This window comes from Mediterraneibacter sp. ICN-202921 (assembly GCF_037890075.1).
Classification (GTDB): domain Bacteria; phylum Bacillota; class Clostridia; order Lachnospirales; family Lachnospiraceae; genus Mediterraneibacter; species Mediterraneibacter massiliensis.
The window spans coordinates 1-57,671 of the sequence record NZ_JBBKBE010000011.1; the positions used below are offsets into that span (position 1 = coordinate 1).

The 57,671-nt window shown below is 46.4% G+C and carries 55 protein-coding genes, 1 other RNA gene, 1 pseudogene, 1 riboswitch and 1 other annotated feature (1 of these 59 running past the window's edge); of the genes and pseudogenes, 50 read left to right on the forward strand and 7 right to left on the reverse strand.

Features of this window, described 5'->3' with window-relative positions; translation table 11 throughout:
• Positions 1-136: 136 nt before the first annotated feature.
• From thrC to pckA, 3 genes are all read left to right on the forward strand, one after another.
• Positions 137-1,630 (forward strand): threonine synthase, encoded by a 1,494-nt coding sequence (gene thrC / locus WKT01_RS09400; protein WP_270396044.1) that lies wholly within the window; start codon positions 137-139, stop codon positions 1,628-1,630.
• Positions 1,631-1,633: 3 nt separating this feature from the next.
• A complete protein-coding gene (locus WKT01_RS09405) occupies positions 1,634-1,978 on the forward strand; it encodes a hypothetical protein (protein WP_059068728.1) in 345 nt (114 codons plus the stop codon).
• A 149-nt stretch (positions 1,979-2,127) separates the two neighbouring features.
• Positions 2,128-3,732 (forward strand): phosphoenolpyruvate carboxykinase (ATP), encoded by a 1,605-nt coding sequence (gene pckA, locus WKT01_RS09410; protein ID WP_270396047.1) that lies wholly within the window; start codon positions 2,128-2,130, stop codon positions 3,730-3,732.
• Between the two features lie 145 nt (positions 3,733-3,877).
• On the opposite strand, the gene WKT01_RS09415 is transcribed toward pckA, so the two are convergent.
• A complete protein-coding gene (locus tag WKT01_RS09415) occupies positions 3,878-4,660 on the reverse strand; it encodes an EFR1 family ferrodoxin (RefSeq protein ID WP_340312161.1) in 783 nt (260 codons plus the stop codon).
• A 183-nt stretch (positions 4,661-4,843) separates the two neighbouring features.
• Between WKT01_RS09415 and ssrS the strand changes: the two genes are divergently transcribed.
• A non-coding RNA gene (gene ssrS / locus WKT01_RS09420) (6S RNA) lies at positions 4,844-5,022 on the forward strand.
• Between the two features lie 101 nt (positions 5,023-5,123).
• Entirely contained in the window at positions 5,124-6,002 is an 879-nt protein-coding gene (locus WKT01_RS09425) for a YihY/virulence factor BrkB family protein (protein ID WP_059068733.1), read from the forward strand.
• Positions 6,003-6,029: 27 nt separating this feature from the next.
• Positions 6,030-6,257, forward strand: a binding site (T-box leader).
• Between the two features lie 358 nt (positions 6,258-6,615).
• Here the strand turns inward: WKT01_RS09425 and WKT01_RS09430 are convergent.
• A pseudogene (locus tag WKT01_RS09430) lies at positions 6,616-7,466 on the reverse strand (transposase).
• A gap of 169 nt (positions 7,467-7,635) precedes the next feature.
• On the opposite strand from WKT01_RS09430, the gene pheS reads away from it, so the two are divergent.
• The 38 genes from pheS (at position 7,636) to WKT01_RS09620 (ending at position 46,520) form a co-directional block, all read left to right on the forward strand.
• Entirely contained in the window at positions 7,636-8,655 is a 1,020-nt protein-coding gene (pheS, locus tag WKT01_RS09435) for a phenylalanine--tRNA ligase subunit alpha (protein WP_340312162.1), read from the forward strand.
• 25 nt (positions 8,656-8,680) lie between these two features.
• Complete coding sequence (pheT, locus tag WKT01_RS09440; RefSeq protein ID WP_117974762.1) at positions 8,681-11,101, forward strand: phenylalanine--tRNA ligase subunit beta; 2,421 nt, start codon at positions 8,681-8,683, stop codon at positions 11,099-11,101.
• Between the two features lie 22 nt (positions 11,102-11,123).
• Positions 11,124-12,149, forward strand: coding sequence for a tRNA preQ1(34) S-adenosylmethionine ribosyltransferase-isomerase QueA (queA, locus tag WKT01_RS09445; RefSeq protein ID WP_270395733.1), 1,026 nt, complete (start codon positions 11,124-11,126; stop codon positions 12,147-12,149).
• Between the two features lie 214 nt (positions 12,150-12,363).
• The gene (locus tag WKT01_RS09450) at positions 12,364-12,813 is read left to right on the forward strand and encodes a MarR family winged helix-turn-helix transcriptional regulator (RefSeq protein ID WP_117974766.1); all 450 of its coding nucleotides are present in this window, start codon (positions 12,364-12,366) and stop codon (positions 12,811-12,813) included.
• Complete coding sequence (locus WKT01_RS09455; RefSeq protein ID WP_059068742.1) at positions 12,810-14,168, forward strand: MATE family efflux transporter; 1,359 nt, start codon at positions 12,810-12,812, stop codon at positions 14,166-14,168. The genes WKT01_RS09450 and WKT01_RS09455 overlap by 4 nt, the downstream gene beginning before the upstream one ends.
• Before the next feature lie 126 nt (positions 14,169-14,294).
• Complete coding sequence (locus tag WKT01_RS09460) at positions 14,295-15,416, forward strand: cobalt-precorrin 5A hydrolase (RefSeq protein WP_059068744.1); 1,122 nt, start codon at positions 14,295-14,297, stop codon at positions 15,414-15,416.
• A gap of 21 nt (positions 15,417-15,437) precedes the next feature.
• Positions 15,438-16,196 (forward strand): precorrin-6A reductase, encoded by a 759-nt coding sequence (cobK, locus tag WKT01_RS09465; RefSeq protein ID WP_270395729.1) that lies wholly within the window; start codon positions 15,438-15,440, stop codon positions 16,194-16,196.
• 166 nt (positions 16,197-16,362) lie between these two features.
• Positions 16,363-16,866: a hypothetical protein gene (locus tag WKT01_RS09470; RefSeq protein ID WP_270395728.1), complete on the forward strand. Its 504-nt coding sequence runs from the start codon at positions 16,363-16,365 to the stop codon at positions 16,864-16,866.
• A 27-nt stretch (positions 16,867-16,893) separates the two neighbouring features.
• Positions 16,894-18,156, forward strand: a complete 1,263-nt coding sequence (locus WKT01_RS09475) for a carbohydrate-binding domain-containing protein (protein ID WP_270395727.1) — start codon at positions 16,894-16,896, stop codon at positions 18,154-18,156.
• 122 nt (positions 18,157-18,278) lie between these two features.
• Positions 18,279-18,466, forward strand: a riboswitch (cobalamin riboswitch).
• Positions 18,424-18,600: a hypothetical protein gene (locus WKT01_RS09480; RefSeq protein ID WP_270395726.1), complete on the forward strand. Its 177-nt coding sequence runs from the start codon at positions 18,424-18,426 to the stop codon at positions 18,598-18,600. Its footprint overlaps the riboswitch before it by 43 nt.
• Positions 18,597-19,370 (forward strand): sirohydrochlorin cobaltochelatase, encoded by a 774-nt coding sequence (locus WKT01_RS09485; protein ID WP_270395725.1) that lies wholly within the window; start codon positions 18,597-18,599, stop codon positions 19,368-19,370. The genes WKT01_RS09480 and WKT01_RS09485 overlap by 4 nt, the downstream gene beginning before the upstream one ends.
• 78 nt (positions 19,371-19,448) lie before the next feature.
• Complete coding sequence (gene cbiD / locus WKT01_RS09490; RefSeq protein ID WP_340312169.1) at positions 19,449-20,585, forward strand: cobalt-precorrin-5B (C(1))-methyltransferase CbiD; 1,137 nt, start codon at positions 19,449-19,451, stop codon at positions 20,583-20,585.
• Positions 20,582-21,328 (forward strand): precorrin-2 C(20)-methyltransferase, encoded by a 747-nt coding sequence (gene cobI, locus WKT01_RS09495; RefSeq protein ID WP_340312171.1) that lies wholly within the window; start codon positions 20,582-20,584, stop codon positions 21,326-21,328. Before cbiD ends, cobI begins: the two co-directional genes overlap by 4 nt.
• Positions 21,325-22,185: a precorrin-4 C(11)-methyltransferase gene (gene cobM, locus WKT01_RS09500; protein ID WP_340312173.1), complete on the forward strand. Its 861-nt coding sequence runs from the start codon at positions 21,325-21,327 to the stop codon at positions 22,183-22,185. Before cobI ends, cobM begins: the two co-directional genes overlap by 4 nt.
• Positions 22,178-22,909, forward strand: coding sequence for a precorrin-3B C(17)-methyltransferase (gene cobJ / locus WKT01_RS09505; RefSeq protein WP_340312175.1), 732 nt, complete (start codon positions 22,178-22,180; stop codon positions 22,907-22,909). Before cobM ends, cobJ begins: the two co-directional genes overlap by 8 nt.
• A complete protein-coding gene (gene cbiE / locus WKT01_RS09510; protein ID WP_340312177.1) occupies positions 22,902-24,164 on the forward strand; it encodes a precorrin-6y C5,15-methyltransferase (decarboxylating) subunit CbiE in 1,263 nt (420 codons plus the stop codon). Before cobJ ends, cbiE begins: the two co-directional genes overlap by 8 nt.
• A complete protein-coding gene (locus WKT01_RS09515) occupies positions 24,161-25,582 on the forward strand; it encodes a cobyrinate a,c-diamide synthase (protein WP_340312179.1) in 1,422 nt (473 codons plus the stop codon). Before cbiE ends, WKT01_RS09515 begins: the two co-directional genes overlap by 4 nt.
• Complete coding sequence (cobT, locus tag WKT01_RS09520) at positions 25,579-26,652, forward strand: nicotinate-nucleotide--dimethylbenzimidazole phosphoribosyltransferase (protein ID WP_340312181.1); 1,074 nt, start codon at positions 25,579-25,581, stop codon at positions 26,650-26,652. Before WKT01_RS09515 ends, cobT begins: the two co-directional genes overlap by 4 nt.
• Positions 26,653-26,664: 12 nt before the next feature.
• Entirely contained in the window at positions 26,665-27,435 is a 771-nt protein-coding gene (locus tag WKT01_RS09525; RefSeq protein ID WP_340312183.1) for an adenosylcobinamide-GDP ribazoletransferase, read from the forward strand.
• Complete coding sequence (locus WKT01_RS09530; RefSeq protein WP_340312185.1) at positions 27,426-28,031, forward strand: histidine phosphatase family protein; 606 nt, start codon at positions 27,426-27,428, stop codon at positions 28,029-28,031. The genes WKT01_RS09525 and WKT01_RS09530 overlap by 10 nt, the downstream gene beginning before the upstream one ends.
• Before the next feature lie 16 nt (positions 28,032-28,047).
• Positions 28,048-29,028 carry an adenosylcobinamide-phosphate synthase CbiB gene (gene cbiB / locus WKT01_RS09535; RefSeq protein WP_340312187.1) on the forward strand — a complete coding sequence of 327 codons (981 nt, stop codon included), beginning with the start codon at positions 28,048-28,050 and terminating at the stop codon, positions 29,026-29,028.
• 15 nt (positions 29,029-29,043) lie between these two features.
• Positions 29,044-30,126 (forward strand): pyridoxal phosphate-dependent aminotransferase, encoded by a 1,083-nt coding sequence (locus tag WKT01_RS09540; protein WP_340312189.1) that lies wholly within the window; start codon positions 29,044-29,046, stop codon positions 30,124-30,126.
• A 2-nt stretch (positions 30,127-30,128) separates the two neighbouring features.
• Positions 30,129-31,664, forward strand: coding sequence for a cobyric acid synthase (locus WKT01_RS09545; protein WP_340312191.1), 1,536 nt, complete (start codon positions 30,129-30,131; stop codon positions 31,662-31,664).
• A complete protein-coding gene (hemC, locus tag WKT01_RS09550; protein WP_340312193.1) occupies positions 31,655-32,548 on the forward strand; it encodes a hydroxymethylbilane synthase in 894 nt (297 codons plus the stop codon). The genes WKT01_RS09545 and hemC overlap by 10 nt, the downstream gene beginning before the upstream one ends.
• A complete protein-coding gene (gene cobA / locus WKT01_RS09555; protein ID WP_340312194.1) occupies positions 32,545-34,098 on the forward strand; it encodes a uroporphyrinogen-III C-methyltransferase in 1,554 nt (517 codons plus the stop codon). Before hemC ends, cobA begins: the two co-directional genes overlap by 4 nt.
• A 9-nt stretch (positions 34,099-34,107) precedes the next feature.
• The gene (locus tag WKT01_RS09560) at positions 34,108-35,037 is read left to right on the forward strand and encodes an ABC transporter permease (protein ID WP_340312195.1); all 930 of its coding nucleotides are present in this window, start codon (positions 34,108-34,110) and stop codon (positions 35,035-35,037) included.
• On the forward strand, positions 35,034-35,858 hold the full coding sequence (locus WKT01_RS09565) for an ABC transporter permease (protein WP_340312196.1): 825 nt from the start codon (positions 35,034-35,036) through the stop codon (positions 35,856-35,858). The genes WKT01_RS09560 and WKT01_RS09565 overlap by 4 nt, the downstream gene beginning before the upstream one ends.
• Before the next feature lie 7 nt (positions 35,859-35,865).
• Entirely contained in the window at positions 35,866-37,671 is a 1,806-nt protein-coding gene (locus WKT01_RS09570) for an ABC transporter ATP-binding protein (RefSeq protein ID WP_340312197.1), read from the forward strand.
• A 10-nt stretch (positions 37,672-37,681) separates the two neighbouring features.
• On the forward strand, positions 37,682-39,301 hold the full coding sequence (locus WKT01_RS09575) for a peptide ABC transporter substrate-binding protein (RefSeq protein ID WP_340312198.1): 1,620 nt from the start codon (positions 37,682-37,684) through the stop codon (positions 39,299-39,301).
• 50 nt (positions 39,302-39,351) lie between these two features.
• Positions 39,352-40,344: a bifunctional adenosylcobinamide kinase/adenosylcobinamide-phosphate guanylyltransferase gene (locus tag WKT01_RS09580; RefSeq protein ID WP_340312200.1), complete on the forward strand. Its 993-nt coding sequence runs from the start codon at positions 39,352-39,354 to the stop codon at positions 40,342-40,344.
• The gene (locus WKT01_RS09585; protein ID WP_059068780.1) at positions 40,335-40,961 is read left to right on the forward strand and encodes a precorrin-8X methylmutase; all 627 of its coding nucleotides are present in this window, start codon (positions 40,335-40,337) and stop codon (positions 40,959-40,961) included. The genes WKT01_RS09580 and WKT01_RS09585 overlap by 10 nt, the downstream gene beginning before the upstream one ends.
• Before the next feature lie 30 nt (positions 40,962-40,991).
• Positions 40,992-41,429 (forward strand): precorrin-2 dehydrogenase/sirohydrochlorin ferrochelatase family protein, encoded by a 438-nt coding sequence (locus WKT01_RS09590; RefSeq protein ID WP_117974799.1) that lies wholly within the window; start codon positions 40,992-40,994, stop codon positions 41,427-41,429.
• Positions 41,430-41,558: 129 nt separating this feature from the next.
• Positions 41,559-41,708, forward strand: coding sequence for a hypothetical protein (locus WKT01_RS09595; RefSeq protein ID WP_270395716.1), 150 nt, complete (start codon positions 41,559-41,561; stop codon positions 41,706-41,708).
• A gap of 181 nt (positions 41,709-41,889) precedes the next feature.
• Positions 41,890-42,357, forward strand: a complete 468-nt coding sequence (locus tag WKT01_RS09600; RefSeq protein WP_059068783.1) for a hypothetical protein — start codon at positions 41,890-41,892, stop codon at positions 42,355-42,357.
• Positions 42,357-43,697 carry a TrkH family potassium uptake protein gene (locus tag WKT01_RS09605; protein ID WP_059068784.1) on the forward strand — a complete coding sequence of 447 codons (1,341 nt, stop codon included), beginning with the start codon at positions 42,357-42,359 and terminating at the stop codon, positions 43,695-43,697. The genes WKT01_RS09600 and WKT01_RS09605 overlap by 1 nt, the downstream gene beginning before the upstream one ends.
• Before the next feature lie 38 nt (positions 43,698-43,735).
• Entirely contained in the window at positions 43,736-44,386 is a 651-nt protein-coding gene (locus WKT01_RS09610; protein ID WP_059068786.1) for a potassium channel family protein, read from the forward strand.
• A gap of 12 nt (positions 44,387-44,398) precedes the next feature.
• Positions 44,399-45,829: a sensor histidine kinase gene (locus WKT01_RS09615; RefSeq protein ID WP_117974800.1), complete on the forward strand. Its 1,431-nt coding sequence runs from the start codon at positions 44,399-44,401 to the stop codon at positions 45,827-45,829.
• Position 45,830: 1 nt separating this feature from the next.
• Positions 45,831-46,520 (forward strand): response regulator, encoded by a 690-nt coding sequence (locus tag WKT01_RS09620; protein WP_059068790.1) that lies wholly within the window; start codon positions 45,831-45,833, stop codon positions 46,518-46,520.
• A gap of 56 nt (positions 46,521-46,576) precedes the next feature.
• Here WKT01_RS09620 and WKT01_RS09625 read toward each other — a convergent pair whose 3' ends face one another.
• From WKT01_RS09625 to WKT01_RS09645, 5 genes are read right to left on the reverse strand one after another with little or no spacing between them, the layout of a single operon-like run.
• The gene (locus WKT01_RS09625) at positions 46,577-47,302 is read right to left on the reverse strand and encodes a PHP domain-containing protein (protein ID WP_059068792.1); all 726 of its coding nucleotides are present in this window, start codon (positions 47,300-47,302) and stop codon (positions 46,577-46,579) included.
• Entirely contained in the window at positions 47,299-47,631 is a 333-nt protein-coding gene (locus WKT01_RS09630; RefSeq protein WP_059068795.1) for a DRTGG domain-containing protein, read from the reverse strand. The genes WKT01_RS09625 and WKT01_RS09630 overlap by 4 nt, the downstream gene beginning before the upstream one ends.
• Before the next feature lie 2 nt (positions 47,632-47,633).
• On the reverse strand, positions 47,634-49,025 hold the full coding sequence (locus WKT01_RS09635; RefSeq protein ID WP_117974802.1) for a [Fe-Fe] hydrogenase large subunit C-terminal domain-containing protein: 1,392 nt from the start codon (positions 49,023-49,025) through the stop codon (positions 47,634-47,636).
• A gap of 16 nt (positions 49,026-49,041) precedes the next feature.
• On the reverse strand, positions 49,042-49,464 hold the full coding sequence (locus WKT01_RS09640) for an ATP-binding protein (protein ID WP_059068799.1): 423 nt from the start codon (positions 49,462-49,464) through the stop codon (positions 49,042-49,044).
• Between the two features lies 1 nt (position 49,465).
• A complete protein-coding gene (locus WKT01_RS09645; RefSeq protein ID WP_059068800.1) occupies positions 49,466-49,810 on the reverse strand; it encodes a DRTGG domain-containing protein in 345 nt (114 codons plus the stop codon).
• A 264-nt stretch (positions 49,811-50,074) separates the two neighbouring features.
• Here WKT01_RS09645 and nuoE point away from each other — a divergent pair, with 264 nt between their 5' ends.
• The 7 genes from nuoE to WKT01_RS09680 form a co-directional block, all read left to right on the forward strand.
• Positions 50,075-50,569 carry an NADH-quinone oxidoreductase subunit NuoE gene (nuoE, locus tag WKT01_RS09650; protein ID WP_059068802.1) on the forward strand — a complete coding sequence of 165 codons (495 nt, stop codon included), beginning with the start codon at positions 50,075-50,077 and terminating at the stop codon, positions 50,567-50,569.
• 3 nt (positions 50,570-50,572) lie between these two features.
• Positions 50,573-51,133: an ATP-binding protein gene (locus WKT01_RS09655; protein ID WP_059068803.1), complete on the forward strand. Its 561-nt coding sequence runs from the start codon at positions 50,573-50,575 to the stop codon at positions 51,131-51,133.
• A 39-nt stretch (positions 51,134-51,172) separates the two neighbouring features.
• Positions 51,173-51,556, forward strand: a complete 384-nt coding sequence (locus tag WKT01_RS09660) for a (2Fe-2S) ferredoxin domain-containing protein (protein ID WP_059068805.1) — start codon at positions 51,173-51,175, stop codon at positions 51,554-51,556.
• An 18-nt stretch (positions 51,557-51,574) separates the two neighbouring features.
• The gene (gene nuoF / locus WKT01_RS09665; protein ID WP_059068807.1) at positions 51,575-53,362 is read left to right on the forward strand and encodes an NADH-quinone oxidoreductase subunit NuoF; all 1,788 of its coding nucleotides are present in this window, start codon (positions 51,575-51,577) and stop codon (positions 53,360-53,362) included.
• 15 nt (positions 53,363-53,377) lie between these two features.
• Positions 53,378-55,120, forward strand: coding sequence for an NADH-dependent [FeFe] hydrogenase, group A6 (locus WKT01_RS09670; RefSeq protein ID WP_059068809.1), 1,743 nt, complete (start codon positions 53,378-53,380; stop codon positions 55,118-55,120).
• A gap of 90 nt (positions 55,121-55,210) precedes the next feature.
• The gene (locus tag WKT01_RS09675) at positions 55,211-56,920 is read left to right on the forward strand and encodes a [Fe-Fe] hydrogenase large subunit C-terminal domain-containing protein (protein ID WP_059068811.1); all 1,710 of its coding nucleotides are present in this window, start codon (positions 55,211-55,213) and stop codon (positions 56,918-56,920) included.
• 3 nt (positions 56,921-56,923) lie between these two features.
• Positions 56,924-57,671, forward strand: the 5' portion of a protein-coding gene (locus WKT01_RS09680; RefSeq protein WP_059068813.1) for a SpoIIE family protein phosphatase. It continues 428 nt past the right edge of the window; the window shows 748 of its 1,176 coding nt (coding positions 1-748); it begins with the start codon at positions 56,924-56,926; its stop codon lies beyond the right edge, outside the window.

Consider the following 57,671-nt stretch of genomic DNA (forward strand, 5'->3'; position numbering starts at 1 on the left):
GTTCCACAGATATAAAGTCAGGGAACAAAATTGATAAATAGAGAAACTTATGATATAATGCAGGGCAGTAACGTGCATGCAAGAGCACGTACTGCTCTTTGCATATCAAGAAGTAAAAGAAAAAGAGGGAGAACATATGGAGTTAGTATACAGAAGTACACGCAGCACAGAAAAAACGGTGACAGCTTCCCAGGCGATTTTAAAGGGACTGGCAGATGACGGTGGTCTGTTTGTTCCGGAGCAGCTGCCAAAGTTGGATGTGGACATGGAGACGCTTAAGAGCATGACTTACCAGGAGACGGCATACGTGGTAATGAAGCAGTTCCTTACAGATTTTACGGAGGAAGAATTAAAGCATTGTATCAAAAGCGCCTATGATGAAAAGTTTGATACAGAAGAGATCGCGCCTCTGGCAAAAGTAGGAGATACCTATCATTTGGAATTGTTCCACGGAGCGACGATCGCGTTCAAGGATATGGCACTGTCGATCTTGCCTCATTTGCTGACTACAGCGGCAAAGAAGAATCATGTGAAAAATGAGATCGTTATTCTGACTGCCACGTCGGGAGATACAGGAAAAGCAGCGCTTGCAGGTTTTGCAGACGTACCGGGGACAAAGATCATTGTGTTTTATCCCAAAGGCGGTGTGAGTAAAGTACAGGAACTGCAAATGGTGACACAAAAGGGAGACAATACGTCTGTGGTAGCGATCCATGGGAATTTTGACAATGCGCAGAGCGGCGTTAAGGAGATTTTTGAAGATAAAGAACTGGCAGAAGAACTGGCTGCGTGCGGCTATCAGTTTTCGTCCGCTAATTCTATCAATATCGGGCGGCTCGTTCCGCAGGTCGTTTATTATGTATATGCGTATGCGAAACTTTTGGAGAATGGAGAAATTTCCGAGGGAGAAGAAATTAATGTCACGGTGCCGACAGGAAACTTTGGGAATATATTGGCGGCGTATTATGCAAAGCAAATGGGCGTGCCGATCGCAAAATTAATCTGCGCGTCCAATGAAAATAAAGTGCTTTTTGATTTCTTCCAGACGGGAAGATACGATCGAAACAGAGAATTCGTGCTGACTTCCTCTCCTTCTATGGATATTTTGATTTCCAGCAACCTGGAACGTCTTATTTATACGATCGCAGGACAGGATGCACAGAAAAATGCAGAATTGATGCAGGCATTAAAAGAAAAAGGTGTATATGAGATCACAGAGGAAATGCAGGCAGAGCTGAAAGATTTTGCAGGCGGGTATGCCACAGAAGAACAGACAAAAAGTATGATACGGGAAACGTATCAAAAGACAGGTTATGTAATGGATACCCATACAGCTGTAGCCGCATATGTGTGCAGCGAGTATCAAAAGAAGGACAAAGATAGAAAAAAAGCGCTTGTTGCTTCCACTGCAAGCCCCTATAAGTTTGCCCATAGTGTGATGACAGCGATTGATGAAACATACAGTGAAAAAGATGAATTTGAGCTGATCGATGAACTGCATAAGATTTCCGGCATGGAAATACCGGCGGCAATAGAGGAAATACGGAATGCTCCGATCCGCCATACGAGAGAGTGTGACGCAGATCAGATGAAAAAGACGGTAAAAGAGATATTGGGAGTTGAGGTGTAAGCGATGGATGACTTTTTTGGCATTATCAGTGTGATTGTTTTTGGGTGTGGGATTTATGGGTTCTATGCCTATTTCCAGATGAAACGGGACGGGCACATCAATGAAACGCTTTTGCTTGGAAAAAGCTATACAGAACAGATGTGCAAAGACAAAGAAAGTTATATGAAAAAAGCGCTTCCTGCGGTATTGATATTTGCAGTTGTCGCTACGATATATGGGGCAATCGATATGTTCCATTATTTCGTACAGCCGATCATGCTGATCGATGTGATCGGTATGGTGGCATTTTTCATTATGCTGATATGGTTTATGGTATATACAACAAAATTGAAAAATAAGTATTTTTGATTGATTTTTAACAAATTATTTAGTATAATGTATCCTGGCATGAAGTTTTCATGTTCCCCCATTTTGAAACTGGGGGAAAATGTAATGTCAAATATTGTTTTACTATATTTGGCGCTCTATACTATAGAAAGAAAGAGGTTGAGTGTAACATGGCGAATATTGATTTAACTCAGTATGGTATTACAGAAACTACAGAAATCGTGTATAATCCTTCCTATGAAATGCTGTTCGAAGAAGAGACCAATCCGGCTTTGGAAGGGTTTGACAAAGGGCAGGAAAGCGAACTTGGTGCGGTCAATGTTATGACTGGTATCTACACAGGGCGTTCCCCGAAAGACAAATACATCGTGATGGATGAAAATTCCAAGGACACTGTATGGTGGACTTCTGATGAGTATAAGAATGATAATCATCCGGCTAGCCAGGAAGCATGGGATACTGTAAAAGCAATCGCGCAGAAAGAACTTTCAGGCAAGAGACTTTTTGTAGTAGATGCATTCTGCGGCGCAAATAAAGATACACGTATGGCAATCCGTTTCATTATGGAAGTGGCATGGCAGGCACACTTTGTTAAAAATATGTTTATCCGTCCGACAGAGGAAGAATTAAAAGACTTTACTCCGGATTTTGTTGTTTACAATGCTTCTAAGGCAAAAGTAGAGAACTATAAAGAATTGGGACTGAATTCTGAGACAGCGGCTATGTTTAATATCACAAGCCGTGAGCAGGTGATCGTAAATACCTGGTACGGCGGAGAAATGAAGAAAGGTATGTTCTCTATGATGAACTACTACCTTCCTTTAAAGGGCATTGCTTCTATGCACTGTTCTGCCAATACAGATATGAACGGAGAGAATACAGCAATCTTCTTCGGCCTTTCCGGAACAGGTAAGACAACACTTTCCACAGATCCAAAGCGTCTTCTTATCGGAGATGATGAGCATGGTTGGGATGACAACGGAGTATTTAACTTTGAAGGCGGATGCTATGCAAAAGTTATCGATCTGGATAAAGAGTCTGAACCAGATATCTACAACGCGATCAAGCGTAACGCGCTTTTAGAGAATGTGACACTGGATGAAAACGGAAAGATTGATTTTACAGATAAGAGTGTAACAGAGAATACACGTGTATCTTATCCGATCGATCATATTGAAAAAATTGTACGTCCTGTTTCTTCTGCACCGGCAGCTAAGAATGTGATTTTCTTGTCTGCAGATGCGTTTGGTGTACTTCCTCCGGTATCTGTTCTGACACCGGAACAGACAGAGTACTACTTCCTGTCCGGTTTTACAGCAAAACTTGCCGGAACAGAGCGTGGGATCACAGAACCGACACCTACTTTCTCCGCATGCTTTGGACAGGCATTCCTGGAATTGCATCCGACAAAATATGCAGAGGAACTTGTTAAGAGAATGAAAGAAAGCGGAGCTAAGGCATACTTGGTAAATACAGGATGGAACGGAAGCGGAAAGCGTATTTCCATTAAAGATACACGTGGTATCATCGACGCGATCCTGGATGGTTCTATCTTAAATGCGCCGACAAAGAAAATTCCATTCTTCAACTTTGAAGTTCCGACAGAATTGCCGGGCGTAGATCCTAAGATCCTGGATCCACGGGATACTTATGCGAATGCTTCCGAATGGGAAGAGAAAGCAAAAGATCTGGCAGCAAGATTTATTAAGAACTTTGCAAAATATGAAGGAAACGAAATCGGCAAGGCGCTGGTAGCAGCTGGACCGCAGAAATAATAAAAAGAGAGATTCCGTAAGGAAATAAAAAGTATCCCAAAGTCTTTACAGACGATGGGATACTTTTTTGTGTAATAGGAAATACCATGCGATTTTATGATAAGATGATATGTTAAAACTGTGTGCCTATATGGGGAAAACAAGTTTACAGAAAAATATCGGCAGCCTTGTCATTCTTACAGACTTTTGTCAGTTTTTTTGTAAGCGCATTTAATTTCATTGTGCTGACACTTCTTGCCTTCTGACGGCATATCCGCACACATTTTTGACAGCTGATACATTTGTCCTTGTCTGTTTTTTTAGGATCTTCCAGTGAGATGGCACCGGCAGGACAGACTTTTGCACAGGCCTTACATTCCGTACAAAGATTGATATCCGCCTTGGGATACAGGCCGGCAGTACCGTATTTTTTATAGGGTGTATTGCCCGGCACATCAATCGTATAGCTCTCAAAAGGCTGTTCGGCTTTCAGACGTCTGTTTAACTGTGTGGCAAAGTCAGAGATCACCTTCATATCCTCTTTGCTTGGCCGTCCAAGACCAATAGAACGTACGATAGAATGTTCAGTTGGAAACGCGGCGGCACCAATTACTTTGAAACCTCTGTTTTCTACTTCTGTTTTTAATTCGAGAAGCGCATCTTCATATTCACGGCAGCCGTAAGTCACGAAGACAGCGGCGGGGGTATTATTTCCTTGTATTTCTTTCAGGCAATCCAGAAAGGTACGGGGAACCCTTCCGGCATAGACGGGAACACCAAAAAGTACGAAATCATTTTGCATAAATGACAGGGCAGGTCTTTTTTCTTTATGTACAGAAAAATCAAAAGATACCGATTTTAAATGTATATTTTTCGCGAGTTCCATAATGACTTTTCTTGTGGTTCCTGTTGGACTGAAATAGACAAGTTTTAATTCATTCATTTTCATAAAGCAAAACTCCTTATCTGATTAAGTAATGTGATAACGCCAGATATTTTGGCAATATGGTAACTATATCATATTCAGGAAAAGAATGCACGTATTTGGAGGCGGGAAAATGAAAGGAATTGAAAGAGGAAAACAGGTTGTAAATTTGAAATAAATAGGGTATAATACTCCTAGAGTTTAAAACACAACCTGAGATGTGCGATAACCCTGTAATTTTGAACCTACAATTACTTGAAACGGGATTCCTATATTTCTGTACTATGTCAGGCCTCCGTTCGCAGTGGAAGACAAAAAAGCAGATGCGGTTGCCCACCTAGCTGTGGCTAGGAGTCAAAATACAGGACCGGCATTTTGGGGAATTACTAAAGAGAAAGGCGGCTGTTTCGTACAGCCGCTTTTTGTTGCCTAATATAGGGAAGTGTGGTATGATTTGGAAAACCGATGAAAAGTCAGGAGTTTATAGATGTCAGGCAAAAGCAGGAATACAAGGAAGAATATAGAGAGGATAGTAGAGACGATAGGTTCGCATCATACGGGGGCTTATGCGGCGCAGGCAGCCTATTTTTTCGTGTTGTCCTTAATACCGATCATTATTCTACTTCTTACACTGGTGCAGTTTACCTCTGTGCCTATGGAAGATGTTATGGGGGCGGTATTACAGGTATTTCCGACCTCGGTGGAAGGGCTGATCCGTTCTATCGTACTGGAAGTTTATACACGTTCCGGCAGTATCATTCCCTTTACGATCATAGTGGCTCTGTGGTCTGCAGGAAAGGGCGTACTCTCAGTTACTTCCGGACTGAATTGTATTTATGATAATACAGAGACACGAAACTATCTGTATCTGCGTATTAGGGCATCTTTTTATACGGTTATTTTTATCCTTGCGATCATTCTTTCCTTAGTGCTTTCTGTTTTCGGAAACCGTATCAGTCTGATGATGTATGAGCACGTTCCGTTTCTTAGCAAAGTGGTAGATTTTATCATCCGGATCCGTACCGTAGTGTCGTTAGTTGTCCTGACGATATTCTGGGATCTGGTATATAAATTTTTGCCAAATAGGAAGAACAGGGGGAAAACAACATTGAGAAAGCAGCTGCCAGGCGCGCTGTTTACTGCGTCGGGATGGCTTTTGTTTTCTTTTTTCTTTTCTGTATATTTGGATGTATTTACAGGCTTCTCCAGTATGTACGGCAGTCTTACGACCATTATCCTGATCATGCTCTGGCTGTATGTCTGCATGTATATCATTCTTTTGGGAGGAGAGGTAAATGCTATGTTGGAAGGTTTACAGCGAAAAAATCTTGACAAACAGAGAACGTGTGTTAAAATGGAAGAGTAATTTCGTCGAAGATGGCGAGAAATTGAGAGAAAAGCGATGAACGTGTAAAGTAGAGGACCATTTTCTAGCAGAGAGAGAAAACCACCGGCTGCAAGTTTTCTTTAGTTCAGATGGCGATCGAATTTCCCACGGAAGCTGCACTTTTGAAATCGAAAGTAGAAAGTGCCGTATGTTGTACGTTACACAAAATTGAGTGCTCGCTGATTTTCAGCGTGAAACAGGGTGGTACCGCGATAGTATAACTTCGTCCCTTTGCAGGGAACGGAGTTTTTTTATTTCACAGGAAATTGCTTCTTATGAAATAAAAATGTTCCGTAAGAATCGCGCTGCGGCAAAAAAATGTCATGTTGCCGGATCAATCCGCCGCAGGCGGAGAATTCTACGGGGCAAAACTCTTATTAGGTAATTGCGAAACAAGTCCGCAATCCTGATTGAAAACAGGCGAAGGCTCCTGTCATGCAGGATTCTTGGGATAGGAAGTGAAAATCGTTCATTTCTTGGCACAACAAATAAACCTCATGGACTTATGAAGTTGGTAAGTCCTATGCTATGAGTGGTTTTAAACTTCGTATATATTGATGCTGGTGAATTTTATCAGTAACCATGACAGTTATTAACTGAGAAATTCCTGCAAGCAACAAATCTGCATGTAGTGTTTTCTCATTTTGGGTTTTACGACCGGCAATACAGAAACTGTCTTTAAAATGGTTGATTGATTTTTCAACGTTTACACGGATTTTGTAGGTCTCATCCCATTCTACGGAACCACGTTCCACACCGGGATAGGCACGCAGATTCTTTTCGGGGTAAATGTAAATCATTCTTCCACAGGAAGATGTGGTACAGGGGTTCTCACAGTGGCAGACACGGCGTTTCGTTTTGGTTTCACGGTTGTATTCCCATTTCATTTTAGGGCATACAAACTTCATGCTGGGAAGTTTGCTTCTCAGATGAGATTTACTCCCTTCCCGCTTCATTGGAAGTGTGGAATCATGCGGACAGTAAGGAACCCCATCCAGAAGTATCAAAGATACTCATGGAAGCAAGGTTAGAATCAATCTGTTGGCAGATCGGTTCAGTGATATCAACTAAGTGATCGAACATCGATTGTAAGTCCATAAGAAAGTCCTGTTTAAAGCGGGTAAATTTTGAGGCATCAGGAACAACACGGAAGCCACAGAAAACCCGTAGTTCCTGAGAATATTTTAAAAATATAATCAGAAGAGTATCCGTCGGGATTGAGAAAATGCGCTGAATAAGGAGAGCCTTAATCATAGGATAAAGTGGATGCTTGCGAGGTCTTCCTGTAGAAGCGTGAAAATGAGTAACAAAAGAAACAGGAACAATTTCATCAAGATTAATGGTTTGGTCAAGTAGAGAAAGAAACTGATATTTGTCATTATCGAATTTATTTTGGCAATCTTCAAAAACTTCTGCCAAAGTGAGCTGCTTATATGGTATCATATAGGTACATCTCCTTTCGGGTGGTTGGTTTATAGTTTCTAGGCAACTCTATTTTACCACAATCCGTTGAGGAGATGTTTTGTTTTATAAAAGTTAAAATGCCGTATTTATGCGGCTTGTGGCGTTTCGCAAACGCCTAAAAACTCTTATTTATGAAAGGAGAAAGAAGATGAAAGAGAAACTGGAGAAGATCAAAGCAGAAGCGATAGCCCAGATACAAGGAGCAGATATGCCGGAAAAATTGAACGACGTGCGTGTGAGATTTCTGGGCAAGAAAGGAGAATTGACTGCGGTCTTAAAGGGAATGAAAGATGTCGCTCCCGAGGATAGACCAAAAGTAGGACAGCTTGTCAATGAGACAAGGGCACAGATAGAAAAACTATTGGATGATTCAAAGGTAAAGATGGAAAGAGCGATCCGTGAAGCAAGGCTGAAAGCAGAAGTTATTGATGTGACACTGCCTTCTAAGAAAAGCAGTGTCGGACATAGACATCCTAATACGATAGCTTTGGAAGAAGTGGAGCGCATTTTTATCGGTATGGGATATGAAGTCGTAGAAGGTCCGGAAGTAGAGTATGATCTGTATAATTTTGAAAAGTTAAATATCCCGGCGGATCATCCGGCGAAAGATGAACAGGACACATTTTATATCAATAAAGAAATCGTTCTCAGAACACAGACATCTCCGGTCCAGGCGCGTGTGATGGAACAGGGAAAACTCCCGATCCGTATGATCGCGCCGGGCAGAGTGTTTAGATCTGACGAGGTGGATGCGACACATTCTCCGTCCTTCCACCAGATAGAGGGGCTTGTGATAGACAAAAATGTTTCCTTTGCCGATCTGAAAGGAACATTGGAGATCTTTGCAAAAGAACTGTTTGGTCCGGATACAAAGACAAAATTTAGGCCACATCATTTCCCATTCACAGAACCTAGTGCAGAGGTGGATGTAAGCTGCTTCAAATGCGGAGGAAAAGGCTGCCGCTTCTGTAAAGGTTCCGGATGGATCGAAATTCTAGGCTGCGGCATGGTACATCCGCATGTATTGGAAATGTGCGGGATAGACCCGGAAGAATACAGCGGTTTTGCATTTGGAGTAGGTTTGGAGAGAATCGCTCTTTTGAAATATGAGATCGACGATATGAGACTGCTGTATGAAAATGACATCAGATTTTTAAAACAGTTCTAAAAAGAAAAAGGAAAGGATGTAAATTATGAATACTTCATTATCATGGATAAAAGCATATGTGCCGGAGTTAGACGTAACCGCGCAGGAGTATACGGACGCGATGACACTTTCTGGGACGAAAGTAGAAGGATATGAGAGAATGGACGCAGATCTGGATAAGATCGTGATCGGACAGATCGAAAAGATTGAGAAACATCCGGATGCGGATAAATTGATCATCTGTCAGGTGAATATAGGAACAGAGTCTGTGCAGATCGTCACAGGAGCTCCGAATGTAAAGGAAGGCGACAAAGTTCCGGTGGTGCTGGATGGAGGCAGAGTTGCCGGCGGTCATGAGCCCGGACAAAAAGTCGCAGGCGGTATTAAGATTAAAAAGGGAAAACTGCGCGGCGTAGAGAGCTGTGGGATGATGTGTTCTATTGAGGAGCTTGGTTCTACGAAAGAGATGTATCCGGAAGCCCCGGAATATGGTATTTATATTTTCCCGGAAGATGCGGAAGTCGGGGCAAATGCGGTGAAGGCTCTAGGACTTGATGATGTGGTGTTTGAGTATGAAGTGACCTCAAACCGCGTAGACTGCTATAGCGTGATCGGTATCGCGCGTGAGGCGGCAGCTACATTTGACAAAGAATTTGTTCCGCCTGTGGTAAAAGAGACGGGAAATGCGGAAGACGTTAATGCGTATATCAAAGTTTCGGTTGAAAATACAGAATTATGTCCACGTTATTGCGCACGGGTAGTGAAAAATATAAAAATAGGACCTTCCCCAAAGTGGATGCAAAGAAGACTTGCTTCTGTGGGTATCCGTCCGATCAATAATCTGGTGGATATTACCAACTATGTCATGGAGGAGTATGGACAGCCCATGCATGCTTATGACCTAGATACGATAGCCGGACGCCAGATTATAGTAAAAACAGCAGAGAATGGAGAAAAATTTACAACATTGGATGGACAGGAACGTACAATGGATGACAATGTCCTGATGATCTGCGATGGGGAAAAAGCGATCGGTATAGCAGGGATCATGGGAGGAGAAAATTCCATGATCACAGACAATGTACAGACCATGTTATTTGAGGCGGCCTGCTTTGACGGGGTAAATATAAGAAAATCCAGTAAACGTGTGGGCTTGCGTACGGATGCGTCAGGAAAATTTGAAAAAGGACTGGATCCGAATAATGCCAAGGCTGCGATCGACCGTGCCTGCCAGCTTGTAGAAGAGCTGGGAGCAGGAGAAGTCGTAGGCGGCACAGTGGATGTATATGGAAAGAAGAAAGAGCCGGTCAGAGTACCCTTTGACGCAGAAAAGATTAATTCCATGCTGGGAACAGATATTTCCGAAGAAAAAATGCTCCAGTATTTTGAAAAGATCGGACTGTCCTATGATGCCGGCACTAAGGAAGTGATCGCGCCTACTTTCCGGCATGACTTGTTCCGCATCGCCGATCTCGCAGAGGAAGTGGCAAGATTTTATGGGTATGATAATATCCCGACCACATTGCCGAAAGGGGAGTCTACGACAGGTAAATTATCCTTCAAACTCCGTATCGAACAGGTGGCGAGAGATATTGCAGAGTTCTGTGGTTTCAGCCAAGGTATGACCTACTCCTTTGAAAGTCCAAAAGTGTTTGACAAACTACTGCTTCCAGAGGATTCTCCGCTTCGCAAAACAGTAGATATCCTGAATCCATTAGGTGAGGATTACAGTGTCATGCGCACGACTTCCTTAAATGGTATGCTGACTTCTCTGGCGACAAACTATAACCGGAGAAATAAAAATGTGCGTCTCTATGAATTAGGAAATGTATATCTTCCGAAACAGCTTCCGCTTACAGAACTGCCTGAGGAAAGAATGCAGTTTACACTTGGCATGTATGGAGACGGGGATTTCTTCACGATGAAAGGCGTGATTGAAGAATTCTTTGAAAAGGTTGGCATGAAGAAGAAAGAAACATATGATCCAAACGCAGGAAAACCATATCTGCATCCGGGACGCCAGGCGAACATTCTGTATGATGGAAACACAGTCGGATATTTAGGAGAGATACATCCGGACGTATTAGATGTGTATGGAATCGGAGAACGCGCGTATATTGCGGTGATCGATATGCCAGAGGTGACAAAGTGCGCTACATTTGACAGAAAATATGAAGGAATCGCAAAATATCCGGCAGTGACCAGGGATATCAGTATGGTCGTTCCAAAACAAGTGCTTGTCGGACAGATAGAAGAAGTGATCGCAGGAAAAGGCGGAGCTTACCTGGAGAGCTATTCTCTGTTTGATCTGTATGAAGGATCTCAGATAAAGGAGGGATTTAAATCTGTCGCTTATTCCATCGTATTTCGTGCAAAAGACAAGACGCTGGAGGACGCGGAGGTCACTTCCGCTATGCAGAAGATCCTGCGGGCGCTGGAAGAACTGGGGATCGAATTAAGACAGTAATCTGAAGTGGAGAGGAACCAGAATGAAGACAAGTGATTTTTACTATGAATTGCCGGAGGAGCTGATCGCACAGGATCCTTTAGAGAAGCGTTCGGACTCTCGCCTCCTGGTGCTTGATAAAGAGTCGGGGCAGACAGAACACCATGTGTTTAAAGAAATTGTCCAATACCTGCATCCGGAAGACTGTCTTGTCATCAATGATACGAAAGTCATTCCGGCAAGGCTGATCGGAGCGAAAGAGGAGACGGGAGCAAAGATTGAGGTACTCCTGTTAAAACGAAGAGAAAAAGATGTATGGGAGACACTTGTGAAACCAGGCAGGAAGGCAAAACCGGGTACGAGGATCCAGTTTGGCGACGGACTGCTCACCGGAGAAGTAGTAGATGTCGTGGAAGAAGGAAATCGTCTGATCCGCTTTGAATACCAAGGGATTTTTGAGGAAATCCTAGATCAGCTCGGGCAGATGCCGCTTCCGCCGTACATTACACATCAACTGCAGGATAAAGAACGCTATAATACAGTATATGCCTCCCATGAAGGTTCTGCGGCGGCGCCTACTGCCGGACTACATTTTACGCAGGAACTTCTAAAGAAAATAGAAGAAAAAGGAATCGAGATCGCACGGGTGACACTGCATGTCGGTTTGGGAACATTCCGCCCGGTAAAGGTGGATGATGTAGAGGCGCATCATATGCATTCAGAATTCTATATGATCGACTCGGAGGCGGCAGAAAAGATCAATCGCGCGAAAGCGCAGGGCGGCCGTGTGATCTGTGTCGGTACGACCAGCTGCCGGACGATCGAATCCGCGGCGGATGAAAAAGGACAGATCCATGCCTGCAGCGGCTGGACGGATATTTTTATCTATCCGGGATACCAATTTAAAGTATTGGACTGTCTGATCACCAATTTCCATCTGCCGGAATCCACCCTGATCATGCTCGTCTCGGCACTGGCAGGAAAAGAGCATGTGCTGGCAGCGTATGAGGAGGCTGTCAGGGAAAAATATCGTTTCTTTAGTTTTGGGGATGCGATGTTTATACAATGACACTAAAAATAAACTGAATAGTTGATATAGAACAAGGGAAATCGGCATTAGCCGATTTCCCTCTTTTATATATACAGTGAAATATAATCTGCAAATTGGGGGAAATCTTGATGAGGAGGAATTGACAAAAAAGAAACAAGGTGTATAATAGTTCACTGATAAAAGGTTTATATAAAAACTATTTATACAAAAACTTTTGCGGAGAGGTGGGAACATGTATCAAAATACAGCGTACTGGGTAAGGATACGAAAGAGCATCCGACTTTATGAAGAGATGCTGCACGAAGTGGCACAACGGCATGGATTGACAGGGATAGAAACAGACATTATCAGTTTTCTCCAGCATAATCCGGGAAAAGATACCGCGATGGATATTGTGGAGTTCCGCATGTTGTCGAAGGGATGCGTGTCCAAGGCAGTGGAGTCTCTCATTCAGAAAGGCTTGATAAAGCGGGAACAGGACGTACAGGACAGAAGAAAGATCCATCTTCATATGCTTCCTACATCAAAGCTTGTCATGGCAGATATAGAAGCTGTCCAGGAGCAGTTCTGGAAAATTATCTTCCATAACTTTACAGAAGAAGAAAAGAAGCTGTACTTACAATATGGAGAAAGAATCTTACAAAATGTACAGAAAGTGGCAGAAAGGGGAACAGACAGATGAATACAGAGAAAGATTTTCTAGGAAAAGAACCGGTGGGGAAACTCCTTGTTAAATTGGCATTTCCTACAGTGGCAGCACAACTAATCAATATGTTGTATAATATTATTGACCGTATGTATATCGGACATATTCCAAAGACCGGCGCATTGGCTCTGACTGGGGTCGGTGTATGTATGCCCTTGATCATGATCGTATCGGCATTCGCGGCGTTGGTAGGATACGGGGGTTCTCCGCGTGCATCCATCTGCATGGGAAAGAAAAAACCAGAGGAAGCGGAGAAGATACTGGGAAACTGTTTCAGCCTGCAGGTTATCATATCAGTTCTCCTGACAACGGCTTTACTGCTCTGGAACAGGAAGCTGCTGCTTGCGTTTGGCGCCAGCCCAAATACGATCGAATATGCGGTCAGCTATATGAACATCTATGCCGTTGGCACTGTGTTTGTACAGTTAACCTTAGGGATGAACGCCTTCATCACGGCACAGGGATTTGCGAAAACAGGGATGTTTTCTGTCTTAATTGGTGCAGTGACAAATATTGTACTGGATCCTATCTTCATTTTTGGCTTTGGAATGGGAGTACGCGGAGCAGCCCTTGCGACAATTCTTTCACAGGCGCTCTCCTGTATATGGGTACTGCATTTTCTGTTTGGAAAAAAGACGGTTTTGAAGATCAAAAAGCAAAACTTGAGGTTAAAAAAGAAGGTGATCCTTCCCTGCCTGGCTTTGGGCGTTTCTACATTTATCATGCAGGCGAGTGAAAGTATTATTTCAGTCTGCTTTAATTCTTCTTTGTTAAAATATGGAGGAGATATTGCAGTGGGAGCTATGACGATCTTAACCAGTGTCATGCAGTTCGCTATGCTTCCTTTGCAGGGACTTGGACAGGGCGCGCAGCCAATCATCAGTTATAATTACGGTGCCCGTAATAAGGACAGAGTAAAGGCTGCTTTTACATTACTCTTGAAGGTAAGTATGTGCTATGCTGGAATCTTATGGCTGTGTGTCATGCTGTTTCCACAGGGATTTGCTGCAATGTTCACATCTGACATGGCATTGTTGGAGTTTACTAAGACGGCGCTGCGGATCTACATGGCGGTAATGGTTTTATTTGGCATACAGGTTGCGTGCCAGATGACCTTCAATGCATTGGGGAAAGCGAAAGAATCGATCGTGGTAGCTGTCATGCGAAAGTTCGTGCTGCTGCTCCCTTTGATCTATATTATGCCGGCAGTATGGAAAGCAAATCCGACTTTTGCCGTATATATGGCAGAACCTATCGCAGATACGATCGCGGTCACATTTACGGCGATTTTGTTTGCGGCACGATTTAAAAAGGCACTCTCCGCGATTTAGAAAGCGTAAAATACATATTCCTGTGCAAGGATAAAAAAGCCGGCATGAAAAAGCCGGCACAGAAAAGAAATAGATTTATTCTGTAAGTATGTTATACTGATCATACTGGGGAAGGGGAGAGCAGTAATGAAAGAAAAACCTCTTGTGATATGCAGTTTTACAAAAAACGGAAGTAAAAAAAATGAAGAAATAAGCCGTATCTTGAAAAAACAAGGGTTCGTATGCAACGGCTTTACTTTGCAGAAATATGCGGGGAAAGAAGGCATGGAGACGCTTCAGGTACTTCCTTCTTTGCTAGGCAAATGGATCGGAGCACAGTGGGGCAGAGTCGGCTTCTTATTTATAGGGGCGGCGGGCATAGCTGTGCGCTATATTGCACCCTGGGTGAAGGATAAATATACAGATTCGCCGGTTCTGGTCATGGATGAAAAGGGACAGTACATTATACCAATTCTGTCCGGGCATATGGGAAATGCAGTAGAGATTGCCAGACAGATAGCGGCCAGCACGAAAGCAGTTCCAGTCCTTACAACGGCGACAGATGTGCAGGAAAAATTCGCGGTGGATGTCTTTGCACGCAGAAATGGGCTGTATATCGAGAAACGGGAACTGGCAAAGCGGATCACAGCGGCTGTGCTGGAAGAGAAAAAGATTGGTTTCTACAGTGCTTATGGATGGGAGGGGAATCTCCCGAAGGAACTGGTGCCTTACGAAAGTCTGGAAAAGATGAAGAAAGCAGGCGGACTGGGTATTGCGGTGACAGAAGAACAGGAAAGAGCAAAAGAAATGCCTGTCGAAAAAAGCGCAGCAGACAAAGAGCACATTCTGTTTCTTTTTCCCCAAAATATCATTGCAGGCATTGGGTGCAGAAAAGGACTCTCCTGTTATGTCCTGGAAGAACAAATCTGCCGGGTATTTCAAAAAGAAGGGATGTCTCTGGCACGTATGGCGGCAATCGCAAGTATAGATCTGAAAAAAGAAGAAACAGGGCTTTTAGAGCTTGCTCAAAAGTATCAAGTTCCTTTTCACACCTATACGGCAGAGCAGCTGCAGACAGTGGAGACTTTGCTGCCGACGGAGTTGAATGTAGAAAGCTCTGCTTTCGTAAAGCAGGTGACGGGAGTGGACAATGTATGTGAACGGGCGGCGATTTTTGCTTGTCCGCAGGGGCGAATACTTCTGCATAAACAAAAATTAGGCAGAATGACGGTCGCTCTTGTGGAACAGAAAGTGCAGCTTCAGTTTTGAAACGGGCGGGAAAGGGAAAAGATGAAAAAAATCTTAGTATTTGCCGGGACGACAGAAGGGCGTTTGATCGCGAAACGGGCAGGAGAATTATGCCTGGACTGCTATGTGAGCACGGCGACAGAGTATGGAAAAGAAATTTTAGGTCACATAGAACATGTGCACAGAATGAGCGGCAGAATGGAAGAACCGGAGATCTGTGCATGTATCCGGGATAAAAACATAGAGCTTGTCATCGACGCTACGCATCCCTTTGCCTGTGCGGTGACGGCGAATATCCAGAAGGCGTGTCGGGAAGCGGACTGCGAATATGTGCGCTGTCTGCGGGAAAAAGAAGAGGAAGACGGCGGCATAGGGATGAAGGTATTTGCCAGCGTGAGAGAAGCGGCAGCGTTTTTAAAAGACACAGAGGGAAATATCCTGATCGCGACAGGCACAAAGGAATTGAAGGAATACAGGCAGATACCTGATTTTGAAAAACGGTGTTATGCCCGGGTCCTTTCTACCGTGTCTTCTGTGGAACAGGCGGCAGCTTTGGGGTTCGAAGGCAAACATTTGATCGCTATGCAGGGGCCGTTCTCAAAGGAGATGAATATCGCTTTGCTCAGACAGGTCAAGGCGGCGTATTTTGTGACGAAAGAATCCGGACGGGCAGGAGGCTTTCAGGAAAAACGACAGGCAGCGGAAGAAACGGGGACAAAGCTTGTGGTGATCGGACGTCCGAGAGAAAAAGGAAAAAATCTGGCGGAAGTACTGGCATATCTAGAGCAAGTCTCAGATTGAAAAAGCAGTGGAAATATGCTATTCTAAGGGAAAAAATAGAGGAATGTTCCTTTTATTTTTTGAGGAAGGGAAGGATCTTAACCATATCGCAAGGATAGGAAGTGTTATCCTTAAATAAGGGACACCAGCCTCCTTCAGATATGGCAGAGATCAGAAGGAGGTTTTTATGTTGAAAAAGGGAAAGAAGTTGCTCGCTCTGCTTCTGACATTTGTTCTTTCGGCTGCTCTGCTTCCTATGACAGTTTCAGCGGCAGGTACGACTGTACGGATTGGAAGCAAGACACTTACAGAAGGGGCAAATACGATCGGCGGCGGAACAGCCACGTTGGATACAGCCACACAGACACTGACGCTGGAAAATGTTTCTGTGTCAGAGGCTGTTGGCATTACAGCGGACAGTGCATTTACTGTGGTGATACAAGGAAATGTATCTCTGGGCAGCGAAGCGGCAAGGATAAGCGGGAGCGCATTGTACAGCTGGAATGTTCCTGATCTGCATGTGCAGGTGACAGAAGGCGCTGTCCTGTCTCTCTATGCGCAGGGCGGAAACAATATTTATACAGACGGCAGTCGTCTGCATGTATCCGGAGCCGGCAAGATGCTGGCCAATGTGGCGGGAGGCTTTCCGGCTTTATACGCGGAGAATATCGCTATCGATGAGGGTCTGTAGCTGCAGATCGTATCAGACCAGGTAGGAGTGTATGCGGAAAAAGGAAATGTAGTGATAGAGAATGCCAGTGTTGAGATTCAGGCAAAGGATACCTGTATATTTGCACAGAGTTATGATTCCGCTGCGGATGCAGAGATTCCCTCATCTGTTACAGTAAGAAACAGTACGTTGGATATGACAGTAGACAATACAGCGGAAGAGGCGGATCCTTACGACATCTTTTGTGGAACAGGCGGCATCCAGGCGGAGAATATGGTCATAAACAGTAATGTTACAGGCGGAGCGTTGTACAGTGAAGGAGATATTAGGATCACAGGGACTGGGACGCAGATCACAGTTAATAGTTCCAGAGGTATCGAAGCTTCCGGCGGTACGTTGAAAATAGAGGATGGAATAGTACAGGTGACTTCCGATGATAATGCTTTATATGGATGGACCAGCATAGAGATCACCGGCGGCAAAGTCAAGGTTTTATCAAAAGACGAGAGTGCGATGGTATCCCGGGACGGCCAGATCAGGATCACCGGAGCAGATACAGTGACAGAGGCTGTTTCCAATGCAGTAGATAAAGCAGTTATCAGAAATGTAAGAAACGGCGGTATTTATCTGGAAGCGCCTGTTACACTTTCTCATACGGCAGGCGCAAAGTTGGCAGAAGGCGTGATGAAAGATAAAAGTGTGGGTATTACAGTAGGAGATGGATACGATGCTTTTGGATTAGAGGTATATACAGATCAGAGTGGAAAATCTTATTTTATCGCAAAGGGAAGTGAAGAACCTGTACCGGCAAGCGGAAGCGTGACGATATGCAGACATACATGGGACGCTCCAGTCTGGACCTGGACAGCGGATCATGCAGGTGCTGCGGCAAAGTTTGTCTGCACGCAGAATACAGGGCATTTGCTCACAGAAGAGGCAGTCATTACGGCACAGACCACAGACCCGACATGTGCAAAGGATGGAAAAACAGTCTATACAGCAAAAGTAAATTTCCAGGGAACAGAATATACGGATGTACAGTCGGTTCAGATCCCGGCAACCGGAAAACATGTATATAAAGACGGAAAATGTACAGTATGTGGAGCGGCAGATCCTGCATACAAACCGACAGATACAGGGAAAACGGACAAAGATAAGACAGACGGCACAGATAAAAAGACAGAACAGACAACCAGCGCGACACCGCATACAGGTGATGCTGTGGATATGTTGCCTATGGTGGTCATACTGCTTCTGTCAGGAGCATGCATAGCGGGCGTGGCTGCATATGGCATAAAGAAAAGAAGATAGACAGGGCATCTGGTATAAAGCCTGATACGTAAAAGTATCGGGCTTTACTTGTATATTCGTATATGATAAAATAAAACAAGTTTTAATCACCAAGGAGTCGTCCTGCGAATACGAATCAACTGCATATGCATTTAGAAGAAGTTCCGCCTGTTTGAGCGGAGAGGAGGAAGTCAGGTGTGAATCCTGCACAATGCCCGTTGCTGTATTAGTCAAGCGGTGTTCCTGTATGCCACTGTAACTGGATTATGGGAAGGCGGAATGCCGTGTGTGAGACTTAAGTCAGAAGACTCGCTTTTAAATGAAGAAGAATGGTTACGGGAATATGACCAGACAGGCAATTTAAAGAAAAGGACAGGATTCTGTCAAAAAAGAGCATATCTGCCGGTTCTGGCAATTGGATTCCCATCTGTGCATAAAGCGTTAAAAAGGAGTGAAAAAAATTGAAGGAAAAAAAAGCAATCCTGGTCGTTAGTTTTGGAACCAGTTATCTGGACACGCTGGACAAAACGATCGGAGCGATCGAGAGAAAAATTGCCGCCGCTTATCCGGACTACCGGGTATACCGGGCATTTACGAGCCGGATGATCATCAAGAAGCTAAAGAGGACGAGAAAAATAGAGGTGGATACTGTAAAAGAAGCGCTGAACAGAATGATTGCCGATGGGATAGGACAGGTGATCGTGCAGCCTACACATGTCATTAACGGAATTGAAAATGACAGGATGATGGACGATCTGATGGAGCAGATGGATGCGTTTCAGAAGATCCGGGTAGGAAAGCCTTTGCTCAACAGTGTGGATGATTACAAAAAGGCGATCCATGCGGTGATGTCCGAAGTGGAACTGCAAGAGGAGGAAATGCTGGTTCTGATGGGACATGGGACAGAGCATCATGCCAACGCTGCGTATCCGACACTGGAATATACCTTTCATGCGCTTGGCTATCAGCAGGTGCTTGTAGGAACGGTAGAAAGTTTTCCAGAACTGAAAAATGTTCTGGCAAAATTGCAGATATCCGGGAAAAAGAAGGTTCTGTTGATGCCGTTTATGATCGTAGCCGGCGATCACGCACGAAATGATATGGCAGGAGAAGAAGATTCCTGGATGAGCGAGCTTACAGAAGAAGGCTATGAAGTGCGGGCGCAGATACGAGGATTAGGTGAAATGGAAGGGATACAGAACTTGTTCTTGGAACATATTGAAGAAGTTATGTAAAGAAGCTGCACAAAAAAGAAGAGATATAGAAGACAGTGTATTGTATAGATATCAGTATTGCAGAAGAGGTAGGAAAACGTGACATTGGAGATCGGACAGACAAAAGAGGGCTTACGCTTTGGATATACGACGGGAAGCTGCGCCGCCGCCGCTGCGAAAGCGGGGGCGTATATGCTGCTTCTGGGTGAGGAGATCAGGCAGGTAAAACTGATGACACCGAAAGGGATCTGTCTGTATCTGGATGTGGAGCATATTGAGCGGTATGAGCAGGCTGCCGCATGTGCGGTAAGAAAATACAGCGGGGACGATCCGGACATTACGAATGGGATTTTTGTGCATGCTCATGTACAAAAGACAGAGAAGCCGGGTATCTTTTTAGAAGGCGGAGAAGGCGTCGGCACAGTGACGCGAAAGGGCCTGGAGCAGGAGGTTGGAGAGGCAGCGATCAACAGAGTGCCGCGGCAGATGATCCTCGGGGCGGCAGAAGAAATCTGCCGGGAGGCAGGCTACAGCGGAGGGCTTAAGATCGTAATCTCGATTCCGGAGGGAAGAAAACTGGCTGCACGTACGTTTAACCCCAGACTGGGGATCGAAGGAGGTCTTTCTATCCTGGGAACGAGCGGGATCGTAGAGCCAATGAGCGAAAAGGCACTGACAGATACGATCTATCTGGAAATGAAAGTGTTAAGAGAAAATGGAAGCAGGATGTGTTATCTGGTACCGGGAAATTATGGGAGCGATTTTTTAAGAGAAGCGCTGGGCTATGACGGAAAGCTTTCTGTCAAGTGCAGCAATTACATTGGGGAAGCCTTAGATGACGCGGTAAACTTGCGGATGGAGTCGGTGCTTTTGATCGGGCATGTGGGGAAATTGGTCAAACTCGCCGCTGGAGTGATGAATACCCATTCCAGACAGGCAGACTGCCGGATGGAAGTGCTGGCTTCTCATGCGGCAATGGCAGGCGCAGAGCAGAAGAGCATCAGAGAGATCATGCATTGTATCACGACTACAGAGGCGATCGAACTGCTGAAACAGGAAGGTCTGTTGCATACAGTCATGAAATCTGTCATGGAGCGGATCGCTTTTTATCTGCGCCAGCGATGTCAGGGAAGGATACAGACGGAGGCAATCCTGTTTTCCCGGGAAGAAGGGATTTTAGGAGAGACGAAAGGCGCAGCAGGATTGTTTGAGAAAATAAAAGGAGAAGACATATGAGCGGAACATTTTTTTGCGTAGGTGTAGGACCGGGAGATCCGGAACTTCTCACATTCAAGGCGGCAAGAAAGATTATGGAAGGGGATATCCTTATCCTGCCGATATCGGATAAAAGCCTGACAGCTCCGATTTATGAAGAAGCAGAAAAAAAAGAGACGGAAGCGTTTCGCAGGCAGTGCGTGGCCTATCAGATCGTGCAGGGGCAAATAGAAGGAGTGAGGGAAAAGGCAAAGTTATATCTTCCCATGCCCATGATCAAGGATAAAGAGCTGCTTAAGCAGATACATGATGCAGGGGCGGAAGCGATCGCCAGTCTTTTGGACAGGGGGAAAATGGCAGTGTTCATTACGCTGGGAGATCCGAGTCTGTATTCGACTTGTCTGTATGTGCAGAAACGGTTGAAGATAAAAGGGTATCATACAGAGCTGATCCCGGGGGTGCCGTCTTTTTGTGCGGCAGCGGCACGTCTGGGTATGGGGCTGGCAGAAAATAAAGAACAGCTGCATGTGATCCCGGCGTCTTATGGGGTGGAAGAAGCGCTTTTGCTTCCCGGAACAAAAGTGCTGATAAAGGCAGGGAAAAAAATGCCGGAAGTAAAACGGGCGGTCAAGAGTAAAAATCTAGAGATCGAGATGGTGGAAAACTGTGGCATGCCGCAGGAGAGAATCTATAAAAGTGTGGAAGAAATCCCGGAAAACGCGGGATATTATTCTCTGCTGATCGTAAAGGAGGAAAAGAGATGATCGCATTTGTCGGCGCGGGTCCGGGGGCAGCAGATCTGATCACGGTGAGAGGACAGACGTTTTTAAAAGAAGCGGATGTTGTGATATATGCCGGTTCATTGGTGAATCCCGATCTGCTTGCAGTATGCCGGAAAGATTGTGAGATATACAACAGTGCGTATATGACTTTAGAAGAAGTGATCCATGTGATGGAGGAGGCGGAAGAAAAAGGCAAGAAAACGGTCCGCCTGCATACCGGAGACCCTTCCTTGTATGGAGCTGTCAAAGAGCAGATCGATCTGTTAAAAAGTAAAGGCATCTCTTACGAGATATGTCCGGGCGTCAGTTCTTTTTGCGGAGCGGCAGCCGCTCTGGAGGCAGAGTATACGCTTCCCGGTATCTCTCAGTCTGTCGTCATCACACGCATGGCAGGGCGCACGCCGGTTCCTGTCAAAGAGTCGATCCAAAGCTGGGCGGCGCACCGGGCAACGATGGTGATCTTCTTAAGCACAGGTATGCTAAAAGAGCTGGAGCAGGCGTTGAAAGAAGGCGGATATCCGGAGGATACTCCGGCGGCGATCGTGTACAAGGCGACGTGGGAGGATGAGAAAGTATGCCGTTGTAAGGTATGTGAATTGTCCCGGACGGCACAGGAAGAACAGATCACGAAAACAGCGCTGATCGTCGTAGGAGATGTACTGGCAGGCGGATATGAGCGGTCAGAACTGTATAATCCGGCGTTTACGACAGAATACAGACAGGCACATGTTCCTTATGAAGAGCAGAAGAAACAGCAGGCAGACAGCAGAAAAAACAAAGAACAGCAGATACAGGATATACAGGAAAGCGGCAAAAAGGAGGCGGGTGCGGATGAGTAAAGCATATATAGTGGGGCTGGGCCCCGGAGCCGGCGAACAGATGACGCTGCAGGCAAAGAAGGTGATACAGCGCTGCAAAGTGATCATCGGCTATACGGTATATGCAGATCTTTTGAAAAAGGATTTTCCGGATAAGGTCTATCTGACAACGCCGATGAGGCAGGAGACAGCGCGGTGCAGGATGGCGTTTGAGGAAGCAGAAAAAGGAGAGGATGTTGCGGTCGTCTGCAGCGGAGATGCCGGTATTTATGGAATGGCAGGGCTGATGTACGAGATCAAAAAAGACTTTCCGGAGGTAGAACTTAAGATTGTGCCGGGGATCACGGCGGCATCCGGAGGAGCAGCGCTTTTGGGAGCGCCGCTTATGCATGACTTTGCTGTCATCAGTTTAAGTGATCTGCTCACACCCTGGGAAAAGATCGAGAAACGTTTAAAAGCAGCGGCAATGGCGGATTTTGTCATCTGTCTATATAACCCGTCCAGTAAAAAGCGTGCAGATTATCTGCGGCGGGCGTGTCTTTGTATGCTGGAATATAAAAGAAAAGACACCGTATGCGGGATCGTCCGCAACATTGGCAGAGAAGAAGAATCTTACGAGATACTGACGCTGGAGGCATTAAAAGAGAAACAGACAGATATGTTCACGACGGTTTTTATCGGAAATGAGCAGACAAAAGAAATAGCAGGGAAAATGGTAACACCGAGAGGATATCGTGATGTGTGAAAAGGAAAAGAAAGTTTATCTGCTTGGAATCGGGATGGGCGATCCCAAAGGGATCACCGCAGAAGTAAAAGAAGCTCTTCTGGCATGCGGCTGTGTGATCGGGGCAGAGCGCCTGATAAGAAGTGTATTTGACAAGATACAGCCATATCTGTCTGCGGAAGAAGCAGAAGAGTTTTGCAGCAAAGAACGGCTGGCAGAATATCGTGCAGACGAGATCGCACGATTTATCAGGAACCATAAGACAGAAGATACATTTGCCGTCGTACTCTCCGGAGATACGGGCTTTTACAGTGGAGCAAAGAATCTGGTGCGGGCATTGCAAAACTTTACAGTCAGCATCCTTCCAGGTGTTTCTTCTGTATCGTATCTGGCGGCAAGACTTGGCACCTCCTGGGAGGATGCAGCGATCGTCAGTATGCATGGTCAGAAGGCAAACTTTATCTATGAGATACTGCACAATGAAAAAACGTTTCTCTTACTGGGAACCAAGGGGCAGGAAGAAGAAATCTGCCGGAAGATCAAATACTACGGGCTGGAAGAGATGCAGGCAGCCATAGGAAAGAATCTGTCCTATCCGGATGAAGAGATTTTGACAAAACGCGCAGGGGATCTCACGGCGGAAGATTTAAAGGGGCTGTCTGTGGCAATGTTTCTGAACGCACATCCGCAGGTGAAGTGCAGGGCAGCTGTACAAGATGCAAAATTCATCCGGGGAAAGGTTCCTATGACAAAGGAAGAGATACGCACAGTCTGCTTATCCAAGCTGCAGCTTGAAAAGGGAGCGGTTCTCTATGACATTGGCGCAGGGACCGGTTCTGTCTCTGTGGAGGCGGCTTTAAGCGACGCTTCTGTCCGGGTGTACGCAGTAGAGAAAAATCCGGAAGCCGTTTCTCTTCTGGAGGAAAATAAAAGAAAATTTGCGGCAGACTGGATGGAGATCGTGAAGGGGACTGCGCCGGAGGCTTTGGAAGATCTTCCGGTTCCCAGCCATGTGTTCATCGGAGGCAGTTCCGGGAATTTAAAGGCGATCCTGCAGACAGTACGCCTGAAAAATCCGGAGGTACGTATCGTGCTGACAGCGATCTCCCTGGAGACGGTCAAAGAGGCAATGGAAGCCATGGAGGAAGGACTTCTGCCTTCTGCCCAGGTTATCCAGATGACAGTCGCAAGATCGCATAGTTTACGGAAATTCCATATGATGCGGGGGGAAAATCCCATTTATATTATCTCGGCAGGAGGAAAGGAGTGCTCATGAAGATCCCAAGAATCGTATTTGCGGCTCCTTCCAGCGGCAGCGGGAAGACGGTGACCGTCTGTGCTTTGCTAAAAGCGCTGTCTATGCAGGGCAGGAAAGTGGCGGCATATAAATGCGGACCGGATTATATAGACCCTATGTTTCACAGGGAAGTACTGGGCATAGAAACCGGCAATCTGGATCTGTTTTTCTGCGAGAGAGAGAAGTTGGGCCAGGTGTTCTGCCGGCAGGCAAAAGAAAAAGACATCGCAGTCATAGAAGGTGTGATGGGGTATTATGACGGAATCAATATGGACTCTTATGAGGCAAGTTCTTACGATGTGGCACGGACACTGAAGGCGCCTGTAGTGTTAATTCTCTCTCCCAAAGGGATGGCATTGTCTGCGGCAGCGATCGTGGAAGGGATCATCCGTTTTCAAAAGGACAGCAATATCCGTGGAATACTTTTAAACCGGACAGGGGAACACCTATATCCCCGGATGAAACAGATGTTGGAAGAAGAATTAAAAAGGCGGGGATACGAGGTGCCGGTGCTGGGGTATCTTCCGGAGGAGGAAGTCTTTTTTCTTGAGAGCAGGCACTTAGGTCTTGTGACCCCGGCAGAATTAACAGGACTCCAGAAAAAAATGGAAGAAGCAGGGCGCAGAGTAAGCGAAACAGTGGACTTGGAAAAACTGCTTGCGATCGCCGCGTCTGCCCCGGAATTTCCGGACCGGTCTTTGTCAGGAGACCAGAACAGGGAAAATATCGGGATACAGCCAGGCAGCTCTTTGCTGCGGATCGCTGTGGCAAAAGATGAGGCGTTTGGTTTTTACTACAGAGACAATATAGAAGTCTTTCAGGAATTGGGGTGTGAACTGGTAGAATTCAGCCCCCTTTCTGATACGAGACTTCCGGAGAGGATAAAAGGGCTTCTTTTAGGCGGCGGTTACCCGGAGTTATATGCGAAAGCACTGGCAGAAAATGAAAAGATGCGCTGTGCTGTCAGAAAGGCTATAGAGCAGGGACTTCCCTGTCTGGCAGAGTGCGGAGGTTTTATGTATCTGCATGAGACACTCTCGGACAGAGAGGGAACTGTATATCCGATGGCAGGTGTGATCAAGGGACATGCCTCCTTCCAGGGGAAACTGGTCCGGTTTGGCTATATCCATGTAGAGGGAAACTGCGACGGAACGTATTTGAAACAAGGCGAAGCCATCCGAGGGCATGAGTTTCATTATTGGGACAGTACAGACAACGGCAGCGCCTGTCTTGCCCGAAAACCGGATGGGAAACGATCCTGGAACTGTATACACGAAAGAGGAAATCTGTTTGCCGGATATCCGCACCTGTATCTGCCCTCCTTCCTTCCTTTTGCTAAGAGATTTGTAAAAGCATGTGCAGACAGTAAAGTACATACAGGAGAGAACGCGATATGAAAGAAAAAGAGGAAATACAGCTTATCCGCATGCTCAAGAAGATCCTGCCGGCAGATGAATCGAGCAGAGAACTTGCGGCCAAACGCTGGATGACGGTCGGAAAGCCGTTGTTCAGTCTGGGAAAATTAGAGCAGGCGGTGACAGATATAGCAGGCATGAAGGGAACGGCAAAGTATACGCTTGAGAAGAAAGGACTTTTGATCTTCTGCGCAGATAATGGTGTGGTGCAGGAAGGCGTTACCCAGACCGGGCAGGAGGTAACGGCTGTCGTTGCGGAGAATTTTACAAAAAGAGCCGCCAGTGTCTGCCTGATGGCAGAACGTGCCGGGGTGGATATTTTCCCGGTGGATATCGGTATGGTCCGGGATGTGCCGGGAGTGACAAGACAGGAATATAAAATCGCTTATGGAACAAAGGATTTTCTCGTGGAACCGGCGATGACGAGAGAGGAGGCTGCGCAGGCAGTCCTGACAGGGATCCGCCTTGTAAAGGAGAAAAAAGAAGAGGGATATGAGATTCTGGCGACGGGCGAAATGGGGATCGGTAATACGACCACAAGCAGTGCGGTAGTTTCTGTACTATTGAAAGAGCCGGTGGAGGCAGTCACCGGAAAAGGCGCCGGACTAAGCGGCGCCGGACTGGAGCGGAAAAGAGAAGTAATACGTGCAGCCGTGGAAAGACTCAGGCCGGATCCGAAAGATCCGCTGGATGTATTAGCGAAAGTAGGGGGATTGGACATTGCGGGGATGGCAGGCGCCTTTTTGGGCGGCGCTTTGTACCACATCCCAATCGTGATCGACGGGTTTATCTCGGCTGCAGCGGCGCTGTGCGCAGTGCGGATGGCCCCTCTTTCTGCCGGGTATATGCTGCCCTCCCACGTATCGAAGGAACCGGGAGGAAAAAAGATCTTAGAAGCGCTGCATCTGGAGCCATTTCTGATCTGTGATATGTGTCTGGGAGAGGGAAGCGGCGCTGTGGCGGTCATGCCGCTTCTGGATATGGGGCTGTCCGTGTACCAGGAGATGAGTACTTTTGAGGAGATTAAAGTAGAGCAGTATAAAGTATTGTAAAAGGAGAGAAGGATGAGACTGATACAGGCGTGTTTGATCGCGATATCCATGTATTCAAAGATTCCTGTTCCAAGGGTGGAATGGAAGGAGAAAAATATGAAGTATGCAATGTGTTTTTTTCCAGTCGTAGGCGTTGTGACAGGGATCTGCATGTATCTTGCAGGGACTTTTCTGCTTCGCTATACCTCCTGCGGTCCACTGTTTCTGGGAGCGGCGCTTACGTTGATCCCGATCCTTATAAGCGGAGGAATTCACCTGGATGGGCTGATGGATACGGCAGATGCACTTTCTTCTTATGCGGACAGAGAAAAAAAACTCGCCATCTTAAAAGATTCCCATGCAGGAGCGTTCGCTGTTTTGTGGATGGGGTGTTATCTGTTGTGGAGTACGGCGGTCTACAGTGAAGTGAACGTGGAAATGCTCCCTTGCCTTGCCTGTGTTTTTGTCCTGTCCAGGGCATTGAGCGGTCTTTCTGTCGTAACGTTTCAGACAGCAAAGGACAGCGGACTTCTCAAGACATTTCAGGACGGGGCGCAGAGAAAAACCGTGGGGGCTGTAATGATCCTCTGGATACTGGCAGCAGTTTGCCTTCTTGCCTGGATGGACGTACAAATGTGTATCGCTGCGGCAGTCTGTGCGGGAGTGACATTTGTGTATTACAGACATATGAGCAGAGTGAAATTCGGGGGTATCACAGGCGATCTGGCAGGATATTTTCTCTCTCTGTGCGAATTGTTTACGGTCACCGGGATGGTGCTGGCAGGAGGCGGGATATGGAATTGATCTTGATCCGGCATCTTGCGACTGCCGGAAATGAAAAGAGGCAATATATCGGCAGGACGGACGAACCGCTTTCCCAGCATGCGAAAGCCTTGTATAAAAAAGCGCCGTTTTATTATGCAGATGTATCGCAGGTGATCGTAAGCCCTATGAGACGGTGTATAGAGACAGCAGAACTTTTATATCCGGGAAAGAGGCTGCGCATACAAAATCTGCTAAAAGAGTGCGATTTTGGAGAATTCGAGGGGAAGACCTATGAGGAATTAAAAGAGGACAGCCGCTATATCCGGTGGCTTGCCTCTAACGGGACGCTGCCGTTTCCTAAAGGAGAGTCCCAGGAAGTGTTTCGCAAGAGGTGCGTGCAGGGCTTTAAAAACAGTATAGAGACACTGCGGATAGAAAACGAAGTGAAAAAGGCGGCATTTGTCGTACATGGCGGTACGATCATGGCGATCCTGTCCGCTCTGGACGAAGAAGAGCGGGGGTTCTACACGTGGCAGACGGCAAACGGCAAAGGATACAGAGGCCTCCTGGAGGAAAAGAAATTCCGGGAAGGAAAGCGGTGTCTGCGGGACATTACACCGTTGAAAGCAAGATGAAGGAAAGGAAGAAAAGATGGTTTCATTGGCGGCATGTGTGACAGGCTTTTTATTGGATCTGCTGTTCGGAGATCCGGTGTGGTTATATCATCCGGTGCGTCTGATCGGCAGATGGATCACTTTTCTGGAAAAGCAGATTTTTGGTTTTTGTGAAAAATATACAGAAGAAAAGATGAAAGCAAAAAAGCTTCTGATCGGAGGGGGCTTCCTCTGGGTTTCAGTCGTGCTTGTAAGTACAGGCATCCCGTGTTTGCTTTTGCTTCTGGCAGGAAAGATCCATCCGGTATTTGCATTTTGTCTGGAGACGTTCTGGTGCTATCAGCTTTTGGCAGCGGCCTCTCTTAGAAAAGAGAGCAAAAAGGTGTATGAGAAACTGACGAAAGGGACGCTCGCAGAGGCAAGAAAAGCGGTTTCTATGATCGTAGGGAGGGATACAGAGGCACTGGATGAAAAAGGCGTGATAAAGGCGGCGGTGGAGACAGTTGCGGAGAATACCTCAGACGGAGAGGTGGCGCCGCTTATTTTCCTGCTCTTAGGAGGCGCTCCTTTGGGATTCTTTTACAAGGCTGTGAACACCATGGATTCCATGGTGGGCTATAAAAATGAAAAATATCTGTATCTTGGCAGGATCCCGGCGAAGTTGGATGATGTGATGAATTTTATCCCGGCGCGTGTCAGCGCGGTCATTATGATCCTTTCTTCCTTTTTACTCAGGATGGATGGGAAAAATGCGTATAAAGTATATAAAAAAGACCGCAGGAAACATGCCAGCCCGAATGCGGCACAGACGGAGTCTGTCTGCGCAGGGGCATTAGACATCGAACTGGCGGGAGATGCGTTTTATTTTGGAAAACGAGTGCATAAAGAGACGATCGGTATTCCATACAGAGAACCGGAGGCAGAGGATATCGTCCGTGCAGGGAAACTGCTGTATATGACGGCATTTCTTACCCTTCTTATCCTGGGAGGGGGCAAAGCATGTGTACTTCTTATGTAGGAAAGGAGACAAGAAATGGAAGAACAGCTGGAATATCAGCATGGAGGCGATATTTATAGCTATGGCAAGCTGTTGGATTTTTCTATAAATATCAATCCCTTCGGACCAAGCCGAGAAGTCCGGCAGGCGGTGCACAGAGCGGTGTCTGAGATCGCCCGGTATCCGGATGTACATTGCCGGGAGCTTTTGCAGGCTCTGTCTGTGGCAAAAGGGATCGAGCAGAGAGATTGTATCTTTGGAAACGGCGCCGCAGAGTTGATTTTTTCTCTGGTGCAGGCGGAGCAGCCAAAGAAAGCCCTGCTTGCGGTACCTTCTTTTGGAGAATATGAACGTGCTTTGCAAAGCGTGGGGTGCGAAATAGAATATCTGTATTTAAAAAGGGAAGAGCAGTTTGATGTGACAGAGGAGATCTTGGGAAAACTGGATGAAACGACAGACATACTATTCTTATGCTCTCCTTCCAATCCTGCGGGGAGACTGCTCGAAGAGGGGCTTCTAAAGCAGATTTTAGATACCTGTGAACGTCTGCATATCCGTGTCCTTTTCGATGTCTGCTTTGCGGAATTTTCTTCCGCCGCAGGAAGGATCGCAGAGATGGTCAGAAAGGGAGAATACCGGTGTGTGTTCTGGCTGGAGGCGTTTACGAAGACATACGGGCTTCCGGGGCTTAGACTGGGGTATGGCATTTCCCGGGACGAAACACTCCTTGCAAACATGCGCGCCTGCATGCAGCCGTGGAATGTTTCTGTGCTTGCACAGGCGGCAGGCGTCGCGGCATTATCGGCGGCAGAGAAAACGCGAACGGAGCAGATGCGAAAATATGTGGCGCAGGAGCGAAACTTTATAGAGAAAGAATTAAAAAAGATGGGGATCGCGTATATCCCTTCTGCAGCAAATTATATTTTACTGTCCAGTCCTTTTGATCTGTTTTCTCTTTTGAAAGAGAAAGGCATCTTGATCAGGGACTGTAGGAATTATGTGGGACTTGAACAGGGAGATTACCGGATCGCGGTAAAACTCCATGAAGAAAATAAAAAGCTTATAGAGGCAGTTTCCCAGATTTACAGGCAGAAAGCAAAAGAACAGAAAGGAGTCTGAAAATGGCAAGACCGATCATGATACAGGGCACCATGTCGAATGCGGGAAAAAGTGTTTTAACGGGAGGACTTTTGCGAGTGCTTGTCCAAGACGGATATAAGGCTGCTCCTTTTAAATCCCAGAATATGGCGCTCAATTCCTTTATCACAGAAGAAGGACTGGAGATGGGAAGAGCGCAGGTCATGCAGGCGGAAGCAGCGGGGATCGCACCGATAGCAGCCATGAATCCGATCCTTTTGAAACCGACCAATGATACAGGCTCCCAGGTCATCTTAAACGGCAGGGTAGAAGGGGTCATGTCCGCGGCTCAATATTACAGAAAGAAAAAAGAATACATCCCCTATATCATGGAAGCCTATGAAAAGCTTTCCCGCACCTTTGATGTGATCGTGGCAGAAGGCGCAGGCAGCCCTGCGGAGATCAATTTAAAGGACGGGGATATCGTTAATATGGGACTTGCGCAGATGATAGACGCGCCGGTACTGCTTGTAGGTGACATAGACAGAGGCGGGGTATTTGCCCAGATCGTAGGTACGATCCAGCTTTTAGAAGCAGAGGAAAGAGCACGGATAAAAGGAACCATCATCAATAAATTCCGAGGAGATAAGGAAATCTTAAAGCCGGGACTTACGATGCTGGAAGAACGTACGAAGATCGCTGTGCGCGGTGTGATCCCGTATTTCCATCTGGATATTGATGAAGAAGACAGTCTGACAAGCCGGTTCGAAAAGAAAGAAAAGAAAGGGCTGCTTTGTATCGCAGTGGTGCGCCCGCCTCGTATTTCTAATTTTACAGATTTTGCGCCGCTGGAATGTATGGAGGAGGTCTCTCTGCAGTATGTATCCGATCCGGATGAAATAAGAGAGCCGGATGCCATTCTTCTGCCGGGAAGCAAAAATACTATGGAAGATATGCTGTGGCTGCGTCAGAGCGGCATGGAGGCGAAGATCCTGCAGCACGCGAAAAGAGGCGGCGTGGTGTTTGGCATATGCGGCGGATACCAGATGCTGGGCAAAACCATTGCAGATCCAAACGGGGTGGAGAGACAAGGCGAAGTAAAAGGGATAGGACTGCTTCCCGTCCATACCGTATTTACAAAGGAAAAGAAAAGGACGAGGGTACAAGGCAGAGTGTTGAAGCCGGGCGGTGAGTTAAAAGGCATGGAGGGCGTCTGGGTGGAAGGCTATGAGATCCATATGGGGACCACGATCCTGGAAGAAGGAGGGAGCGCTCTCCTTTCTATACAGGAGCAGACAGAAGAGAGGAGCGTGCGGGCAGAGCTTCTGGACGGCGCACAGGCAGGGAATGTATATGGATGTTATATACACGGTTTTTTTGACAGCAAAGAGGCAAGCCATAGTTTTATCGCAGCGCTTCTTAAGAAGAAGGGATACAGCGCAGACTGCGTAAAAGCGGTGGACCGAAAGGAATATAAGGAAAGGCAGTACGATCTTCTGGCGGACATCCTGCGTGAGAATCTGGATATGCAGGCAATTTATGAAATGATAGAGAAAGGAAATAAGATGCCATGTCAATAGTCAGGATAGGAAGCAGACAGAGCAGGCTTGCCGTCATACAGGCAGAAATCGTAAAGCAGCAGATCGAGCGTGCGCACCCGCATGTAAGAGTAGAGATCATCACCATGAAAACAACAGGGGATAAGATCCTGGATAAGAGCCTTGCGGCGATCGGCGGAAAAGGTCTGTTTGTGAAAGAACTGGATAAGGCGCTTCTGAACAAGGAGATCGATCTTGCCGTGCACAGTTTGAAGGATGTGCCGATGGAGACAGATGAACGGCTTCCGATCCTTGCCTGCACAAAGCGGGAAGACGTAAGAGACGTGCTGCTCTTAAAGAGGGGAAGAACAGAAGCAGATCTAAAGAAGGAAGGGGCGGTCATCGGAACTTCCAGCAGAAGACGCGCTCTGCAGTTTGAAAAGCTGTATCCACAGTGCCGGTTTGCGGGGATCAGGGGCAATGTACAGACCCGTCTTTCTAAATTGGAAGAAGGAGAGTATACGGCAACTGTCCTTGCGGCGGCAGGGCTTGCCAGGCTTGGGATGGAGGATATCATCGACAGGTATTTCACCGTGGAAGAGATCCTTCCGGCAGCAGGACAGGGGATCTTAGCCATCCAGGGCAGGTACGGTGAGACGTATCCGTATTTGGAAGGAGTCCGGGATGAAGAAGCCCAGATTGCGGGCAGGGCAGAGAGAGCTTTCGTAAAAGCGCTGAACGGCGGCTGCACATCTCCGGTCGCCGCATATGCCCGGATAAAGCAGGAAATGATGGAATTAAGAGGCCTCTATTATGAGGAGGGACAGAAGGAGTATAGGGTGGATGTGATCACCGGAGACAAAGAGCAGGCAGAAAAACTGGGGATAAGCCTTGCAGAAAAAATGAAGAAGGAGGCAGGCAGATGACGCAGCAATTAAAACAGACCGAGATTGGCAAAGTCTGGCTCGCCGGGGCGGGACCGGGCGATTTAGGACTTCTCACAGTCAAGACAGCGCAGCTTATAAAAGAGGCAGATGTGATCGTTTATGATGCTTTGATCAGTGCGGAGATCCTGACGCAGATACCGGCACAGACAGAGAAAGTACATGTGGGCAAACGTTCCGGGAATCACCTGGTTCCTCAGGAGGAGATCAGTAAGATCTTAGTGCGGGAAGCCAGGAAAGGGAAAAAGGTACTTCGCTTAAAAGGGGGAGATCCTTTTGTGTTTGGACGCGGGGGAGAAGAATTAGAAGTGCTTGTAAAAGAGCAGATTCCCTTTGAGGTAGTCCCTGGTGTCACATCCTGTACGGCTGTTCCGGCTTATGGCGGGATACCGGTCACACATAGAGACTGCACATCTTCATTTCATGTCATAACAGGGCATGCAAGGAAGGATGGTTCCTGTCGGATAGATTTTCCTTCTTTGGCCCGTCTGGATGGGACCTTGCTCTTTCTCATGGGAATGGCCCGGCTTGGATGGATCGTAAAAGGGCTTTTAGAGGCAGGCATGAAAGAATCTACGCCGGCGGCGGTGTTAGAAAAAGGGACGACAGCGAAACAAAGAAAAGTGCTCGGCACACTTCAAGATATCGAGAAGAAAGCAAAGCAGGCTAAGATACAGCCTCCCGCTATCATTTTGGTAGGCGCGGTGTGCGGATTCTCTTCTGCATTTGCGTGGGCAGAGAAAAGAAGTCTTGGAGGAAGGCAGTTCCTGACAACAAGACCGGTGCAGAACAGCTCCATCCTTGCAAAGCGGCTACGTGATCTGGGGGCGCAAGTGATCGAACTGCCTGCTATACGCACGGAAGAAATCTCACCGAACGAGGCATTTGACTGTGCGCTTCAAAAAATAGGCACGAGAGGGAAGGAGGAGTGGATGGTCTTTACCAGTCCCGTGGGTGTTTCTGCCTTTTTTGCACAGCTTCGCAAGAGAAAGATGGATATCCGTACATTTTTGTGCCGCGAATCCCAGATCAAGATAGCGGCGATTGGTTCCGCCACCGCGGCGGCGCTTTGTGAAGTCGGTTTCTTTGCCGACCTGGTGCCAAAGATCTATAATGCAGAAGAATTAGGACGGATGTTGGCAAAGCAGGCGAAACCGGGAAGTTATATCACCATTTTCAGGGCCGAAGAAGGCTCTCCGCTGCTTGCGCCGCCCTTGTATGAGGCAGGACTTTTTGTGGAAGATGTGGCGTTGTATCGTACCTGTATACAAAAAGAGGAGGCATGGAGAGAGAAGATCAGTTCTATGCTGGAAAGCGGGGAGATCGATGCGGTGACATTTACGAGCGCGTCTACTGTGAAAGGGTTTGTTCAGGCGATGGAAGGATGCTCGTTTTCCGGGATACAGGCAGTCTGTATCGGCGAGCAGACCGCGCAGGAAGCAAGAAAATACGGCATGCAGACAGAAGTAGCGGCCGTGGCCTCCATGGACGGGATGGAAGAACTGATCCTTAAGAAATACGGCGGCAGATAAGGAGTACGTATGGCAGTCTATACAATAAAAAGAATCGCAGTGGGGCTTTTTTCCCTGTTTGTCCTGGCTACCGTGACATTTGCTCTGACACGTGCCATGCCGGGCAGTCCTTTTGAAAGTGGGAATGTGCCGGAATCTGTGAGAGAAGCGATGGAAGAAGAATATGGTCTGCATGAGGCGCCTTTGGAGCAGTATAAAACCTATATGTCGAATCTGCTGAAAGGAGACTGGGGCATTTCCTATAAACAGCAGGGAGTGACGGTATCCAGTATCATTGAGCGCGCGGCTCCGGTGACAGCCTCTTTGGGACTTGCAGCTGTGCTTGCGGCGGCAGTTGTGGGAACTTTGGCAGGTATCTGGGGGGCGCTGTCTAAAAATAAGATCGCCCGGTTCTTTTTTTCAGGCGGCACCCTTCTTGGAGTAGGGAGCCCGAATTTTGCAGTGGCGCTTCTGTTGCTGCTTATATTTGGCGTGACGCTCAAATGGTTCCCTGTCACAGGTCTTATATCGCCCGTGCACTATGTGCTGCCTGTACTTAGTCTTGCTATCTATCCGACGGCGGTAACGGCGGAAATGGTCAGGCAGGCTGTACGGGAAGAACTGAAAAAAGAGTATGTCGTCCTTGCAAGGGCAAAAGGCATGAAGTTTTGGCAGGTGATTGTTTTTCATGTGCTGAAAAATGTCTGGATCCCGGTGTTAAATTACTTGGGACCCATGTCTGCTTTTCTTCTGACCGGGAGTTTCGCAGTGGAGAGTATCTTTACGATACCGGGGCTTGGCAGGGAGTTTGTCAGTTCTATCATGAACAGAGACTACACGCTGATCATGGGCCTGACCGTCTTTATGGGAAGCGTCGTGATCGGGATGAACCTTTTGACAGATCTGCTCTGTGCATGGCTGGATCCGAGGATAAGAAACACATATCTGGAGAAGAGGTGAGAAGATTGAACAGAAAGAAAAACATTGGCTTCTGTCTGGGTATTGTGCTTCTGCTGTGCTGGACGGCAGCAGCGTTGTTTGTGCCTGTATTTTCATCCTATACGTATACAGACATTGATGCGAATATACAGAACCAGGGAAGTTCGATTCTGCATTTGTTCGGGACAGATAAGTTTGGACGGGATATTTTTGTGCGGGTGTGGTATGCGGCCCGGATCAGTCTTCTTGTAGGGGCTGCCGGGGCATTTATCAATGGAAGCTTAGGTATCCTGTATGGAAGCATTTCTGGATATATAGGGGGAAAAGTGGATTTTATCCTCATGCGCATCGCAGATATTATCGCTTCAGTCCCGTCTCTTTTATATGTGATCCTGCTCACTTTGGTTATGGGAGCGGGAGCAGAGAGTATCATTGCGGGGATATGTGTGGCAGGATGGATCGACGTGGCGAGGATCGTACGGGGGGAAATACTGCGGGAAAAGGACAGAGAGTATATACAGGCGGCAAAGATGGAGGGGATTCCAGCTTTTCGCATTTTATCGGTGCACCTGCTCCCTAATGTGGCGGGACCGATCCTTGTCAGTTTGACGTTTCTTGTTCCCCAGGCAGTTTTTACAGAGGCGTTTTTAAGCTTTTTGGGAGTAGGGATCGCCCCGCCTGCGGCAAGTTTAGGTGTGATGATTCAGGAAGCCAAGAGTCAGCTGCGGCTGTATCCGTATCAGATGGTGTATCCTATATTGATTTTGTGTATATTGATCCTGGCGTTTCATTTGATCGGACGTGGGATGGAAACAGTATACCGGGAAAAAACAGGAAGGTAGACGAAAGATGAGCCTGCTTGAAGTAGAAAAATTAGAGGTACAATATGATAAAGACGGAAAGAAAACAGAGGCGGTCAAAGGACTTTCCTTTACTATAGAAGAAGGAGAGATCGTAGGGATCGTAGGCGAATCGGGCTGTGGAAAAAGTTCTGCCATGCGTGCGCTGATGGGACTGCATACAGAGACAGCAAAAGTATCTTGTAAGCGGCTTTGCTTTCAGGGAAAGGAAGAATCGGTCTGGGCAGAAAAAAAGCAGGTCCCCAAGGGAATGGCAATGATTTTTCAGGATCCCTTTTCGTATCTGAATCCTACAATAAAAATCGGAGAACAGATCGCCCAGGCGGTACGTGCCCATGAAGGGGGCAAAAAGAGGCAGGTAAAGCAGAGAGTATGTGAATTATTAGATATGGTAGGGATCCGCAGCCCTAAGAAGCGCTTGCGGCAATATCCTCATGAACTTTCCGGGGGCATGCGCCAAAGGGTCGTGACAGCTATCGCGCTTGCCTGCAGACCCAGGCTGATCATTGCGGATGAGCCGACGACGGCGCTGGATGTGATCGCGCAGGGACAGATGATCGGACTGCTGAAAAAAGTGGCAAAGGAGACGAAGGCTTCCGTATTACTTGTCAGCCATGATTTTGCTGTGATCGCTTCCATGTGTGAACGAGTGTATGTAATGAAAGAAGGTTCTTTTGTAGAAGAAGGGACGACAGAAGAAGTTTTTTATGAACCGAAAAATCCCTATACAAGAGAATTTTTACAATATATAAAGGAACCAAGGAGAAAAGAGCGTAAGAAGGCAGAAGAAAAAGAAGCTCTTTTAAGGCTGGACTCTGTTGCGAAGCTGTATCCGGACAGACGAGCAAAAAGAAGAACCGGGGAAGAAGGCGTGCGGGACATATCCTTTACCATACGAGCCGGAGAGACATTCGGTCTGATCGGAGAGAGCGGCTGTGGGAAAAGTACGCTGGCAAAGTTGATCACCGGGCAGAAAAAACCAGACAGAGGAGCCATATATTATCAAACGCTGCGAGTAGACGCGCTGCCAAAGAAAAACCGCAGAGAATGCCTGGAGAAGATCCAGATGGTATTTCAGGATCCATACGCGTCCCTTAATCCTAAAATGACGGTAGGAAAGGCGCTTCTAGAAGCCTTTCACGCAGACATAAGAAAAAAGGAAGGACTGGAAGCATGCAGGAAAAAAGTGGAGGAGATGCTGGTATGTGTGGGACTTTCTCCACAGGATGCAGGAAAATATCCGGAAGAATTCTCCGGAGGACAAAGACAGCGTATCGGGATCGCACGGGCGTTGATACGAGATCCTGAAATCCTGGTCTGCGACGAGGCAGTGTCTGCGCTGGATGTTTCTATACAGGCGCAGATCTTAAGAGTATTAGAAGATCTGCAGAAGAAAATGCGGATCGCCTGCCTGTTTATCTCGCATGATCTCCATGTGATCTATCAGATCAGCCAGAATGTAGGCGTCATGTATCTTGGCAGTCTGGTGGAATATGGACAGACAAAGGATATCCTTTCGGATCCCTGGCATCCGTATACAAAAGAACTGTTAAAAGCCAATCCGGAGCCGGATCCGAAAAAAGCACGGAGGAAAAAATATACCATATTCCGTGAGAAAAAAGAGTGGACAGGAAAGGGATGTCCGTATCTGGAACAGTGCGGTTACAAGATGGAACGCTGTGAAAAGGAGAGTCCGCCCAGGTATTGTTTTGGAAACAGAGAAGTGGCCTGCTTTTTGTATTCTGAAGAACACAGAAAAGGAAATAAGGACGTGCCCATGACAGCGCAGATTTGAAAGGATAAAGATGAAGAAACGATTTGTTGCATATATAGGCCTGCTTTGTATGTTCGCGGCTATCTTTGGTGCCGGGTGTATACAGACACAAAAACTTCCAAAAACAGAAGGCAAAACGATCACGGTGGCGGTAAGCAGCGATACGGGGTCTATGGATCCGTCCGGTTCGATCGCGCTGACCTTTCTTACGTACAGTGCGGCAGCATTGGATGAACTGGTGACCTTTGACGAAGAAGGAGAAATCGAGTACCGTGCTGCCGAAAGTTATGAGGTAAATGAAGAAAAGACGGTGTGGACATTCCATCTGCGCAAAAATGCCTGCTGGTCCGACGGAAGTCCGGTGACGGCAGAAGATTTCCTAAATACCATGACCCGTGCCCTGGATCCGGCAAGCGGGAGCGGATATGTCAGTTATCTCTTCCCCATAGAGAATGCGGAAGCGATCTACCATGGAGACAAGCCGGCAGAAAGTCTGGGAGCAGAGGCGCCGGATGCACATACACTGATTTTTAAGTTAGAAAAACCATGCGCATATTTTCTGGACCTGCTCCGTCTTCCAGTCTATATGCCGTCCTGTGCAAAGTATGCAGATTCGGTCCAAAGCGGGTGGGATAAACAGGTGGATGTCAGTCTTTCAAACGGTCCTTTCTATCTTGCCGAGTATGAGCCGAAACAGTACATGGTATTGAAGAAAAATGAACAGTACTGGAATAAAGATGCCATTCACCTGGACAGTATCGTGTACCGTTTCTTTGACGACCAACAGTCTATGGCGAATGCTTATGAGACAAACGAGGTAGATATAGCTGCCTCTCTGAACTCCAGTGTGATGGAGCTGTATGAAGGCAGACCAGAGCTTATGGTGACAGAACTGATCGCGACGCGGTATATCTATCCGAATCTGGACGTGGAACCCCTGGGAGACGTGCGGGTGAGAGAAGCTCTCAACCTGGCTATAGACAGGGAAGAACTGTGTAAGATCGTGGGAAAAGATGTAAGTCCGGCGTATAATCTGGTGGCCAAATATCTTGTAGACAAAACAACGGGAGAATATTTTGCCGAGGAAGAGGCGCCGCCTTTTACGGAAAATGTAGAAAGGGCAAAACAACTTCTTGCTGAAGCCGGATATCCGGACGGAGAGGGTTTTCCTGTACTGACATATAAATATCCGACGCTGGAAATGGATGCAGATACGGCGCAGGTCATCCAGGCACAGTTAAAAGAAAATCTGCACATTGATATAAAGCTTGTTCCCCAAGAACTGCAGACGAACTATGCGGATCGGCACGCAAAGGATTTCGAGTTGTGCCGGATGAACTGGACAGCGGACTTTGCGGATCCGTATACCTATTTGTCTATGCTGCTTTCCAACAGCACGTATAATTGCAGTAATATACAGGATGAGAAGTATGACGCGCTTGTGCGGGAATCAGAGACGGAATTGGACGCAAACAAGCGTTTTTTACTTCTGCATGAGGCAGAGCAGTATGCAGTGGGGGAACAGTTTTATGTGATCCCGCTGTATGGGATGAAAAGCTGTAATCTGGTGGATACGGATATAACCGGAATCCGGCAGATTCCCGCGAGCGGAGCTTTGGAATACAGATATGCGGATGTAAAAGGAAGATAAAAAGTGCATATGTCCACAGACATACGAAAAAGAAGGAAAAGAGGACAGATATGTTTTATGTCATTACAGGCGGAAGCGGCAGCGGAAAGTCAGAATATGCGGAGAATCTGATACAGAGATTAAGCAAAGAAGATCCTAAGAGGAAGCTGTACTACTTTGCTACGATGGTTCCCTGCGGGGAGGAGACACAAGAAAAGATCAGGAGGCATAAGCGTCTGCGCGCCGGGAAAGGTTTCTCTACGATAGAGTGCTATACCGGACTCAAAGAGGCAGTAGAAAACTTAAAAAGAGAGCAGACGGAGAAACCTTATGTGCTTCTGGAATGTATGTCAAATCTGGCCGCAAATGAGTTATACATGGAAGAAGGAGCGAAACAGTATGCTGTGCGTGAAATACTGGAGGGAATCGAAATACTGCAAAAATGGTGCAGGCACCTGGCAGTAGTGACAAATGAGATTTTCTCAGAGACAGAGCGATATACGGAGGAGATGCAGGCATATAAAAAAGTGCTGGGAGAGATAAATTGCCAGATGACAAGAAAGGCAGATCACGCTGCGGAGATCGTATATGGTATCCCGGTTTGTATAAAAGGGACTCTCCCCGAAAGAGAAGAACAAAGAAAGGAAACGGAACAGATGAAGCTGATCATCGGAGGCGCTTTTCAGGGAAAAAGAGCTGCCGCGGAAGAATTATATCCCGATCTTGCCTGGTGTGACGGGAGAACTTGCAGCCGGGACGATATGTACACCTGCCAGGGGATCTTTCATTTTGAGACGTATATTCGGCGTCTGCTAAAAGAGGATCCGGCACTGGATCCCGAAATATTTACAGACAGTATAGTGAAACGGAATCCTACCCTGGTGGTCGTCAGCGGGGAGATAGGTTGCGGACTTGTCCCGGTGGATGGCTTTGACAGACTCTACAGGGAGAAAACAGGGCGGATATGTACGTGCATTGCAAAGCGGGCGGCATCCGTTATCCGCGTCGTATGCGGACAAAAGATCGTACTGAAGCAGGAGAAAGGAGCAGAAAAATGCAGATAGAGTTAGAAAGGATACTTCCATCGGAGATTGAAAAGAAGAGCTTTGAGATCATCACGAAGGAACTGGGAAATAAAAAACTGGTGCCGGGGACAGAACCTATCGTAAAACGCTGTATCCATACCAGTGCGGATTTCGAATATGCGGATACCCTGTTGTTTTCGGAAGGAGTGGTGGAAAAAGCACTCCATGCAGTGCGAAACGGCGCATGTATCGTGACAGATACACAGATGGCAAAAGCAGGCATTAATAAGAAGAAACTGGCAGAGTATGGAGGAGAAGTCTTCTGCTTTATGTCAGACGAGGATGTGGCGAACAGGGCAAAAGAGGAAGGTGTCACACGAGCCAGTATTAGTATGGAAAAAGCGGCGGCTCTTGATAAACGACTAATCTTTGCCGTAGGAAACGCGCCTACGGCGCTCATCCGTCTCTATGAACTGATACAGGAAGGAATAGTCAAGCCAGAATTGATCATTGGTGTGCCGGTCGGTTTCGTCAATGTAGTACAGTCTAAGGAGTTGATCCTGTCTTTGCCGGATACGCCTTACATCGTGGCACGGGGGAGAAAAGGCGGCAGCAATATAGCAGCCTGTATCGTAAATGCGCTGCTGTATATGTGATATCGTCTTGCACGCAGAGAGGAGAAGAACATGTATTTTCCATTGTTTGTAGATATATCAGAAAAAAGAATATTGGTGGCGGGCGCAGGAAAGATCGCGGCACGCCGGGTGGAGACCCTTTCCATGTTTGCGTCCCGGATCACAGTGGTGGCGCCTTACGTATGCCGGGAGATCGAAAGGCTGGAACAGACAGGAAAGATATGCTGTATGCGCCGTGTATTTCAGGATGTTGATCTGGAAGGAAAAGAGATCGTCTTAGCGGCAACAGATCGGGAAGACGTTAATCTGCATATATGGGAAGAATGCAAAAAAAGAAAAATACTGGTCAATATATGCGACAGAAAAGAACTATGCGATTTCTATTTTCCAAGCATCGTGCAAAAAGAGGAAGTCGTGATCGGTCTGAATTCTTCTGGCAGATCACCTGGAAAGGTCAAAGAAATACGAAAGAAAATAGAAAATTTATAAAAGAGATATAAAGTATTATAAAATAAGTGATAAAGTCACTGACAGTCAACTCCTGTTCTGCTAAAATACAGACAGTTACTTGTTAACAGAGCATATAAGAAAAGCAGAACATATAAGGAGGCAAATGCGATGACGATAGAAAGATATTATGTACTGATAAATAGTGGGATCGGCAGAAAATTGAAAGAGATCATAAATGGATGGATCCCCGGCCTTATAAAGGAACCTGTGCCCGTGCGGGTCCCGGTAAGAAGAATGTATAGAGAGAACAGAAAATAATGAACAAGGAAGGGAGAATATGTGCAGTGCATGTATTCTCCCTGTTTTATATTAATTATATGAAATTTCTCTAAACACAATCTTAATATACGTGCGTATAATATTATCACTGTCTTAATAGAAAAATGGGTATGATAGAAGCAGATAAAGAAAGGGAAACAGTTTTTAAGAAGGTGATGATATGTTGACAGATCTTTTGCTTGGTATCATCGTGACCGGCGGCATGCTGTATGGACTGTATTTAATGCGTCAGTTAGATGACTGGAGAATGCAGGAACAAGAGTTAAAGAAAAAAGAAGAAATAAAGCGCAGGACAGCTATCGTATTCGGCATGAAGGAGAAGAAGGAACTTACAGATTGGTTTGAAAAGGTAGGTGTAGAGACCGTCTGGATAGAAGGCATTTATGCACAACCAAGGCTGGATCATGTGTGCTGTGTGATTGCGGCAGGAGAGGCAGATATTGATAATCTCTCTGTTTTAAATCTGTTCCGGCAGATGTATCCGCAGGCAGAGACATTTGGTGTGTGCAATGAAAGAGCAAACAGAAAGCTGTATAAACAGGCGGGGTTTACGGTTTTTTGTCATCAGGAAGAACTCCTGCAGCGGCTGGAACTTTTGCTTATGGAACATGAGGCAGGTGTGGCATAATGGGCAGAATGGAAAAACGGCTGACACAGACACAGATGATCGTGATAGGATACGTGCTGATCATTGTGACAGGGACACTTCTTTTGATGCTTCCGGCGTCCACTCGGGAAGGGGTATTTACCTCTCCGGTGGATGCTTTATTTACGGCAACTTCAGCTTCATGTGTGACAGGGCTTATTATTGCAGATACATTTCAGTACTGGTCAGTGTTCGGGCAGTGTGTGATATTGCTGCTGATCCAGATCGGCGGTCTGGGTTTTATGACGATCGGTGTCTTCTTTGCCATTATATTGAGAAGAAAGATCGGACTGTGGACAAGAGGGACATTGCAGGAAAGTGTCAATATCATGCAGGTAGGAGGGATTGTCCGTCTTGCCAAGAAGATCATTGCAGGAACGTTGTTTTTTGAAGGAACAGGCGCCTTGCTTTTATCCTGGCGGTTCAGCAAGACTATGGAACTGGGCAAAGCGGTATATTTTGGAGTCTTTCATGCTGTATCTGCATTTTGCAACGCGGGGTTTGACCTTATGGGAGAGAATGGAGTATATTCTTCTTTTACGACGTATTCCAAAGATTGGGTTGTCAATATAGTTTTGATGCTGCTTATCATAATCGGCGGGATCGGTTTTTTCGTCTGGAACGATATTTCTATTCATAAGTTTCATTTCCGAAAATACAAGCTGCATACGAAGATTACCTTGCTTGTGACAGTTGTATTAGTTTTCGGCGGCGCGGCGCTTCTGTTTATATTTGAACAGGAAAATACGATACAGGGGAGACCCATTGGCGAACAGATCTTATGCTCTTTGTTTGGGTCTGTGACTGCGCGGACTGCCGGATTTAATACAGTGGATACAGCGGCATTGACAGACAGCAGTAAAATACTTACTATAATATTAATGTTCATCGGCGGAAGTCCGGGGTCTACGGCAGGAGGCATCAAGACAACGACATTTGTGGTGTTGCTTGTGTATATCCACGCAAATCTCCGGCAAAAGCATGATTGCAATGTCCTGGGCAGAAGGTTGGATGACGGAGCGATCCGCAAGGCGAGTACGGTGATGAGCATACATTTGTTTTTATCTGTGCTGGCAGTTCTGATCATTGTTACGATCCATGGTATTGATGTGACTGATGTAGCGTTTGAAGTTGTTTCCGCCATGGGAACGGTAGGAATGTCTACGGGGATCACAAGAGAATTAGGAGTGATCGCGAAATTGGTATTGATTTTTTTGATGTACTGCGGAAGAGTGGGAAGTATGACATTTGCTCTTTCCCTGCGTGGACACAAAGTCGAAGCGCCTGTCAGAGAACCGGCAGAACAGATTATGATAGGATGATATACATTCCTTTTATAAGGATATGAGGAGGAAAGAATATGAAATCGGTTTTGATCATAGGACTTGGGAGATTGGGACATCACCTCTGTGTCAATATGTCCCGTCTGGGCAATGAAGTGATGATCGTGGATGAAGATGAAGAAAGCATGCAGGATCTGCTTTCACATGCAGTCATGGCGAAAGTTGGAGATTGTACGAAAGAGGATGTATTAAAAAGTCTGGGTGTGGGGAATTTTGATATTTGTTTTGTATGTATCGGTTCCAATTTCCAGAGCAGTCTGGAGATCACGAGTCTTTTAAAAGAGATGGGCGCCAAGTATGTTGTCAGCAAAGCGAACCGTGACATTCAGGCAAAATTTTTGCTGCGAAACGGTGCGGACGAGGTGATCTATCCGGACAGGGATGTAGCAGAAAGACTTGCGGTTAAGCACAGTGCGAACCATGTGTTTGACTATATTGAACTGACGGAAGGATATTCAATCTTCGAGATTCCCCCGATGAAGAGTTGGGTGGGAAAGAGTATACGGCAGCTCGCTATCCGTTCCGCCTATCATGTCAGTGTTCTCGGAATCAAGGCAAATGGGCATTTGCAGCTTTTGCCGCAGTCGGATCGGATACTGGAAGAAAAGGATCATCTGATGGTTGTTGGACTGAAAAAAGATATTGACCGGATATTGGAAAATATCTGACAGGAGGAAAGTGTGGAAAAGGCAGGAAGGATTCTCAAACAAGCAGGTATATATAAGAGACTTGTCTACATATTGCGGACTGTACTGATCGTACTGTCCGCCAGTTTTGTCTGTCTGCTGTTAAATCGATTTGGTATAGAAAAAGAAAATGGTCTGATGATTTTTCTGGTAGGTGTACTGTTGATCAGTGCTTTTACAGAAGGATATAAATATGGGATGATCGGGGCTATTGTCAGTGTGATGATGTTTAATTATTTTTTTACTGTCCCGGTGCATACATTTGCGATCAGGAATCCAAATGATGTGGCGCTGCTTGTGTTTTTTCTGATCGCTGCCTGCATTTCTTCGAGTTTGACCGTACGTTTTCAGAAACAGCTTCTGATCTCACAGAGAAATGAGCAGACTGCTCTTAGGCTGTCAGAAATGTCAGAGAAATTTATCAATGTTACGGGGAAAGAAAATATTATCCGTTTGGGGGAAAAATATGTTCAGGAATATACCGGATATGTATGTGTGGTAGAAGAAAAGGGGAAAGCGGATGCCAGAGGAAACTATCTTCTGTTTCCGATAGGAGGAATATTGCGGCAGCAGGGCATACTAAAAGTATTTAATAACAGACAGGGACTGCATCCTGAGCAGGAAATGCTGATCAAGGCTGCCGCTAATCAAATGGGGATCGCCCTGGATCGTGAGATGATCTATGCGCAGCAGGAGCAGACACGGTTAGAAGTAGAACGGGAACACATGAAAGGCAGTATGCTGCGCAGTATTTCCCATGATTTTAGGACGCCGCTTACAGGGATCATCGGAGACTGCGGTCTGATATTAAACGGATATGGCCAGGAAGAAAGAAAACAGAAAAAACTTGTCCGTGATATTATGGAACAGGCGATCTGGCTGAATAAGATGATGGAAAATATTTTGAGTATGACAAAGATTGAAAGCGGGGCGCAGTTTATAGAGACAAGTCGGGAGGTAGTGGATGATCTTGTCTATGAGGCGGAAAAACACATTATCGGGCTGAAAGAACACAGAGACTTTTGTAATTCGCTTCCGAAAGGTGTGATCACTGTACAGGCGGATGGGAAAATGATCATACAAGTATTAGTCAATCTTTTGGATAATGCCATGAAACATACGGAGGAAGGTGGAAAGATCAGCCTGCATGTATTCTTTCGGAAAGGCAGGGCATATTTTATCGTGGAAGATGACGGCAAAGGGATAGAAGAAGGAATGGAAGAAAAGATTTTTGAAGAGTTTGTCTCCATTTCAGAAGGCAACGGGCAGGAGAAGAATAGCGCAGACCGAAAGAGAGGGATCGGACTGGGACTTGCCATATGTAAAGAGGTCGTCAGAGCCCATGGCGGGAAAATATGGGCAGAGAACCGTACGGAAGGCGGAGCAAGATTTACATTTTGGCTGAACGCAGAACAGGTAGGGTAAAATGGAAGAAAAAAAACATATTTTAATTGTAGAGGATGACAAATATATCGTGAATTTCTTATCTATGTCTTTGAAAGAAGAAGGTTATGGATATGATACCGCTGGGACTTTGAAAGAGGCCATCAGTCTTTTTTATGCCAACCGGCCGGATGTGGTGCTTTTAGACCTGGGGCTTCCCGACGGAGACGGAATGGAAGCACTTAAAAATATCCGTGAGATAGCGGACACGCCGGTTATCGTAGTATCGGCAAGGCAGGAGGAACAAGATAAGATACAGGCGTTAGATGAGGGCGCGGATGATTATGTGACAAAGCCTTTTTATATGGGAGAGCTGTTGGCAAGGATACGTGCTTCTATACGCAGAAAAGAGAAAAGAGCAGCAGTGGAGGAAACAGTTTTTAGCAAAGATACACTGACAGTAGATTATGAGAAACGTATGGTGACAGTAAATGGCGAAGAAGTACATTTGACACCGATCGAATATAAGATCCTGCTCCTTTTGATCGAAAACAGGGGAAAAGTATTGACGCAGAACTATATATTAAGAGAGATATGGGGATACAGCCAAGGAGTGGAAGCAGGGACACTCAGAGTGTTTATGGCGACACTCAGAAGAAAGATAGAAGAAAATCCTTCGGAACCTAAATTTATCCTTACAGAGGTGGGGGTAGGATACCGTTTTCAGGCATAAAAATATAGGATGTTTTATAAAAAAGCAGCACATGGACAGCTTTGCTGTGCTTGGAATCATGTGCTGCTTTTCTTTGTGAGAGCCTGCAAAATGTATGGAATCTCTCTTGAATCTGAAAAAATCTGATAGTCCGGTTCTCGTATATCCTCCAGATAATGCGCATCTGAACTGCTGATCATGCGGCAGCCTAAGAAATAGGGATGCTGTTTTTGTATGGTATGGAGATTCCGAAAATCGTGGATCTCTGCGCATGTAAAGGTACTGTCAGGTGGAACAAACCCCAGATTTGAGAGCAAACTGGTAGAAGCTTTGTCAATGTGTGCGGGATACGCTATGCCGCCATAGGAAGATACGAGAGAAAATGTTTCGTCAAAAGCGATATCCGTAGCATTGATCAGAAGTTTTTTGACCGTGCCGATGACCGTGTCGGTCTCATCCATAATCTGCTGTCTGCCAAAGATACGCTCATCGTTTTCTATTGCCTGCAGCCGGTCATATACATACCGATCAAAAAGAAGCGCAGCCTCCAGTTCAGGAAACAGGCAGATCACATGCACCTCTTCCGCTGTACACAGCTCCATGCCAGGAATGACGATAACACCGTACTTTTGTCCATGGTATATGGCTGCAGGGCAGTTCTTACAGCTGTTGTGATCTGTAAGAGCAATGACATCCAGCCCTTTTACAGCCGCCATTCCTACGATATTGGCAGGAGTCATATCCTCATCGCCGCAGGGAGAGAGGCAGGAATGTAGATGAAGGTCATAGTAAAGCCCGTTCATGAGAGCCCGGCCTCATAAATCTCCAGTGCGATGTCAAACACAGGAAGCTGGGTGGACAACACCGTAATGCCTTCCTCCTCGGCTTTTGTCAAGGTCCCTTCATCCAAAGAGACGCCCTCTGCCAGGACGATACAGGACACATCGGCAAGGGAAGCGACGGCAAGAGTATTTTTGTTTCCCATGACAGTGACCCATACACTGTTTGCAGGAGCTTTGCCCATGGCGATACTCAAGAGATCACAGCAAAACACTTTGGAAACAGTGCGCTCCGGATCCCCCTTTGCCAAAAGAGTACATTCCGGCAGGGCAAGAATGGATTTGACTTTCATAGTTATTCCTCCTTTTTCGGTACGCCGAATTCCGAAAGTTCAGCAGTCAGTTTCTGGATATAGTCGCAGAGAAGCTGGGTGTTTTCATCCTGACAGTTTCCAGATAAATTTATAGATTTTGACAGATGCTCAATTTCTTTTGAAAGGCTGGAAATATGTTCCCTTAATACATAGATACAGTCATTGCTTGTAGCGGCGCCGCGCACGATGTCTTCGGCCAGTGTCTGACAGGTAGGCGCTCCGCAGGAACCACAGTCCAGTCCAGGAAATTTTTGCGTGAGTGCTTCTACTGTACTCATCATTTCCAGACTCTCTTTAAACGTATTGCCGAGACGGAATACAGGTTCATATTCTACATTATCATCCCAGTACAGATTGCCGGCTTCTGGTGTTGTGGCGAGATGACTGCGGGATACAGGCTGATATTTTAGGAGCCGTTTTGTTTTTGCCGTGGCAACATAGGCGTTTTCCACAGTCAGCGTTCCTCCTACGCAGCCGCCGCTGCAGGCGTTTAACTCGGCGAATTTCAGACCGTGTATTTTTTCGTCTTCCAGTGCTTCCAATACACGCAAGATATTGACGATCCCATCAGCGGCCAGATAATTGTCTGTCAGAAGCCCGCCGATCTCTCCACCGGAGTTGCCCCATCCGATCCCGATCCTTCCGGAAGCAGAAAGTGGTCTTAATTGGCTTTCATCCCGGCTCATAAGGGGCAAAAGGAGCGGATAGACATCTTTGATCGCAACGACCTTGTCGATATTGCTTTTGTCGATGCCTAAGGGAGCTTTTGCATAGGAGACTTTGGAAGGACAGGGGGAGATGAAAATAATTCCAATCTCTTTAGAAGGCAGTCCTGTCTTTTTCATGGCGCGCTTGCGTGCAATCTCCGCTGCGATTTCTACAGGAGGTTTGATCGGAAGCAGCCGGGGAATGAGAGAAGGAAATTTTACCCGTATCAATCGTACTACAGAGGGACAGGCGGAGCTGATAAAGGGTGCATCTTCTTCATGCGCTTGTATATACTCCCTGGATATTTCAGATACAAGCTCCGCCGCCGCGCTGACCTCGTATACATCATCGAAACCCAGACGGATCAAGGCGTTTAACACGATATCTACATTGGACAGATTATTGTATTGTGCGTACAGCGACGGCGCAGGCAGAGCCACAGTGTATTTGAAATCATTGATCACGGTAAGCGGATCATAGGCAGGGATCTTGGCATGGTGGGGACAGTAACGGATACATCTTCCGCAGTCAATGCAGAATTTATCAATGATATGCGCTTTTCCATTATGTACCCGGATCGCCTGTGTAGGACAATATTTAATACAGTTGATACAGCCTTGACAGGCAGCTTCGTCGAGACGTACAGAACGGATGAATTTATCCATCACAAGGTCCTCCTTCCTATAAAAATACTTTCATTGTGACCGTAGTCCCTACACCGGGCGTACTTTCTATCTGGAACTCATCAGAGAATTTTTTCATGTTCGGAAGTCCCATGCCGGCGCCGAAACCAAGGGAGCGTACCTCTTCAGGAGCTGTAGAATATCCTGCCTGCATTGCTTTGGCGATATCTTTGATACCGGGCCCCTGGTCGGAAAGAATCATTTCGATCACGGAATCAGAGATGGACACGGAGATCGTGCCGCCGTCAGCATGGATGACCATGTTGATCTCTCCTTCATACATGGCAATAGCCGTCTTGCGGATGGCTGTATCGTCCACGCCGAGCTGCTTTAGTTTGTTCTTTATGGAACTGCTCGCCTCCCCGGCACGTGTAAAGTCGTCGCCGGGGATTGTATATTGAAAAGTCAGCTTATCTTTCATCTTATGCACCTCCCCGTAATCCATGTTCGTACAGAATTCCGCAGGCGGTGAACATGAAATGTTCTGTCATCAGAAGCGCGATTTTTTTGCTGCGTGCCAGAGACAGAATATGTTCGTCAGGCTGCTTGCCGCGCACGAAGATGATACAGACGATATCCAGCATTTCTGCCGTCCGTACGACCTGCGGATTACATAATCCGGTGATCAGAACAGAACATTGACCGCAGAACGCAAGAACATCGCTCATCATGTCTGCGGAAAATACAAACTGGGCATCCAGATCTAAAAGTTCTTCTCCGAAAAGTAATTTGGCATCTAAAGCGGTCTGCATTTCTTTGATCGTCATAGATCGTTCCCCCTCACGTAAGAATAGAATACTTTTAGTATATCATTGGAAAGTATAATAAGCAATGCGGAGGATTGTGTAAAATAGATGTAAAAACATAAAATAAGAGCAAAGAAAGAGAAAAAATGTTGAAAAAATGAAAATGGTTCTCAAAAATATTGGTAAAATCTTATAAAAAAATGAAAATAAACTGCTGGAAGTTTATTATATATTGTGTTAATATATAGTCAATGTAGCTCTAAACGCAGAAATGGAGGTTGAAGAATGCTTGAAAAAAAGGAGACTGTTCCGTTTTCCGGAACAAAGGAACAAGAAGAATCACTGAGGAAGGTCATAGCCGAACTCAAAGATGAGAAAGGCGCCCTGATGCCGATCTTACAGAAAGCCCAGGACATATACGGCTATCTTCCCCTAGAGGTGCAGAGGATGATTTCGGATGAAACAGGGATCCCAATGGAAAAGATTTATGGAGTTGCAACGTTTTATTCCCAGTTTACTTTAAATCCCAAAGGAAAGTATCAGATTTCTGTTTGTCTTGGGACAGCATGTTATGTAAAGGGGGCTGGCGATATTTATAATGCCCTGATGGAAAAACTTGGGATCGTTGGCGGAGAGTGCACACCGGACGGGAAGTTTTCTCTGGACGCATGCCGTTGTGTAGGGGCGTGCGGTCTTGCACCTGTCATGATGATCAACGGGGAAGTGTACGGACGTCTGACGGTAGATGATATAGATGATATTCTGGCAAAATACGAATAAACTATGATGCCGGAAATTGCGATGCATATTCTGGATGTGGCGGAAAATTCGATCCGCGCCAAAGCCGCTTTAGTTGAAATTACTGTATCTGTCCAGCCGGGCGAAGATAGGCTGACTGTGCTGATTAAAGACGATGGGTGCGGGATGGATGCAGAACAGTTAAGACATGTGCAGGATCCGTTTTTTACGACCCGGAAGACAAGAAAGATTGGTCTGGGAGTGCCGTTTTTTAAGCAGGCGGCAGAGAGTACAGGCGGTACATTCAGGATAGAGTCAGAAAAAGGAAAAGGAACAACGGTAGAAGCGGTATTTATTCTGTCACATATAGACAGGATGCCTCTGGGAGATATAACTGCCACGATCCATACGCTGATCGTTTTCAATGAAACGACAGATTTCCTTTATACATATCAGTATAAAGACAGGCAGTTTATCCTGGATACAAGACAAATGCGAAAGATCATAGGAGACGATATCTCCTTTGCAGAGAAAGAAATATCTGCGTTTATAAAAGAATATCTGCAGATAAATAAAGAAGAGACAGATGACGGAGCGGATATTTGAGGCGGGAAAGACCGCAGGATCGAGAAAGAGAGGAAAGATATGAAAAGTCTGGAAGAATTACGCGCGATCAGAGAAAAAATGCAGGGAAAAGTAGGAGTACGCGCGGAGAACGAAAATCAGATCAGAGTGATCGTCGGTATGGCGACATGTGGGATTGCAAGCGGCGCAAGACCGGTTTTGAGCGCTTTATCCGATGCAGTCCAGGAAAAGGGGCTGTCTGAGAAGATCAGTGTGACACAGACAGGATGTATCGGTCTGTGTCAGTATGAACCAATTGTAGAAGTAATAGAACCTGGAAAAGAGAAGGTTACATATGTCAAGATGAATCCGGAAAAAGCGTTGGAAGTGTTCAGACTTCATTTAGAAGGCGGCCAGGTGGTGACAAAGTATACATTAAGCGCTGAGGAAAAAATGCGTAAGTAAAAAGGAGGCAGATCACATATGTATCGTTCACATGTATTAGTCTGCGGCGGAACCGGATGTACGTCTTCCGGAAGCCACAGGATTATAGAAAAATTGAAAAAAGAAATTGCGGCGCAGGGACTTTCCGAGGAAGTCGGCGTTGTACAGACGGGCTGCTTTGGGCTATGTGCCTTAGGACCGATCATGATCGTATATCCGGAAGGGGCTTTTTATTCTATGGTCAAAGAAGAGGATATCCCGGAGATCGTATCAGAACATTTGCTCAAAGGAAGAGTAGTTACACGTTTGCTCTATGATGAGACAACAAAGACAGATAAGATCATTCCCTTGAATGAAACGAATTTTTATAAAAAGCAGCATAGAGTGGCGCTGCGCAACTGTGGAGTCATCAACCCAGAGAATATCGAGGAATACATAGGAACAGGAGGATATGAGGCGTTGGGGATCGTCCTGACGGAGAAAAAGCCGGAAGATGTGATCCAGATCCTTTTGGACAGCGGCTTGAGAGGAAGGGGCGGAGCCGGCTTCCCGACCGGTTTAAAATGGAAGTTCGCGGCGGCAAATGATGCTGAACAAAAATACGTCTGCTGTAATGCGGATGAGGGGGATCCGGGAGCATTTATGGATCGATCCATTCTGGAGGGAGATCCCCATGCAGTGCTTGAGGCGATGGCGATCGCCGGATATGCGATTGGGGCATCCCAGGGGTATATATATGTGCGTGCGGAATATCCGATCGCAGTAAAACGGCTGGAGATCGCAATCGGCCAGGCGAGAGAATACGGACTGCTTGGAAAAGATATTTTCGGAAGCGGATTTGATTTTGATATAGAATTGAGACTTGGTGCAGGTGCTTTTGTCTGCGGCGAGGAGACGGCTCTCATGACATCCATCGAAGGCAACAGGGGAGAGCCAAGACCCCGTCCGCCGTTCCCTGCCTTAAAAGGTCTTTTCCAGAGACCGACTATATTAAACAACGTAGAAACCTATGCGAACATTCCGCAGATCATCGTAAAAGGCCCGGAGTGGTTTTCTTCCATGGGGACTGAGAAGTCCAAAGGAACGAAAGTATTTGCTTTGGGCGGAAAGATAAACAATACAGGGCTGGTAGAGATCCCGATGGGGACAACTCTGCGTGAGATCGTAGAAGAAATTGGCGGCGGCGTTCCAAATGGAAAGAAATTTAAAGCGGCACAGACCGGAGGACCATCCGGCGGCTGTATCCCGGCAGAACATTTTGATGTTCCCATTGACTATGACAACCTGCTGGCAATCGGTTCCATGATGGGCTCCGGCGGTCTTATCGTTATGGACGAAGATACTTGTATGGTAGATATAGCTAAATTTTTCCTGGAATTTACGGTAGAAGAATCCTGCGGAAAATGTACGCCTTGCCGGATCGGTACAAGACGTATGCTGGAAATCTTGGATAAGATCACAAAAGGGCAGGCGACCATGGAAGATTTGGATAAGCTGGAAGAACTCTGCGAACACCTAAAGACGAATTCCCTTTGTGCGCTTGGGCAGACAGCGCCGAATCCTGTGCTCTCTACGCTGCGTTATTTCAGAGAGGAGTATATCGCGCATATTGTAGATAAGAAATGTCCGGCAGGTGTATGTAAAGACCTTCTGCAGTATAAGATCGATGCGGACAAATGTAAAGGATGTACACTGTGTGCCAGAACTTGTCCTGCAGATGCGATCATCGGCAAGGTGAAGGAACCGCATATGATCAATCCTGAGAAGTGTCTGAAGTGTGGAGCTTGTATGGAAAAATGCCGTTTCGGTGCAATTTACAAAGAGTAATGGAGGCATAAGAAGATGGAAAATGTGAATTTAAAAATAAATGGCTTACAAGTCACTGCACCTGCGGGTTCTACGATTTTAGAGGCAGCGCGCGGTGCGGGGATAAAAATACCGACACTTTGCTATTTGAAAGAGATCAATGAAATCGGCGCCTGCCGTATGTGTGTGGTGGAAGTAAAAGGCGCAAGAAATCTGGTCGCAGCGTGTGTACATCCGATCAGTGAAGGGATGGAAGTACAGACGAATACGCCTCTCCTTAGAGAATCTAGAAAACGGACCCTGGAACTTCTGCTGTCCAATCACGATAAGAAGTGTCTGTCTTGCGTAAGAAGCGGACAGTGTGAACTGCAGGAATTGTGCCAGGAACTCGGTGTGACGGATGAAAACCATTTCGCCGGGGAGACGACACAATATGAACTGGACGACAGTGCAGTCCACATGATCCGGGATAATAACAAATGTATTCTGTGCAGAAGATGTTCTGCAGTCTGTGAGAAAGTGCAGACAGTCGGCGTGATCGGACCAAACAACCGAGGCTTTGCCACCTTTATCGGATCTCCGTTTAATATGGGATTAGGCGATACAAGCTGCGTATCCTGCGGACAGTGTATCGCTGCCTGCCCGACAGGAGCGCTCTATGAAAAAGACTCTATTGAGGATGTATTAAACGCGCTGGCAGATGAGACAAAGCATGTAGTTGTACAGCCTGCTCCTTCAGTACGCGCTGCGCTGGGAGAAGAATTTGGTTATCCGATGGGAACGGACGTGGAAGGAAAAATGGCGGCAGCTCTTAGGAGGATCGGATTTGACAAAGTATTTGATACAAACTTCAGTGCGGATCTAACGATCATGGAAGAAGCACATGAATTTTTAGATAGGGTGAAAAACGGAGGAGTCCTTCCGATGATGACTTCCTGTTCTCCCGGCTGGATCAAATACTGTGAGCATTATTATCCGGATCAGTTGGAACATCTGTCAAGCTGTAAATCACCGCAGCAGATGTTTGGGGCGATCACAAAAACATATTACGCGGAAAAAATGGGGATCGCGCCGGAAGATATCGTTTGTGTAAGCGTTATGCCATGTACGGCGAAAAAGTTTGAGATCGGAAGAGAAGATCAGAATGCAGCTGGAGTTCCGGACGTAGATATTTCTATCACGACAAGAGAGCTGGCACGCCTGATCAAAAAGCTGGGAATCGATTTTAGAAGCCTTCCGGATGAAGGTTTCGACGATCCGCTTGGCGAATCTACGGGCGCAGCCGTTATCTTTGGAGCAACCGGCGGCGTAATGGAGGCTGCTCTTCGTACTGCGGTAGAAGAACTTACCGGAGAAGAACTTGAAAAAGTGGAATTTGTGGAAGTACGCGGAACAGAAGGTATCAAAGAGGCGGTATATCATGTGGCGGGTATGGATGTGAAAGTGGCTGTGGCATCCGGTCTTAGTAATGCAAAGATTATTATGGATAAGATTCGTGCCGGAGAAGCGGATTATCATTTTGTAGAGATCATGTGCTGTCCGGGCGGTTGTGTAAACGGCGGCGGTCAGCCGCAGGTACATGCAGATGTCCGCAATTTTACGGATGTACGTGCGATCCGCGCGAAAGTGCTGTATGACAATGATAAGGCAAAGACACTGCGGAAATCTCATGAGAATCCTTCGATCAAGAGAGTGTATGAAGAATATCTGGGAGCACCAGGAAGCGAGAAAGCACATCACCTTCTGCATACTACCTATGTAAAGAGAACCATTAATTAGAAGATAAAGTTTAAAAGATCTGTCAGTAGGGCGCGGCTTTGACAAGCGGCGCCCTGCGCATATAATAGGCTGAAAAAGGAGTTTTGCAGTATGAGAGTAATAGACTTCAAAGACGCAAAGTGCCGGCATTGCTATAAATGTGTCCGCTACTGTGCGGTAAAAGCAATTTCTGTCAAAGATGAACAGGCACATATCATGTTGGATCACTGTATCAACTGCGGGAGATGCCTGGAAGTCTGTCCGCAGAATGCGAAGACATTCGCAAGTGATATGGAACGAGTAAAAGGATATCTGCGACAGGGGATTAAGACCATTATTTCGATCGCTCCTTCCTATGCGGGAGTATTAGAATTTGACAAACCGGGGCAGGTGGTGGATGCTCTGCTCAAACTTGGTTTTGCTGAAGTAAGAGAAACGGCAGAAGGTGCTGCACTGGTGACGAACGAATATAAGAAGATCATCCGGGAAAATAAGATGCCGAATATCATCACGACCTGCTGTCCAAGTGTGAACGATCTGATCGAAAAGTACTATCCGGAGTGTGTGCCTCTTATGGCGCCTGTTGTATCGCCCATGATCGCCCATGGGAGATATATTAAGAAAATATATGGAGATGATGTGAAGGTTGTATTTTTAGGCCCCTGTATCGCCAAGAAGCAGGAGGCAATCGGAGACGAGAGAGTGTTTGGGGCAATCGATGCGATCCTGACATTTGAGGAACTTGCCATTTGGCTGGAAGAAGCCGGCATCGATATTTATCAGTGTGAGGAAAAAGCAATGGGAAATCCAGATCCGAGGATCAATCGTCTGTATCCTGTCAGCGGCGGGATCGTACAGTCGGTGGTAACAGAGGAAGAGGCGGACACATACCACAAGGTATATGTGGATGGGCTGGAAAACTGTATGGAAATGCTGGAATGTCTGAAAAAAGGAGAATTGACACACTGTTTTATCGAGGCAAATGTTTGTGAGGGAGGCTGCGCGAAAGGACCGGCATCTGCCCGGTGGAATACCTCCTATGTAAAAGCAAAAGTGAAGATCGCTAATATTGTGGCACACAAAGCGATGGAAAAGCTGCCGGATATGAATACGCAGGAACTGGAGAAGAAATTCCGGGACAACCGACTGTCAGACCGGATACCTTCAGAACAGGAAATACGGGAAATACTAAGATCTACAGGAAAATATGCACCGGAGGATGAACTTAACTGCGGCGCCTGCGGCTATCCGACTTGCCGGGATAAAGCAATCGCGGTATCCCAGGGAAAAGCGGAACTGTCGATGTGTATGCCGTATGCGCTGAATCAGGCAGAGTCTATGTCCAATGTGGTAATGGACGTGACGCCTAATATGATCTTTGTCATTGGCAGTGATCTGAAAATATTGGACTGTAATAAAAAAGCACAGGAACTGCTTGGAGTCGGCAGAGAGGAGGCTGTGCAGCGCTATATTTTTGAATTTATAGAGACAGAGGACATTGAAGAAACACTGCGGACAAAAGAACCGATCATACATAAGAAGATCCGTCTGGAGCATGGAAGGATGACAGCAGAAGAAACAATTGTCTATATTGAGAATCTGGACTCTGTACTGGTTACCTTCCAGGATGTGACAAGAGAAGAGAAAATGAAAGAGCAGCACTATCACCTGAAAGTAGAGACAGTGGAAATGGCGCAGAAAGTTATTGAAAAGCAGATGATGGTGGCACAGGAAATAGCAGGACTCTTAGGCGAGACAACGGCAGAGACAAAGGTGACGCTGACAAAGCTTCGGGATTCCATCTTAGAAGAGGAGGACTGATGTATGAGTGTGAGCATTGATGTTGCCTGGAAAAGCCTGAACAAATACCAGGAAGAATTGTGCGGAGATAAGGTGGAGATCCTAAAGACGGAAGATTCTGATATTCTGATCCTTGCAGACGGAATGGGGAGCGGAGTAAAAGCAAATATTCTGGCCACGCTCACTTCTAAAATACTGGGGACGATGCTTCATGAAGGAGCGGCGTTGGACTCCTGTGTAGAGACGATCGCGAAGACGCTCCCAATCTGTCGGGTCAGAAAAGTGGCCTATGCGACTTTTTCCATCCTGCAGATTTTTCACAGCGGGGAAGCCTATCTGGTGGAGTTTGACAATCCGGGCTGTGTATTTATCCGGGATGGGAAAATCGTACAATATCCTTATCAGGAGAGAACGATCGAAGGGAAAAAAATTCATGAATACAGGTTTCAGGTTAAGAAAAATGACTGTTTTGTATTAATGAGTGACGGTGTGATCTATGCAGGAGCAGGAGAAATATTGAACTTGCAGGGATGGACCTGGGAAAGTATGGCAGAATATACGCTGCGCTGTACAAAGAAAACACTGTCCGCTTCCCGACTTGCAGCACTGTTGAGCCAGGCATGTGATGAATTGTATGAAGAACGGCCGGGAGACGATACGACGGTGGCAGTGGCAAGAGTGATTGAAAGAAAAGTGGTAAATATTTTTACCGGGCCGCCGAAAGACAAAGCAGACGATGAAAAATTAATGTATGATTTTATGCATGCGGAAG

Bases quoted from the DNA above. Each gene is read 5' to 3' on its own strand.
- WKT01_RS09405 (WP_059068728.1), top strand. From the start codon at position 1,634: ATGGATGACTTTTTTGGCATTATCAGTGTGATTGTTTTTGGGTGTGGG.
- WKT01_RS09525 (WP_340312183.1), top strand. From the start codon at position 26,665: ATGAGACTGATACAGGCGTGTTTGATCGCGATATCCATGTATTCAAAG.
- cobM (WP_340312173.1), top strand. From the start codon at position 21,325: ATGATCGCATTTGTCGGCGCGGGTCCGGGGGCAGCAGATCTGATCACG.
- WKT01_RS09590 (WP_117974799.1), top strand. From the start codon at position 40,992: ATGTATTTTCCATTGTTTGTAGATATATCAGAAAAAAGAATATTGGTG.
- WKT01_RS09640 (WP_059068799.1), bottom strand. From the start codon at position 49,464: ATGAAAGATAAGCTGACTTTTCAATATACAATCCCCGGCGACGACTTT.
- cobJ (WP_340312175.1), top strand. From the start codon at position 22,178: ATGAGTAAAGCATATATAGTGGGGCTGGGCCCCGGAGCCGGCGAACAG.
- WKT01_RS09540 (WP_340312189.1), top strand. From the start codon at position 29,044: ATGGAAGAACAGCTGGAATATCAGCATGGAGGCGATATTTATAGCTAT.
- WKT01_RS09635 (WP_117974802.1), bottom strand. From the start codon at position 49,025: ATGGATAAATTCATCCGTTCTGTACGTCTCGACGAAGCTGCCTGTCAA.
- queA (WP_270395733.1), top strand. From the start codon at position 11,124: ATGAAGACAAGTGATTTTTACTATGAATTGCCGGAGGAGCTGATCGCA.
- WKT01_RS09460 (WP_059068744.1), top strand. From the start codon at position 14,295: ATGAAAGAAAAACCTCTTGTGATATGCAGTTTTACAAAAAACGGAAGT.
- WKT01_RS09595 (WP_270395716.1), top strand. From the start codon at position 41,559: ATGACGATAGAAAGATATTATGTACTGATAAATAGTGGGATCGGCAGA.
- WKT01_RS09630 (WP_059068795.1), bottom strand. From the start codon at position 47,631: ATGAAAGTCAAATCCATTCTTGCCCTGCCGGAATGTACTCTTTTGGCA.
- WKT01_RS09660 (WP_059068805.1), top strand. From the start codon at position 51,173: ATGAAAAGTCTGGAAGAATTACGCGCGATCAGAGAAAAAATGCAGGGA.
- WKT01_RS09675 (WP_059068811.1), top strand. From the start codon at position 55,211: ATGAGAGTAATAGACTTCAAAGACGCAAAGTGCCGGCATTGCTATAAA.
- WKT01_RS09600 (WP_059068783.1), top strand. From the start codon at position 41,890: ATGTTGACAGATCTTTTGCTTGGTATCATCGTGACCGGCGGCATGCTG.
- WKT01_RS09470 (WP_270395728.1), top strand. From the start codon at position 16,363: ATGTTGAAAAAGGGAAAGAAGTTGCTCGCTCTGCTTCTGACATTTGTT.
- WKT01_RS09670 (WP_059068809.1), top strand. From the start codon at position 53,378: ATGGAAAATGTGAATTTAAAAATAAATGGCTTACAAGTCACTGCACCT.
- WKT01_RS09620 (WP_059068790.1), top strand. From the start codon at position 45,831: ATGGAAGAAAAAAAACATATTTTAATTGTAGAGGATGACAAATATATC.
- pheT (WP_117974762.1), top strand. From the start codon at position 8,681: ATGAATACTTCATTATCATGGATAAAAGCATATGTGCCGGAGTTAGAC.
- WKT01_RS09425 (WP_059068733.1), top strand. From the start codon at position 5,124: ATGTCAGGCAAAAGCAGGAATACAAGGAAGAATATAGAGAGGATAGTA.
- WKT01_RS09415 (WP_340312161.1), bottom strand. From the start codon at position 4,660: ATGAAAATGAATGAATTAAAACTTGTCTATTTCAGTCCAACAGGAACC.
- cbiB (WP_340312187.1), top strand. From the start codon at position 28,048: ATGGTTTCATTGGCGGCATGTGTGACAGGCTTTTTATTGGATCTGCTG.
- WKT01_RS09625 (WP_059068792.1), bottom strand. From the start codon at position 47,302: ATGAACGGGCTTTACTATGACCTTCATCTACATTCCTGCCTCTCTCCC.
- WKT01_RS09575 (WP_340312198.1), top strand. From the start codon at position 37,682: ATGAAGAAACGATTTGTTGCATATATAGGCCTGCTTTGTATGTTCGCG.
- pckA (WP_270396047.1), top strand. From the start codon at position 2,128: ATGGCGAATATTGATTTAACTCAGTATGGTATTACAGAAACTACAGAA.
- cobI (WP_340312171.1), top strand. From the start codon at position 20,582: ATGAGCGGAACATTTTTTTGCGTAGGTGTAGGACCGGGAGATCCGGAA.
- WKT01_RS09515 (WP_340312179.1), top strand. From the start codon at position 24,161: ATGAAGATCCCAAGAATCGTATTTGCGGCTCCTTCCAGCGGCAGCGGG.
- WKT01_RS09585 (WP_059068780.1), top strand. From the start codon at position 40,335: ATGCAGATAGAGTTAGAAAGGATACTTCCATCGGAGATTGAAAAGAAG.
- nuoF (WP_059068807.1), top strand. From the start codon at position 51,575: ATGTATCGTTCACATGTATTAGTCTGCGGCGGAACCGGATGTACGTCT.
- WKT01_RS09455 (WP_059068742.1), top strand. From the start codon at position 12,810: ATGAATACAGAGAAAGATTTTCTAGGAAAAGAACCGGTGGGGAAACTC.
- WKT01_RS09530 (WP_340312185.1), top strand. From the start codon at position 27,426: ATGGAATTGATCTTGATCCGGCATCTTGCGACTGCCGGAAATGAAAAG.
- pheS (WP_340312162.1), top strand. From the start codon at position 7,636: ATGAAAGAGAAACTGGAGAAGATCAAAGCAGAAGCGATAGCCCAGATA.
- WKT01_RS09610 (WP_059068786.1), top strand. From the start codon at position 43,736: ATGAAATCGGTTTTGATCATAGGACTTGGGAGATTGGGACATCACCTC.
- WKT01_RS09560 (WP_340312195.1), top strand. From the start codon at position 34,108: ATGGCAGTCTATACAATAAAAAGAATCGCAGTGGGGCTTTTTTCCCTG.
- cbiE (WP_340312177.1), top strand. From the start codon at position 22,902: ATGTGTGAAAAGGAAAAGAAAGTTTATCTGCTTGGAATCGGGATGGGC.
- WKT01_RS09580 (WP_340312200.1), top strand. From the start codon at position 39,352: ATGTTTTATGTCATTACAGGCGGAAGCGGCAGCGGAAAGTCAGAATAT.
- cobA (WP_340312194.1), top strand. From the start codon at position 32,545: ATGACGCAGCAATTAAAACAGACCGAGATTGGCAAAGTCTGGCTCGCC.
- hemC (WP_340312193.1), top strand. From the start codon at position 31,655: ATGTCAATAGTCAGGATAGGAAGCAGACAGAGCAGGCTTGCCGTCATA.
- thrC (WP_270396044.1), top strand. From the start codon at position 137: ATGGAGTTAGTATACAGAAGTACACGCAGCACAGAAAAAACGGTGACA.
- WKT01_RS09605 (WP_059068784.1), top strand. From the start codon at position 42,357: ATGGGCAGAATGGAAAAACGGCTGACACAGACACAGATGATCGTGATA.
- WKT01_RS09645 (WP_059068800.1), bottom strand. From the start codon at position 49,810: ATGACGATCAAAGAAATGCAGACCGCTTTAGATGCCAAATTACTTTTC.
- WKT01_RS09570 (WP_340312197.1), top strand. From the start codon at position 35,866: ATGAGCCTGCTTGAAGTAGAAAAATTAGAGGTACAATATGATAAAGAC.
- cobT (WP_340312181.1), top strand. From the start codon at position 25,579: ATGAAAGAAAAAGAGGAAATACAGCTTATCCGCATGCTCAAGAAGATC.
- nuoE (WP_059068802.1), top strand. From the start codon at position 50,075: ATGCTTGAAAAAAAGGAGACTGTTCCGTTTTCCGGAACAAAGGAACAA.
- WKT01_RS09545 (WP_340312191.1), top strand. From the start codon at position 30,129: ATGGCAAGACCGATCATGATACAGGGCACCATGTCGAATGCGGGAAAA.
- WKT01_RS09450 (WP_117974766.1), top strand. From the start codon at position 12,364: ATGTATCAAAATACAGCGTACTGGGTAAGGATACGAAAGAGCATCCGA.
- cobK (WP_270395729.1), top strand. From the start codon at position 15,438: ATGAAAAAAATCTTAGTATTTGCCGGGACGACAGAAGGGCGTTTGATC.
- WKT01_RS09655 (WP_059068803.1), top strand. From the start codon at position 50,573: ATGATGCCGGAAATTGCGATGCATATTCTGGATGTGGCGGAAAATTCG.